Raw genomic sequence first — 45,576 nt, forward strand, 5'->3', positions numbered from 1 at the left:
CGGCCACAAGAAGGTCAGCTATCGCGGGCTGGCCAAGAACGGGGCGCGCATGTACAGCCTGTTCGCGCTGGCCAACCTCATGATCGCCAAGAGGCCGCTGCTCAGGCCTGCAGGGGTCAGTGCGCCCTGAAGGTTAAGACGAGCTCGCCAATCATTCGAAATCCACGCAAACGTGCGCTCGCCGCGGTGCAATGCATTCGCAGAGAAGCTGTCGGCTCCAGACATTGAATTGATCAGCTCATCCCTAGAGCGATGCGCGGCATCTCTTGGAGGATTGACATCGGGCTGGACAATCTTCGCACAATGGCGGCACTGACAATCCATCTGAAGAGAGCCGTCACATGCATACAGATGAGAGTCGCGCCGAAGCGCTACGCCAACGTCTTGAGCAGGCTCAACGCGAACGCGACCGTGATCCGGTCGGGTACGAACGGCGCGAAAGGGCCCGCGCTCGTCAGACGAATGTCGCGCTAACCATCTGCACCGCCGTTGGCGTGCTCGTTGTATTTTTCGTCGTGTTCCCGCACGCTAAGGATTTCGCCGGCTACGTCAGCGAGCCCGGCAAGTCTTGGCGCCTGCCCGTGTATTTCTTCTTCGGTGGGGTGGCCGCGTATTTTGTGAAGAGCTACAGCTTGGTTGTCTTCGGCACAACCGAGATCGTCTGTGGCTGCGCATCGGCATACCTCTCCGTGCAGAAGATCGCGACGGGTGCGGAGAGCGGGTGGGCGGCGTGGGCACTGCTGCTAGGCCTGCTCTACCTCGTTGCCAAAGGGATCGAGAACCTTGACAAAGGATTCAAAGAGCCGTTCAAGCACGTCGTCGAAGAACTGCGAGAGTTGTTGCGAGGCAAGGCAGCTGAGAAAGCTGAGGACGTATGACGCGGTTGCTCTCGCTACCCACGAATTACCACCTCCGCAAACAGGAGAGGCATCTGCCTTCAACCCCGCGTCGGTCTAAGGTTAGGTGATAGTCCCGCGGCGCATAGCCGACGACAACGTGAATGAACGCGCGTCCGGTGCCATTAGTCGATGGAGAAGCTTCAGTCGCATTAATTGCGTTGTGGTCGCATCTATTCTTGAATCCGACAAGTTTCTTCGAACGACACCATCGGCAATCGCCTCACTTCTGATGCATCCAAGGATGGGCACCGGCGAGGGGGTCCTTGGAGGCCCAGCGATCGGTCGAGTCACCAGCACATCCAGCTTCGGCGATTAACACTCCGGGGTCTTACGTGAGTCAGTTTTGGATGAGCATCCCCGAGCGGTTCACAGCAGAGCCAAACATCCAGAGGGCCGCTTTGCAGCGGTTGCGGCCGGTCGACAGTGAAGCGCTAACTTCCGCTTACGGCGGTGTTGCAGCCGTTGCGAGGCGGCGCTGGCGCCCCGCCATTGTTGATCTTGAAAACTGTTCTCATGGGGGGTTGATTTGCTTCAAGTGTTGATGCGGTAGACCTCGCCTTGGGTCGAGGCCACCCACAGCGCCCCGTCAGCCGCGAAAGACAGGCCCGATATTTCGTTCTGGTTGAGGTTTTGCGTGCTCGCGTCAAGGCGCCGTAGCTCAGTGAGCTGGCCGGTGCCGTCGATGCGCAACTCCACCAGCAGCGCGCCGCTGCTGACCGAGCCAAACCACAGGTGGCCGGTGGCAGGCGCGATGGCCAGGCCGGCGCCCGTCTGCACGCCAAACGGCGCGGTCACTGCGGCAAGCTGCGCGCCGCTGGCCGCGCTCAGCTCGATGATGCGGTTGGCCGGGCCATTGCTTTCGGTCAGGTAGATATGGCCATTGGCCGGGTTGAAGGCGGCGCCGGTGAGCCGGTAGGTCGCATCGAGATTCAGGGTTGCAATCACCGCGCCGCTGCCGGTATCGACGGCAAGCACGCGGTCGTTGCCGCTCACGCTGCCGTTGAACACCAGCAAACTGCCCGCGGGCACGGTGCTGCTGCCCAGGGTCATGGCGGCCGTCAGCACGTGCAGGCCGATGTTGTTGAAGACGATGATCGAGCCGAAGGCGGCACTCAAGGTCAGGGTTTGCACGGTCTGGCCGGTGGCCGGGTCGATGCGCAGCAAATGAGCCGGGCTGGCCTGGTCGCTAACCCACAAATGGCCGCTCACTGGGTCGACTGCCACATCCCCCAAGCTGCTGTTGCCGATCGGCACGTTCACGCGCACCGTGTTCAGGGCCAGCGTCGCGCTGCGGCCGCCGGCCGTGCTCACGCTCACCGGGCCCAGGCCGTGTGACGGCAGCGCGACGCGGTCGATGCTGGCGCTGGTGTTGTTCGTCACCTCGATATGGACGCTCGGGTCGAACGGTGTGTCGTTGGCACTGGCGCCTGCAAACTGGTAGCTGGCGTTGCCCTCAACAAAACCAGTCCCCGTCACGATGATGCGGCTTTGAATGTCCACGCTGGTGAGCGTGGGCACGATTTGCAGCAAGGGCTGGCTGGCCGAGCCGAACACCTGCACGCCGAAGGCGCCGTTCAATTGCGCGGGCAGCGTCAGGTTGGCGCTGCTGCCGTTTGCGACGGCGGACGATGGGCTGAGCTTCACCATGCCCAGGCTGCCATTGCCGTCGATGAAGCGCAGCAGCACGTCGGTGGCGGTGCTCAAGCCCTGGCCGCTCAGGCTGACGGCTTGCCCGGCATGGGCCGATGCCTGCACCGGGTCGGCCGGTGTGCCGGTCGGGGCGGCCGCGTTCACGCTGGCCACGTTGACACTGAAGGGCGTGCTCGTGCCGCCGATGGTCTTGACGCTGATCGGGCCAAAGGCGGCGTCGCTCAGCGGCAGCACCACGCGCGTGAAGCGGCCCAGGTTCTCGGGGCCGGCAGTGCGGGTGCGGTCCAGCAGCTTGAGCGTACCGAAGCGGTACTCGGTGTCAGCCGCTTCCAGTATGCCGGTACCTTCCAGCAGCACCGATGCCGACTTGCCGTCTGTCGACACCGATTCGACCTGCAGGTCGATCACCGTTGGCACGATTTGCAGCAGCAGGCCGCTGGTGTCGCGCTCCAGCCGCACATTGCCGGTGTGGGCGCTGGTGGGCACGATGGCGGTGAGCGTCTGGTCGGTAAGGCTCACCGTGGTGGTGACGGTCAGTTCGGACAGGTTGCCGAAACTGCTCAAGGTCGTGAACACCAGCCGGTCATTGGCCACCAGCCCGCTGCCCGCTACCGTGATGCTCTGCCCGGTGTTGGCCGAAGACAGTGCCGCCAGCGCCGCGCTGCCGCTGGCGGCTGTGGCATTGATGGCCGTCACGTGGCGCGAGGCGGCGCTCAAGCTGCTGCTGCCCCCGCTGCTGGACACGACGACCACGCCCGCACCGACGCCGGCCGGCACGGTCAAGCTCAAGAGCTGCTGCACTTGCTTGCTGGCGGACGAGTCGAAGATGCCGTCAACGATGGTGCGCACGGTGAAGCCTGTCACCGCGCGCCCGTCTATCGTGACGCTCAGGTCCGGCGCGTTGAAGCCCGAGCCTTCGAGCACGATCGCCTGGCCAGACGCCACCTGGCCGCCGATGCCGCGCAGCACCGGCACGATTTGCAGCGGCAGGCTCACGCCGCTGCCCAGGATTGTTACCAGGCCGCTGCGCACCAGCGACGGCACGCCCACAGTCAAGGTCTTGCCATCGGCGCTGGCAATGCCGCTCAAGGTCACGGTGCCCAGCGTGCCGCTGTCGTCCCGCGCCTGGAACTGCACCAAGGTGTTGATGGTGGCCAAGCCCTGGCCGTGCAGCGCAATCGCCTGGCCATTCACGGCCGAGGGCGCATTGGCGTTGGCGGGGGTGCCGGCGCTGGCTGTGGCGGTCATGGCGGTGAAGCCGACGATCGGCTGGGGCGCGATCGGGGCGCCGGCGATTTCGGCCGAGCCGCCTTCGGTCGTGATGCGGATCGGGCCGTCCAAGGTGCGCGGTGCCACCACGTCGAGGGTGTCATTGCGCGGGCCAGTCACGTCCAGCGGCGACAGCACGCTGTCGGCATCGACCAAGTCAATGCCGCCGATGCGCACCGTCAAAGCACCTTCCATGAAGCCCGAGCCGCGCAGCCTGAACAAATCATCGGCGCCGGGGCGGCCAATCTCGACGCCGCTCAGGGTCGGCACGATTTGCAGGCGGATGCCGCCGGCTTGGCCGTCGAGTTTGACGTCGCCGCTCGCGGCCGTGTCGGGCACCAGCACTTGCAGCCGCGTGCCGCTGGCGTTGACGATCAGCGGCGTCTGCACCGCCACGTCGGTGCTGCCGTCGTTGCCGCGGGTGTTGAACAGCACGCGCGTGGCGGCCGTGAAGTGGGCGCCGATCAGCTCGATCACCTGGCCCACGTTGGCCGAGGCCTGGGTGCCGTTGGCCGGCACGCCGTCGCGCGCGCCGGCAACGATCTGGCTCAAGCTCGCCGGGGGCGCTGCCGCTGCGTGGATGTCGATGCGGTACAGCTCGGCTTGAGTGGACGCGACCCACAGCGCGCCGTCGGGCGCGAAGGACAGGCCCGAAACTTCGTTCTGGTTGAGGTTTTGTGCGCTCGCGTCCAGGCGCCGCAGTTCGCTGAGCTGGCCGGTGCCGTCGATGCGGTATTCGACCAGCAGCGACCCGCCGTTGGCCGTGCCCAGCCACAGGTGGCCGCTGCTCGGGTCAATGGCCAGGCCGGCAGCGTTGAGCACGCTGAAGGGCGCGGTGATGGCGGCCAGCTGCGCGCCGCTGGCCGCACTCAGCTCGATGATGCGGTTGCCCGGGCCACCGGTCTCGGTCAGGTAGATGTGCCCATTGGCCGGGTTGAAGACAGCGCCATTGAGCCCATAGCGAGCGTCCAAGGCGAGGCTCGTGATGACCGCACCGCTGGCCGGATCGACCGCCACAACGCGATCCGGCCCGCCGATGTTGCCGTTGAATACCAGCAAGCTGCCCGCAGGCACGTTGCCGCTGCCCAGCAGCATCGGCGCGGCCAATTGCTGCAGGCCGATGTTGTTGAACGGGTTGATCGAGCCGAAGGCCGGCGTCAGCGTGATGGTTTGCAATACCTGGCCGGTGGCTGGGTCCAGGCGCAGCAAATGCGCCGGGCTGGCTTGGTCGCTGACCCACAGCTGGGCGCTGGCAGGGTCCACCGCCACGTCGCCGATGCCGGCACCCGGCGGCAGGTTCACGCGCAGCGTGTTCAGCGCAAACGCGGCGCTGCTGCCGGCCGCGGTGGTCACGCTCACATTGCCCAGGCCGTGCGCAGGCAAGGCAGTGCGGTCGATATTGACCAGGCGGTTTTGATCCACGCCGTCATTGAACACGTCGATGTGGTTGCCGGCATCAAGCGAGCTGTCGCTGACGGTGGCGCCGGCAAAGCTGTAGCTGGCATTGCCTTCAACAAAACCCGAGCCCAGCAGCACTGTGCGGCTTTGAATGTCCGCGCCGCTGAGTGTGGGCACGATTTGCAGCAGCGGCTGGTTCGCAGATCCAAAGATCTGCAGCGCCACCACGCCGTTGGCAAACGCGGGCACGACGAGGCTCGCGCGGCTGCCGTCCAGGCTGGCCGCCACCGGGCTGAGCCGCACGGTGCTGGGCGCGCCGTTGATGTCGGTAAAGCGCAGCAGCACATCGGTGTTGGTGTTCAAGCCCTGGCCGACCAAGGTGATGGCCTGGCCCGCGTTGGCCGAAGCCAGCGCCGGGCCGGCCGGCGTGCCCGACAACGCGCTGGCCTCCAGACCTGTCAGGTTGACGCTGAAGGGCGCGCTGCTTCCCCCGGCCGTCGTGACGTTGACCGGGCCGAACGCAGCGGCGCTCAGCGGCACAGTCAGGCGCGCCGTGCCGTCGCTTTGCACGTCAGGCCCGGCGCTGGTGCTCGTGTCCACCACGCTGGTGGCGCCAAAGCGGTACTCGGTGTTGGCGCCTTCAACGAAGCCGCTGCCGCTGACCAGCACTTGGGCGCTCGTGCCGTCGGCCGCCACCGACACCACTTGCACGTCGCGCACCGTGGGCACGATTTGCAGCGGGAAAGTGCCGTCGTCGAAATGGGTGATGACGCTGCCGACTTGTTTGAACACCTCCGCGTCGCCGGTGAGCGCGTTCAGCGGCACATTGAAGAAGGCGATGCGGGCCGCAGCGTCGTTGCGAAACACATTCACAACCAGGTTGCTGACTGTGCCGGCGGCATCGACGGTCTTGAAGGACATGCGCGCCGTGTCCGGATCAAAAGGCACGACCACGCCGATCTGCTGGCCCGGGTTGGCCGACGGGGCGTTTGCAATTGCGGCGCTGCCGCTGAGCGCCCGCACCGTGTTGGCCGGCAGCACGGTGAAGTGGCGCACGATGGGCGCGGCCAGCACATTCCCTGCCAGGTCGGCGATTTGCGCCGCGTCCACGCGCAGCTCGTAGCTGCCGGGCGCCAGCAAGCCGGAGAGCAGCAGCGAAATGAGCTGGCCGTGCTTGCGCGTGTCCTGGCCCAACGGCACGGGTTCATCGTCGGGCGTGCCGAAGCTGCCGTCCGCGCCCGCGCGCACCAGGGTGGCCGCGCTGGGCGTGAGGCGCTGCAGGTCCAGCGGTTCATCGAACAGCAAGTCGATAGAGCGCACGAAGAAGCGCCGCGCGCCTTCATCGACGCTGGCCGAGAGCAGTTGCGGCGCCAAGGTGTCGGGCACCACGTCCAGGGCGAGCTGTTCGGACAAGCTCACGTTGCCGCCGGTGTCGGCGGCGCGCACTTGCAGCGTCAGGTGCTTGCCGGCCAGCGCAATGGCCGGCGCCTGGGCCGTGAACTCGAACGGGAAGGCCACGGCCACCGAAGCGACCTGGCCATTCACCAGCAGCTCGACGCTGCGCACCTGCACATCGTCGCTGATGTTGCCCAGGACGCGCACGACGCGGCCCTCCTGCACCTGCACACCGGGCTGGTTGGCATCAACATCGACCGCTTCGAGCGTGATGGCTGCCTGCGGCGCCACGCCCTGCACATCGGCGCCCAGGTAGTTGACGACTTGCAGCCCGCCGCTGCCATCGGCCACAAACGCCAGGCCGCCGGCCAGGGCCAGGTCTTTGGGCATTTGCGGCAGGTTGATGCGCGTCACCAGGTTGCCGGTGTTGGCCGGATCGGCGGTGCTGAATACATCGAGCGAGCGAAACGCCGCCACGATCGAATCATTGCCGCCCACCGCCAGCGCGAGGCCCGAGCCATTGAGCGCGATCGCGCTGCCCGCCACGACGGTGTTGTCGGGGCCCGAGAGCAGCACCGGCAGGCTGGGGTTGGAGACATCGACGGTGGAAAAGCCCCCGCCGACCACGCCATTGCCCGCGCCGACATAGGCGACGCTGTTGCCGACAAAGAGCTGGCCGCCTGCGGCCGGCAGTGTCAACGCGCCCAGCGCCGCCAAGCTCGCGTTGGCGATATTGAGGGTGCGCAGCACGCCGGCCGCATCGACCGTGCAGGCGGTGCTGCCGAACACGGCGATGTCCAGCAAGGTGCTGCCGGCCAAGTCCAAGCTGCTGACCCGCTCGCCGGTGTTGATGTCCACACTGTGTACGCTGGCGCCGGCCGTGACATAGGCGATGCCGTCGCTGAGCTTGACGCGGTTGACGCTGCTGCCAAAGGGCACCGTCTGCACGCGCAGCGGCGCAGCGGGAATGGCAATGTCAACAATGTGCAGTCCGGCCTCATTGCCGGCCACGGCGGCCAGGCCGCGCGCTGCATCGACCGCGACATCGGTGTTGTTGCCGGGCAGCTTCAGTTGCGACAGTATTTTCAACGTRCTGAACTGCGAGGCATCGACCACGGCCAGGCCGTAGGTGCCGGTGGCCAGCAGCGCCGTCAGCGCCGCCTTGCCGTCAATCGAGCCGAACACCGCCACGGCCTCGGCCGTGCCCAGCAGCGCGGTGCTACTCGCCACGCCGGTGGGGATACGCAGGGCGCCCAGCGGGTCGCCGCCTTGCTTGACTTCGGTGAAGTCATCCACGCCGTCGCCGTCGCTGTCGCGCCGGATTGCACTGGAGCCGATGGCGAATTCCACATCGTCGGGCAGGCCGTCGTAGTCGCTGTCTTTTTCGGTGCTGGCCAGGAACACCATTGACGAGGTCAAGTCGGTGCCCTTGCCGCCAATCGCGGTGCGGCCGTAGCCGTGCGCCACCAGCCCGGTGGCCGGGTCGAAGCCGACCACGTGGTAGGGCGTGCTCGCGGCCAGGAAGAAGTTGAAGTAACCGTTGTCGTCGCTGATCGCGCGCAGCGGCGGCACCTCGGGCTGCTCGGGGTTTTGCAGCGCGAAATAGTTCTTGCCCCACTGAACCGTGGGCAGCGCGGCCAGGCCGGTGCCGACCACGCCCAGGCGCAGTTTGGTTTGCAGCGGGTCGTTGGCGCTCAGCTCGATCAACCCGCGTTGCAGGCCCAGATGGTCGGGCGCGAAGCGCGCGCCAAAGCTCAGGTGCTCACCGGTTGCCAAGCTGATCGGATGGATCGCCAAGTCGGCCGGCAGGCCCAGCAGCGAAAAACTCTCGGCGCCTTCGGTCAGCACCGCACCCGAGATCACGAGCGGCTGCAAGCCGGTGTTGGTGAGCGTGAAGATCTCGTCGCGCTGCACCGCGGGAGCACCCGGCCGCAAGCCGCCCAGGTTGTTGTTGCCCAAGGCGACGCTGGCGGTGGGCGCCACGCGCAAGCCCGTGCCTTGCAGCTTCAACACGAAGTGCGGCACGGTGCCGGCGTTGGAGTCAATCGTCAGACTGTCTTGCGCGTCGCCTTCTTTCGTCGGGTCGAAACGCAAGTTCACACTGATCCGGTCTTTGGGCGCTATCGACGTGCCGGCCGGCGGCGGATTGATGAGCGCAAAGCCCTTGCCACCGCCGAGCTGCAGCGCATTGATCAGCAGCGGCGCCACGCCGCCGTTGACGATCTGAATCGCCACCTCGCTGTGCGTGTCGGCGCTGCTGTCGGCCGCCACGGAGTCGAATGGCAGGGTATCCAAGCTCAGACCGAAATAATCGATGGCACCGGTGCTGAGCGTGATCTCGGGCGTCGTCAGCGGCACCGCTTCAACATCGCGATAGCCATTTTTGTCGCCGAGATGACCGGGGTGGCGGTCGTTCTGAAGATTGAAGTGATCGCGCCAGAACTTCAAGGTGTCCAGCATGGCCGCACCGCCATCGGGGGCGATGCCCACGGCCGATTTGAGCAAATTTGTGATCGGGTATTTGAAGCATTGATTGCCGTCAGCATCGCCGCCAGCATTCATGATGTCGCCATAGGGCGTGGCGTCGGCGTTGGCGCGAATTCCGGCTGTGCCGCCGATATCGCGTGCATCCCGAAAACCCGACAGATAGCCTTCGTTCAGGCCCAGGTGGTGGCCGAATTCATGGCTGAGCGAGTCGGCAACCAGTTGCGTTAGTTTGACATTGGGATTGGTGTGCCGGGTCGACAGACCCACCGCCATCTTGGTGGTGCCCGACAGCGAGATGTTCAGGAACTCCGACAAGGCCCAGATCTGCGCAGAATCGGAAATCGGTTTGGTGAAGCGGTTGCCGGTGGCCGGATCGACACGCCCTTGGGTGCCGATGTCATTGCGCATGTCGGCAATCGAATAGTCGGCCTTGTTCGACAGCCCGAACACCTGGCTGCCGTCGGCCGGGTCGATCTGGTCGCCCCACGAGGTGCTCACGTCGGCCCCGGTATTGGAGGCCTGGAAGGTGATCGCATCGCCCACGGCGGGCGTGAAGTTGGCTCGGACCTCGGTCAGCAGCAAGCTGGACTCATTGCTCAGCCGCGTATCCAGCGCAGCGAGCTGCGCGGCGTCGAAGTCGTCGTCCGTCGAGCCGGCAATGCCGTCGGGGCCAGGCTTACGGTCGGCCGGCATGAAGCCCGCATACTCGGCCTTGAATTGCGCCGACACGGGGATGTAGTCAATATTCAACCTAGCACCCGCGGCGAGGACAAAGATCGACCCACCGCCGTTGGTCGGCGCGGGCGTGATCACACCCTCATGGCCTTTGAACGCATAGACGACCTGCGGATTCACCGCCGTGCCGTCGGCGCTGATTTGGAACGCCGTTTTCAATGACAGCAGCAAGCGTTTGAGTTCGGCCCGGTAGCCTGCCTGGTCGACGCTGAAAAGCGGCCTGGAGCGGCTGGCACCGGTCGCGTCCAGCAAGCCCACTTGGCCAGCCAGCGGCAGTTTTGGGTCGTTGACCTTGATCACCAGTTCGCGCAAAAACAGGTTGGCGACCTCGGGGTCGAACTTCCAAGTCACCGTGGACTCGTCCGAGGTGGCGCCGTCAACAAAAAACGGTTTCACGGTGCTGAAATCGGTGCTCACGGTCGCCGGCAAATGCACCTGGACTTCCTTGGTGCGCACGAAGTTGCCGGCACCATCGTTCAAGGTCTTGATGAAGGCCGCCGTCTTGCCGGTTTTGTTCTGCGATTTGTCGGCATCGATCACATCGACCCAGCGGTACTGGTAGTAGGTGAAAACGTCGCGCGTGCGCAGCAGCTCGCCGGCTTTTTGCTGGATCACGGTGATGGTGATCTTGGCGCCGAACAATTGGTCGGCCGTGAGCTGCTGGAACTTCGGCGAGCGGAACATTTCGTCATAGCTCTTGGCCTGGAAGCCGAACAGCTTGCTTTCGCCGCTGCCCGGCGCCAAGGTGAACGTGCTGCTGATCGGCTGCAGCGCAATCGGGTTGGTGAGCGCCTTGGCGAAGCGGTCCAGCGGCCCGTCGATGTCGATGCTCACGTTGACGAAGGGCTGCAACAGGCCGCCGGGCGCGCTGGGGTGCTGGGGCACGTCGCAGCCGGGGGGCGGGGGCGGGCTCGGTGGTGCGTTGGGGTCGGCCGGCGGCGCGGTCCAGAACCATTCCGGGCGCGTCACGCCGCCCATGCCGCCGTCGCCGGTGGCAAAGGTCAGCGCGATAGGGTCGTGGATGGTCACGGTTTCAATCACATCCAGCGCCTGCGCCGCGTGTTGCAGGCCGGCGGCCCCGGCAGGCGGGACCGGGCCGGGCGGCTGGCCGCCCGAGCCGCCGCAGCCGCCGGGTGGGGTCAGCCCATGCCAGCCCGGCGCGCGCACGCCCGCACCGGGCTCGGAAACCACGCTCAAGCCATCGGCGGACACAGTGGCCGTGCCGTTGATCACCAGCATGCCGGTGGTGTGGTCAAAGCTCAGCACCGCCAGTTGAGCGCCGGGCGACGCGCTGAACACGTTCGGGAAGCTGATCTCCACCGGCTCGGTGAAGGTGGCCACGCCGGGCGCCTGGATGGTGATGTCGAAGGTGTGCTGCAACACGCCTTCGGGCAACATGTCTTTGACGAGCTCCGGCGGCACGGTGGACACGCCGAGCTTCGTATTGCTGACCGGCTTGCCATCGAAGCCAATGCCGCGCCCCGGATTGATCTTGAGCGTGAGCGCCTGGCGCTGCTGGTCGGTGAGCTGCGGCGCGGCGCGCGGGTCATCAACCCGTATCACGGTCGGCTCGGTGTCGCTGACTTCTTGCAGCACGCTCAGTGGCACGCGCGGCAGATAGATCTCGCGCCGGGTGGTGTTGGCAAGGCGTTCCTCGACTGCGCCCATGCTGCCCATCATGGTGTTGGTGACACCGGCCTGGATCGCGGCATCCATCACCATTTCGGGGAAGAACACGCCGGCCGGTGCATTCGTCGCGGTGCGCCCATCGACCACCAGCTTCAGGTCGCCGGCCGGTACCTCGTTGAACTCGAACTCGCCGTTGGCGTCGGTGAAGATCACGCGATCTTCCTGGCCGAGGATGAACACCATCGCATGGGCGATCGGCAGCAAGAACACGTCGTCGGCGGTGTGGATCACGCCGTCGGGCCCGCGGCGAATGTCGTCAAAGCTCATCGGCTTCAAGTCGGGGCCCGGGTCCAGCACCTTGCCGATGATGCGCGTGCCGGCCACGGCGCTGCGGCTCACGGTAGTGAAGCTGACGCGTTGCACGCCGGCGGCCTCACCATTGTTGTCGGCGTCCAGCAAGGCGCCATCGGCGGCGGCGCGTATCAGCCCACCGTCCAGGTGCACGGTGATGCGCGAGCCACCGGGCAGCGGGCTTGCAAAGAACATCCAGACAAAGGTGCCATCAACGGCGGGCACGAGCGTGCTGGCCAGCTTGCTGCCATCCGGCGCGGTGGCAAACAGGCTGTCGGCCGTCAAGGTGGCGGGGTTGACGGCGCGCGAGAACTGGATGAAGGGCCGCTGCGTCACGCCCACATTGATGCTGCCATCGGTGGGCGAAAAGCCGCTGAGCATGAAGAGCGGCAGCGCAGCCACATTGACATGCAGCGTGGTCGAGCCCGCGTTGCCGGCGCTGTCGCGCGCGGTGACGCTGAGCGTGTGGCTGCCGATTGTCAATGTGCTGAAGTCCAGCGCGCTGTCAAAGCTGCCGCTTTCGTCAAAAGGCAGCTGGCGGATGATGTCGCCATCGAACTGGTAAGAAAGCTGCGCGAGCACGCCGCCGTGCACGCTGGCGTTGCCGGCCAAGCGGCTGCTGGCTTGCAAGCTGTCGCCTTCGGCCAGGCTGGTGAGGCTGACCTGGGGAGCCAGGGTCACGAGCGTGAAGGCGCGCGTCAGCGCTGCAGACTGGTTGCCGGCGGCGTCGCTTGCGCTGAGGGCCACGCTGTGCGAGCCATCGGCCGAGCCGTCGGTGGCAAACGTGGTGGTGAAGCGGAACTTGCCTTGCGCATCAACGGCCAGGTCTTGCGCTGTGCCGCCGTCAACGCGGATTTGCACGCCGGCCACACCGGACAGATTGTCCAGCACTTGGCCGGTGATGACGAGGTTGGTGTTGGTGGAGTCCGGTGTCGCGTCGAGCACGATTTGCGGTGGCTGCGTGTCGCGTGTCAAGGCAAATCTCGCCAGCACCGCCTGGGCCACTTGCGTTCCGATCAGCTTGCCGGCGTCGTTGTCAAGAATCGTGTGGATGCCGCCATAGATGCGGCTCAAGCCCGCCTCGTCGGCGGCCTCGCTGAAGCTCGTGAAGCTGCGCGTCACGCCCGGCAAGGTCGAGGCGGTGGTGGCAAACGCGGTGTTGTCGCCAAAGCTGGCGGCCAGCACGCCGGCCGCCGCGGCGCTGAAGGTCGAGTGGCCCGACACATAGCTCGGGTGCGCGGGCGTGATCAAGAGCGGCGTCCAGTTGGCATCTTGCACGGTCGCCGGGTTGCCGTCTTGGTCGGCGTTCTGGATGGCCGTGATGGGTCGCCAGAAGTTGTAGTGGTACTTGGTGTCCCAGGCGGCGATAGCGGCATCGGCCAGGGCCACGTTGAGCTGCGCCATCAAGCGCGCGTTGGCGCTCAGCGACTGGCCTTTGGCGGCTGCCACTTGCACAGCAATCTGGTCCCAGTGACCGGGCGGTGTGAAGCTGCCGCCGCCATCGGCCCAGAACTGGGCTTGCTGGGTTTGGTCCGCGCTGCGGGTGATGCTGTTGTCACGGCCCAGGCTTTGCACTTGATTGATGGCCTCGGCATAGGCAGCCGAGTCGAGCGCGGGCGGTGGCGCGGCGCGAAACTGCGCCGCGCTTTCCAGCGCGAACGGCGTCACGCGCGGCCATTGCGGCTCTTCGGCCACCAGAAAAAACGGGCCGGTGGCGCGCCACTGGCCCGGCGCCGTTCCATCGTCTTCAGCGGCAAATTCAAGATTGCCATCATCAGCGCGCAGCGCCAATATCGCTTGTGCGATGCTCTCGCCCAGCGCCACACCGGCACTCTTGGCAGCGCCGTCGGGCCGTGCGGCCAGGCTCGCGGCAAGCGCCGCATCGAACTTGGTGCGCTGGCCCGGGTACTGGCTGAACAGCACGCGGTAGGCGGCCTGTGCGGCCGCGGCTTGAGCGTCGGTTGGGTCGCTGGCGCTGCGCTGCACCAGATAGGCCGGCGTGCCCTGGATGGCGGCCAGGCTGTCATGCACGGCAATGCTGAGCATGGCGAGCGTGCGCGTGGCGACTTGCGGGTGCGTCACGTCGAGCTGCACGGCCTTGAGCGCGGTCGTGATCCAGTCCAGCACCGCGTCGCCTTGCGTGGGTTGCACGCGCGTCAGGGTACGCGTGACGCTTTGGCTGTTGCCGGCGGCGTCGCTCACATCCAAGGTAATGAAATTGTCGCCCAGCGCCAACGCCACGCCGGGCAGCATGAAGTTGCCGTTGGCACTGGCGCTGCTGATGAGGCCTTGCGCTGCCAGGCGGATGGTCGCACCCGTTTCGGCCGTGCCTTGCAAGACGACGATGGCCGAGGCGGTCTGCGCGGTGTTGCCGTTGAACGCATCGACCGTCGAGACGGCGAAGCTGGCGCCGCCGGGCGCTTGGCGGTCCAGGGTGAAGACAATGTTCAGCGGCGCGCTGGCATTGCCCGCCGCGTCTTTGGCGATCAGGCGCACGGTGTGGGCACCATCGGCCAAGCTGCCGCCGGCCAGCGTGTCCAGCACGGCGCGCGACAAGGTGAAGCGGCCATCAGGCTCAAGCAGGGCGGCGAGGTCGGTGAAGCTTGGAATCGGCCCGGGGTCCAGGGACACGAGCAACTGCGTCACACGAACATCGTCGGTGGCGCGGCCGGCAATGCTCGCGTCGCGCGTCACGCCGTCATCGGCCAAGAGCCCGGTGTCGGTTTGCAGTGCGGCTTCCAAAGTGGGCGCGGTGGTGTCGCCGTCGCCAGCAGGCTCCAGCAGCAGATGCAGGCTGGCCACGGTGAGGTTGCCGGCGGCGTCGGCCAGGGTCAGATCGAAGGTGTTGTCGCCCAGGGCCAGCGTGATGCCTGCGAGGCTGAAGCTGCCGTCGGCCGCGGCCGTGGCGGTGGACAACACAGTCGGGTCGCCGCTGTGGCGAAGCTTCAGTGTGGTGCCGGCCTGCGTGGCGCCCGCCAGGGTCACGGGGTTGGCGCTGGTTTTGTTGTCGCCGGGCGTGCCGGTGTCGCTGGCAGCATCCAGCCCAAAGCTCCGCAGCACCGGCGGCAGCCGGTCGGGCGGCACATGGCTGAACTGCGGCAAGGTGGCGGGGTCGAGATCGCGCCCGCCCACGCGCACGCTGGCCGGAAAGGCCGGTGCGACGATGCTCGTGCTGCCCAAGAGCTGCCCGCCGGCAATGAACTCCAGCATGGCTTGCGCGGCCGTGCCGATCTGGATGTCGTTGCCGTCGTTCAGCACGCCGTCGACCGGATCGACGCTTGCGATCAGGCTCGTGTCCACCACATCGCCGCCGATGCGCACGCGCGCCAAGCTGCCGGCATGGAAGTGGTCGGCATTCGCGCCGCTGCCGCCCAAGGCCGCGTCGTCGCCCAGATCGGCGCCGACGAGCACGCGCAGGCTGCGCGCCGCGCCATCAATCTTGAGCATTTGCAAGGCCGCAACGGCCAGGCTGCCGGCGGCCTCGCCTTGCGTTGTGAACATCACCACCGGGCCGCTGATGTTGGCGCGCCAGGCCGGCGCGCTGCTACCAGCGCTGATGCTGTTGGCGCGCCCGTGCACGCTCCACAAGCCGCCGCTGAGGGCGCCGCCGATTTGCACGCTGTTCAAGGTGAACAGACTAGGCAAGCCGGGCATGCCGGTGAGCAACAGATCCGCGCCCATGTCGCCCTTGGTGACGAGGCTGGCGAGGCTCGCCGCTTTGAGCACACTCACGCCGGCCGCGCTGCCTGACCATTGCTTGACGTCCACATTCACATTGGCGGTCGGTGCGAGCAACTGCACGTCGGCCAGTTCCGCGGCCTTGAAGCTGAAAGTGCTGCCCGCGGCGACCGAGACCAGCGCCTGGCTGAGTTGGCCCAAGGTCAGGCTGACGACACTGGACGCGAAGACTGCCGTGCCGCTCAAGTCGGCATTGGCCAAGCTCAGCGCGCCCACCGCGCTGTTGGCGCTGATGCCCACCAGCGCGAGCTGGGTGCCCCCGGTGTTGACGAGCGACACATTGCTGGCCGCACTGGTGTTGACGAGTTCCAGCACGAAGCCGCTGCCCTGAGGCAAGAGCTGACCCTTGCCCGGGCCGCTGATCACCACGCTGGGCGCGGCCGGCGGAGCCGGGTCTTGCGCCATGTGCGGCGCCGGGTTGGCGCCGGCCGGCTTGGGCTTGGAGTTCGCAGCGCTTGCGGCGCGGGATGAGTTGGCAAGGCGGGAGCGGGTGGGGGCGGTCATGGGGTCTCTCCGGTCGTCGGTTGGGGCAAGCAAGCCCTTGAGCGAGTCATCGCTGTGTCATTAGCTAGAACGCAATCCGCCCCGCTTTCCCGACACCGGAAATAAATAAAACGAAGCCGGGAGCAGCGCTCCTGGCATCGAACCGCCATTCGGCGACCAATGAAGAACCGAATTTGTAAGCGGTTCTAGAAAGCTGCTTGTCGGCCCCGGAGCGAGACCAGCAGTGCGCTCGCTTCGCGCGTGCTGGGCGCTTCTTCGCCGCCGGCTTCTTGCAGTTGCGCGAGCGCGCTCTGCAGGGTCTGGGCGGCTGCAACGCCATCGCCTTGGGCACGCTGCACCTACGCTTGCGCCAGCAGCGCTTCACCGAGCCAGGCGCTGGCGGGCAGGTCTTTGGCGACACAGCGCGCCGAACTGACGGCCTGGCCCGCATGCTCGCTGGCCGCCGCGATGTCGCCGAGCTGCAGATCGACGCGCTCCAGGGCGATGCCGCCTTCGAGGCTCCGCCCGTCCGCCCGCAGATGACTCGATCACCGGCGCAAGACCCGCAGTTGCCTGAGCAATCCTCCTCAACAATGGGGATGGCCACTCGCTCGGGCAACGCCAGACTCACTACACGCGTTGCCATGGCGTGGTGATATTCGAGGACGGTGAGCGGATGTCCCGGCCTGCCGTCGAGCCAGCCAGTCGATGGGTGTCGAGTCAGGCTCTCCGCATCGCGGACGTCGAGTCTCAAAGCGTCCGCCTTCCGGAGGGCGTGGTCCTGACGGTTATCTCGGTGAGGATCTCCGCCGCTGCGAAGCGTCAATCCACCCCTCGACGGTGATCGCTACACAAGCGTCTGTATTCAGTCTCAGGCAGTCGGAGACTCCCAAATGACGACTATGCAGGGCGGATTCAACCGGTCGACGCAACACACTATGGGCCGCTCAGGCCGAAGGAGTGTTGGACATGAGACAGCGACCGCGGATCTACTACTCGGATAGCCAGAAGGCGCTGATGTGGGAGCGTTGGAGAGCAGGTTGGACCTTGCACGAGATCGGGAAGCTCTTCGACCGAGGCCACTCCTCGATTCACCGGATCATTGCTGAGACTGGCGGTATTCGCCCACCGGATCGCAGCCGCTCACGGCGTGCACTGACTTTGGCGGAGCGGGAAGAGATCTCGCTGGGACTGACCGTCGGTCAATCCATGCGTTCAATCGCTGAGCGTCTCGGAAGAGCGCCGTCGACCATCAGCCGGGAGATCGGTCGCAACGGCGGCCAGGACGGTTATCGGGCGACCCTGGCGGACCAAGCGGCACGGGAACGCGCTCTTCGGCCGAAGCTCTGCAAACTGGCCAAGAATCGGGCGCTGGCTGGCATCGAGGCGGACATGCTCCGGATGCTGTGGTCGCCAGAGCAAATCGCAGGCTGGCTCCAGCATACTTATCCGAACGACCAGAGCCTCCACGTGTCACACGAGACGATCTACCGCAGCCTGTTCATTCAAGCTCGCGGCGCCTTGAAGAAGGAGTTGCTGGAGCATCTGCGGCGCACGCGCGGGATGCGTCGCTCGCGCTCCTACACGCAGAAGACCGCGATCCATGGCCAGATTGTCGACGCGGTGTCGATCAGCGAGCGGCCCGCGTCAGTCGAAGATCGGGCAGTGCCTGGCCATTGGGAAGGAGACCTGGTCTTCGGCGGCGGCAACAGCAAGATCGCGACGCTGGTCGAGCGCCAGACGCGATACGTGATGCTGGTGAAGCTGGACGGCAAGGACTCGCAGACGGTGGTCAATGCACTCATCAAGCATGCCCGCAAGCTGCCGCAGGAACTCTACAAATCGCTCACTTGGGACCGAGGCACGGAGATGCATGGGCACAAGCGATTCACCATGGCCACCGACATCAAGGTCTACTTCTGTGCCCCGCAAAGCCCTTGGCAACGGGGCAGCAACGAGAACACCAATGGGCTTCTCAGACAGTACCTGCCAAAGGGCATCGACATCTCGGCCTACTCACAGCTGCAGCTCAACTCGATCGCCAGACAATTGAACGAGAGGCCGCGCAAGACGCTCGGCTTCCAAACGCCCGCTGAGCGATTCAGCGAATGTGTTGCGATGACCAGTTGAATCCGCCAGCGGTTGCGGTCGGTCGCTTCAAGCTATCGACCGGCCGCTTGCTGCCTCAATGCGGACGGTGCAGCGCTCTGGAGGTAGCCGAACGATGGGCCAAAGGACGCGGCACCCACGGAGGCTCGTCAACGCGCCGTGCCGCCAGCGGATCGGGTGGGTTGAACGTCCGCTGTGCGCCTGCGCGAACTGGAGCTATCGACCCAAAGCGGAAGTTGGCTCAGGCTGAGCAAGGTTCCGGAAAGCGGGCGTTCAACGTTTGACATGAGAGGCCGCCGACGGACGCAGCCCGTTGGAAGTCCTCTCGATGGAATGGCTAGGCCGCACTTGCCCAATACTCATGAGTTCTGAGGACTTCTTCCATGGAGCCCCATTCTTCAATCGCCGCGGCGTGGAGCAGTACTCGATCAGGGAACTATTCGGTCCATCACCTTCTAGGTGAATTTGCAGATGCTGCCAGTACGGCATTCCGCTCCCCTCCACAGCATTCAGTGCAAATCTGACCAGGGACGGCAGGTAGTACGCCTTTCCATGCGGTGAGCAGAAGGATATGGGATCCCAGCCTGGATTCGTCACGGCGTCTACTTGGAGCGAGTCGCGATCTGATTGAAGGAGGGTCTGGTCATGCTCGGCGCATTCTTCGCAATGAAGATGATTTGTGAAGTGCTCAGGCCTCTCGAGGTCTGAGAATGCGAGCTCAACGGCTTCAATGACTTCGGCGTCAGTGCTCAAAGTGGGGCCTAAGATTTGACATGAGAGACGCTAAGCGGCTTGTCATGCAGCGTCCTCTCGCGAAGCACAACTTGTTCCTGGTTGCCTACCAGACCGAAGAGCTTCCTCGGTAACCGGCGCGATTCAATCTGATAGCGAGCGTGTCATACGCGGTCCGCCAGAGGCGGAGGCTCATGCAAGGCGACCTCCCAGTCTTCGTACGGCGGCTCGACTTTGAAGCTCGGGTCGCAATATGCACGAAGGTAGTCGGTAGCTCTCCTTTGCGCGTAGTGGGCATTCGTCACGCACCCCGTCTCGTCAAGCTGCAAGACGTTCGCGAAGATGGCGTAGACCTGCTCGATCGCGCTCGGGTCATTTCCGTACAGGTCGAGATAGTCGATGCCTTCGAGCGTGTACTGAGTGCCGCTGGCCATGAAGTAGGCGAATGTTCGCAGCGCTCCGCTGAATGAGTGACTCAGGTGTTGCATAGAGGTTCGGAATTGCCGTGCGCAGCCTACCCCAAACCGGTCGTTGGCGATCGTCTGCTGGTGGCCGATCACGGGCTTCCGACGATCGGCACTAACCACCGTTCAACAGAAGACGCTCTACGTGGAGAAACTGGATGGACTCCCGCATCGCGCGCTCAACTGCGCGACCTGGCGGAATCGTCTTTCGCCTCCATGTCATGAAGCCACCAACCCTGCTGGGCGAGCAGCCCACTAGCGTGATGGTTCCCGAGTAGCTCACACCTGTGAGTCCAGTGCGGTACTCGGCGACGAATTGCGCTTCTCTACCAGATGCGCGGTGAACGTCGGAGCCTTTAAGGTTGGCGGTCTCAAGTCTGAAGTGCAACACCTTGCCAACAGGTAAGGTCAGCGAATGCACAAGACGAGATACCAGCAATTGCAGCCAGAAGATCGCGTGAGCATTGCGAGCCTGCGGCAGCAAGGCTTTGGAGTGCGGGCGATAGCCCGTGCAATCGACCGCTCGGCGAGCACGGTCAGCCGCGAACTGCAGCGCAACACCGAGCAGAGGAAGGCGTACGCATCGACCCGAGCGCAATGCATGGCGCAGACCCGCCGCAAGGCCGGGCGGCCGTGGCCGAAGCTGTACCGCGAAGGGCGGCTGTGGCTGGTGGTGAAGACGTGCCTGTCGTGGCGTTGGTCGCCCTGGCAGATCGCATGCACACTGGCGCGCATGTGGCCCGACGCACCCGACATGCAGGTCTCGCACGAGACGATCTACACCGCGATCTACGCGCACGCCAGCGGCGAGTTGCGCCGCCAGCTCATCAGTTGCCTGCGCCAGGGCAAGAGCACGCGCAGGCCGCGCGCTGGTGGGCAGGATCGACGCGGGCAGATCCCCGAGATGGTCAGCATCCACGTGCGTCCGCCCGAGGTGGCCGATCGCGTGATGCCTGGTCACTGGGAAGGCGACCTGATCCGCGGGGCCGAGAACAAGTCGGCGGTGGGCGTGCTGGTGGAGCGCAGCACGCGGTTGGTGCTGCTGGCGAAGATGGCAGATGCGACGGCCGAATCGGCGCTGCGGGCGTTCAGCGCCAAGCTCAACTCGATCGCCGAGCCGATGCGCCAGACGCTGACCTACGACCAGGGGCGCGAGATGGCCAGGCACCAGGAGCTCACCCGGCGTACTGGCGTGAAGGTCTACTTCTGCGACCCACACAGCCCGTGGCAGCGAGGCACCTGCGAGAACACCAATGGGCTGTTGCGCCAGTACCTGCCCAAGGGCACCGACCTGTCGGTGTTCAGCCAGGACGAGCTCGATGCCATTGCCGACGAGATGAACAACCGGCCTCGCGCAACGCACGACTGGGATTCGCCCATCCGGGTATTTGCCGCCATACTCAACGCCGACTCTCAACGTCAACTCTCAACCACGCATTGATGCGGGCGGGTGTTGCACTTCAGACTTGAGACCGCCGTTCTTCATGTGGCTGGATCGATGAACGCAGCGTCGTTCGATGCACGAGGTGTGGTGTTGCGATGCCTAGCCTATCCGAAAGCTGTCGTCCGCGAACTTCCGGTCGTGGCCGATTGTTGCCGGTCAGCTGCCGCGCCTGCTCGCCTGTAGGCGATCAAAAGCCAACGGCCGCCAGATTATTTGGTGCACCGAAAAGTCGTCGCTCAAGAGGAAAAGTTGTGCGCGCCCTAGCGCGCCCTCAGGCAACCGGTGAGCCTACTTGATGCGGACAAAATACTCACGAATGTTCAGTTGCGGAAATGAAGCACCGCCAACATAGACCCACATGGTGTCTGGGCCTTCAAAGTTGTAAACGGTGATAGTTTGCCGACGGGTCACCGGTTCCGGACTCTCGACGGCGACCTGATCTGCGGTAGAGCCGAGAACTTTGTATCGATGTGACTCGCGAAAGCCGACAAGCTGCGACCTTACGCCTCCAACGGTTTCGCTCTGCCAATCCGGCATCTCAGCGAGCAGATGTGTCGGCGTGAAGACGAGCGTCAATCTACCCATCATTTGATCGAGGAACAAGATCGTCTTGTCTTCCATCTTCGCCCGGTCTCGGGCGAAGCGCATTGTCAACTGGTGGTCCGATTTCCATTTGCCAATGAGAGCCGGCGCCGCGTCAACCGACGTGCATGGAAGCACGAACAGCAGAACGGCGGCGACACATTGGACTGCCTGTCTTCCTAGGATGTACTGAATCGTGGTCGGCATAAGCGAGTCTTCGAACCTGAAGCCGATAGCCTAGCCGATAGCGGTCGCTGGTGACCGGCTGGAAGTGGCCGACTGTGCCCCTTCGTCCGTCGCCCTGCAAGCGGGCGCTCAGCGGCGAGGGCACGCCCTGCGACTGACTGCTCGCGAGCGACGCAGCGAACATACACTGTCGGCCAGATGCGGTCCTTCACGAGAGTCTGCTGTGGGGAAGATAGACTGTCCCACCACTGATACGTCCTGTCGCCTATGCGTGCGTTGGTACATGTTCGTCGAGTCGGCTACTTTGCCGTTGCCCACTTCATACTGTGGTTCTCAGCAGCTGTCACCGCATTTGGCTTTGACTTGGATCAGGTACCCAGTCGCTCTGCACTTGCAGGTCGCGCTGCGTCCGTGGCTGCCGTACTTCAGTACCCCCACGATGTCATCCTCCATGCGCTTCCCAGCACTTGGTTGCAGCATCTGCCACAAGGTGCTCTTGCGTTAGTGCTATTGAACTGCCTTCTGTGGGGTTGCGCGCTGGCCCTCGTCTTTCACGTGGCCGCACGTCGGGCGCGGCCGAACGGTGGGACGGACATCGATGGGCGGCAAGGATTGCGCAGGCGTCCCGGTGGATCATCCCCGTGAAGTTATGACTCAGTGCGGCCATTTGCTGCCATTCGCGAGCGACCGGTATCGGGCCCGCGGGGCCGTGCGATCGCGTTCCCGGGGGGTGCCCGTTGCGAATCGAGAGGGAGCGAAACGATCCGGCCTCCCCAGTGCGAAGCCGCAGACGGCGACGAACAGGCAGGCTGGTGATCGAGCGGCCACCCGAGCAACAATGACTCATGCCTGACAAGAGAACTTCAGACGTCACCGGCGTCGTCCGGAAAGCCACCGAGTTGGACGCATCGGGTATCGCACGGCTCTACGCGATGCTGGTCTCAAATCCGGCGGTGCGCGTGTTGCCGGACCGGCTGTCGGAGGTAGCGAGCGATCCGAACACTGCACTGTTCGTTTTCGAGGCGGGTGAGGCCGTACTCGGCACGGTTATGGTCTCGCTCTGTGCTGACGTGATGTTTGGTCGACGACCGTTCGCGGTGGTCGAGAACATCATCGTCGACGAAGCGGCGCGCGGCTTGCGCATCGGCGAGCGCCTTTTGCAAGCCGTCGAGGCCTTCTGCACTGCAGAAGATTGCTCCAAGATCATGTTGCTGAGCGCCGCGGGCCGGGAGCGCGCTCATGAATTCTTCGAGCGATGTGGGTATTCAGGTTCGACCAAACGTGGCTTCGTCAAGTACCGAACGGCATTCGCTGCGAGGGACTAGTCGGTGAGGATTCGGTGTCGCCGTCCGGCCGCTCGCGAAGGGCTGCTTTCGGAATGTAGACTGGAGTCACGCATGCAGACTGTGACAACGGCCTGTCAGTCCAAGCCACGCGCGTGCTCCCACTTTCTAGAGCGCCGAATCTCATCGTTCGGTTCGACGCCGATTTCGCCGGACTTGGATTCGCACCCTTACGACGTATACCGTTTGGACATCACGAGACCATGTCACTTCGAATCGAGCCGCTTGCGGAAATGCACTTCGAGAGCCTGCATGAGCTCTTCGACGCAATCTGCAAGGAACGTCGCTTCTTGGCCTTCACAGAGGCCGGCCCGAAGGAGCAGACCTTCGCGTACTACCGCAATATCGTTGCTGGAGGCCATAGCCACTTCGTCGCCGTGCATGACCAGAGAGTGCTCGGCTGGTGCGATGTCCTTCCTCTCTTCGGTCAGATGCGCACACATGCTGGTGTTCTGGGCATGGCAGTCGCGGCTGGTGAGAGAGGCAAAGGGCTGGGCAGAGCGCTCATGCGAGTCGCCATCGACAAGGCGAACGCCCGCGGTCTCTCACGAATTGAACTCACGGTGCGCAGCGACAACGAAGTTGCGCAGGCGCTGTATCGGAGTTTCGGCTTCGTGCAGGAAGGAACGCACCGTCGCGGCTGGTGCCTCGATGGCCGCTACTTCGACGTGCATTTCATGGCGCGAGTACAGGGGTAGTTGCTCGGGGTGGCAGCGGGCCGGCAACAATCGGCCAGGAGCTGCCGATCGCGACTGACGGCTTTCGGGTGCGAAGCCCGGCACAGGAGAGAATGAGCGCGGACATCTTCAACACAGGACGGCCTATGCCGCACATCGCGCTCCTCGGCGACTCGGTCTTTGACAACATCTCGTACACGCAAGGTGCGCCCGACGTCGTGGCACGGCTACGTTCGGCGCTGCCCGCGGACTGGCAGGCTACGTTGTGCGCAGTGGATGGTTCGACAGCGAATGACGTCGAACCGCAGCTCCAATCCTTGGCACCCGACACTACGCATCTCGTACTCAGCGTTGGCGGCAACAATGCGCTTCTGGCTGTCGAGATTGTCGACACGCCAGTGGCCTCGACAGCGGAAGCGTTGCGGCTTTTGGCCAGTGTTCGCGAAGAGTTCGAAGCGCAGTACGTTGCCGCAGTGGACGCATGCCTCGCGTGCGGGATCCCATTGACCGTTTGCACCATCTACAACGGAAATTTCCCCGACGTCGATTTCAACCGCCGAGCAAGCATCGCGTTAGCCGTTTTCAACGATGTGATCGTGCGGACGGCTCTTGTGCGCAGTCTTGACGTGATTGACCTTCGCGCAGTCTGTGCAACGCCCGCAGACTTTGCGAATCCACTTGAACCGTCCAGCTCGGGCGGAGACAAGATCGCTCGCTCGATTGCTCGTGTGCTCGCTGGAAATGTTGCCTGGAAAGGTGCCCGTATCACGGGACTATGAAGCCGCTAGAGTTCGGCGATGAGGCAGGAGTCGGCCAATCTCGGTCTTTCGCGGACGACTGCTTCATGGTTGTCGGGATGTTGAGTCGAGGAGAGGCTACTTGAAGGTGCTAGTCGAAATGCAAGGCTTGGAGTTCGACTGGTTCGCAAAGGACGCGGCTGGCAACTATGCGATGTTCGCTACAGCGGGAAGCGGTCCAGTCCCCGAGGCGGTTGCAGGTGTATGCATGCAGCATCGGGCCATCGCCGAGCGGATTCCCGTCACGGGCTGGGGCACGAGCGCCGTCTGGACGAGCTTCTCGAAAGTCGGCTTGTTCGCGTACGACTGGGACGACCGACGCCGCTGCTACGCGCGCATGGCTGTTCCAGATCGGCCCATTGATGCTGCCTTGTCGGCGCGGCTTACAGAGATGGCGCTGCCGGATCTGCCGCTGTCGTTTGGCGAAAGCCCGATCATCACAGCAACCACTGCGCCATAAGTCATGGCTCCTTGATGATCGGCAGTGATCGGCCATTTGCGGGCGCTCACCACCGACCGGTGTGGGGAAGACCTGCGGTGCAGATTCGTCCCAGTCCTCGGAGTCTTCCCTGCCTGCTGACCGAATCACTAAAGCCGCCCGGATCGTTGCACGTTATGTCCAGCTGCGAACTGCCTCGTCTGTTGCTGCCGATGTCGAACTGACCGTCTATGGCACCAGTGCCAAGATTCGAGTGAGCCCCGGGCGTCTTGTTCAGGCGGCGGTATCACCCGATCGGCGATCCGGTTCGCGGGTCACTTGAGTCTTGGCGCCTGGGGTATTTGTGGCGGCGCCAACAAGTCAATTGCCTCCAAGACACTGTCCCTGAATCTGGAACCTTCGCGGCCTTTGTTCACGAGCGGCACACGCGGCGTGAAGCTGTCGGGCTTGGCGTTGCGATGCCGCGCCTGCCCGCCCCCCGGCCCGCGCGCGCGCCGAGGGAGACAGTCACGTCGTCGATGACGGCTCTCCCGCCGCGGACGTCTCGACATGGGCGAGCGTCGCGACATGGCGCTCACGGACCAAGCCGGCCAGCAACACGTCCACGAGCGTGCCTCCTTCACCCTTCGCGCCGCCGTTTACGAGCACATCGGGCACCAGCCGCACGCCGCCTGCGGCCAGCGCCTGCGCGACCTGAACAATCGCGTAGTTGCCCGACTCCATCGAGGCGATCTTCTGCTGGATCACCGCCGCCTCGGCCTCGCCGACGGCCAGCGTCTTGCCGGCCTCGGCCACGCCGGTGACGCGGATCACCTCGGCATCGGCGTTGGCGTTGATCTTCTTAGCCTGCGCGGCACCGTCCGCGGTCTTGACAGCAGCCTGCGCCGAGAACTCAGCGATCGACACCTTGCGCTCCGCATCAACCACCTGCGCCTGCGTGCGCGCTAGTGCGGTGGCCTGCTCAAGTTGCTGCTTGACGCCCTGCGCTTCCATCTGCGTGTTGAAGGTGACCTTCTCCTGCTCGGCCAGCTTGCGGTCGGTCAGCGTTTTCATCAGGTCCGCTGGCGGGTTGATGTCGCCGATCAGCGTCTCGACCGCGCCGACGTCGTATTCCTTCAGCGCCCGGGCAATCGCCCCCTTGGCTTCAGCCTGGCGCTCGGTGCGCTTCTTCAGGAAGTCAATCACGTCGGAGTTCTGCGCCGCGTTGCGGAAGTAGTTGCCAATGGTGGGCTCGAGCACCTGCGTAACGAGAGCCTCCATGCTGCCGAACCGCGCGATCACCTTGGGTGCATCGTTGCGCGGGATGTGGATGATCTGGCTCACGTCCAGGTTGAAGGTGAAGCCGTCGGCCGAGCGCACGGTGATGGTCGACAGGTTCACGTCGAGCTTGTGCGCCTCCGACTTACCGGTGGCCCAGTTGAGCACCACGTTCGCGGTGGGCACCACGCGCACCTTGTGGGTGTAGGTGTTGATCGCGTACTTGCCCGGGTCGAGCACATCGACCCAGACGCCCTTCTCGCCACGGCGCACCATGTTGGCGTGCTTGAAGTCCGCGCCGGTGACGTCGTCGCCCGCCTTGCCGACGAAGGCCACGACCACCCCGACCGAGGCGATCGGCACCTCGGTCATGTCGATGATCTCGATGGTCGCGAACATCGGGTTGATGAAGTAGCGCCCGGCCAGCAGCACCTGCTCCTGCAGGCCCTTGGTGCCACCTCGCTCAACGAATGCCTGCGGATCCTGGAACTGGTTGTGCCCCGGCACCTCGGCACCGGCTATCTCGCCGGTAGCCAGCGGCGCGCCTTCGCGTGTGGTGACGATGCCCAGCTTGTTGTCGGGCACGTCCAGCACGTTGACCTGCGTGACCTTGAACAGCCGCGGGTTGATGCGGTACTTGCCCTGCGGCACGATGCCCATCTGAGGGCCGCGCTGGCCGCCGCGCGCCATGAAGGCCTGGGCGTCCTGGAACGAGTTGCAGGCCACCTGCTGGCCGATGATGCGGCCGCCCGACAGCGCCGCGCCGTCGCGCGCCTCGACCACCCCGACCTTGCCCGGCTCGATCACCGTCATCGGCTCGATGTGCACCGTGAACAGCAGCGTGTTGATGCGCCAGGCGCCTGGCGGCACGATCGACATCTGCACGCCGCGCTCGCCGCTGCGGCCGAGGAAGGCACGTGCGTCCTGGAAGTTGTCGCAATCGACATGACGGGCAACGACGCGGCCATCGGGCAGCGGCGCACCGTCGCAGGCTTCTATGACGCCGATGTGGCCGTCGGGCACGACGGTGAACTTGGCCAGCAACACGGTGTACTGCCAGGGCCAGAGGAAGAAGTGCAACCCGGGCGCGAGCGTATTGGCCTGCAGCCCGGCCTCGCCGAGCACGGCAACAATTCGGCCGGGCGGTAGTTCCCGGTGGGCACCGAAGAGCACGAACGATTTGGTGACAGTGCCGATCGAGTCGTCTGGGACGATGACGATGCCGAACAGACGGAAGACCCACTTGTACAAGGCCAGCAGCACCAGCAGTGCGGCTGACACCCAGAGTGCCGCCCGATGGTCGAAGAGGAAGTCGAAGGAGGTCATGTGGCTCTTTGTTGGTTGCGGTGCGAGCAATCTGCAGCAGCGGGCGTAAGCGCCGCATATGGAACGTGTCCACGCCCCGGATGCGTCGCTTATGCTTTCCTGACGGTGGCCCTCCTAAGCTTTGCGCGCATGAACCTCCTCGTCGCTCCACCCGGCTGGCTGTTACTCGGTCTGCTGATGCTCAACGGCGTCGTCGGCGTCTTGCTCGTGCGGGCGCGGCGCGCCACGCGGACGGCACAAGGCCAAGCGCGTCGCGAGGAGCGTCTGCGCAACTGGAGCGACCGGCTGCGCGACGCGAGCGACCCGGCGACACATGCCAACGCGCTGCTCGATGCACTGGTCGCCGCCGGCGGCGTGCCGGTGGCCGTGCTCGTGTCGATCAAGCTCGGCGTGCACGAACAGGATGCAGCGGCGCTGCAGGTGGGCGAGGCGAGTGCCGAGCAGGAGGCCGGTCTGAAGCTGTGCATATGGCTAGGAGAAGCGCTCGGCCCGGGCAGCCGGCGCGATACGGAACAGCCCGACGTCTACCTGCCCTTGCGCGGACGCGGCGTGACGCTCGGTGCGGCGGTGCTGCGCGGCCTGGGCACCATGGTCGACCTGAGCCTGTGCGCCCACGCGCAAGCGCTGTGCGACCAGATGGGCCTGGCATTGCAACGCTCACTCTCCGCCCGCGACGAGCAGCAGGCACGCGAACTGGCGCGCGAGCAGGCCGTGCGCACGGCGCTGCTGGCCGCCGTCTCGCACGACTACCGCACCCCGCTGGCGAGCATCATGAGTGCGGCATCGTCGCTGGATCAGCAGGCCGAGCGGCTCGACCTGGCGCAGCAGCGCAAGCTCGCCGCCGGCATCGTCGAAGAGGTGCAGCGCCTGAGCCGGCTGACCGACAACACACTGCAGCTGGTGCGACTCCACGCACCGGGTGTGGAACCGCAGTGCGACTGGGAATCGGCCGAGGAGATCGTCGGCACGGCACTGCGGCGGGCGCGGCGGCGGGATGGAGGCCGGCAGGTGCGCGCTCGCGTCGAGCCCGGGCTGCCGCTGCTGTGGTGTGACGCGATGCTGGTCTCGCAGCTGCTCGACAACCTGGTCGACAACGCGCTGAAGTACGGCCCGCCCGGCGCGCCGGTGGAGATACTGATGCGCCAAATCGCTGACCGGATGCTGCTGGCGGTGCGCGATCGCGGCCCGGGCATTGCATTGGCCTGGCGCGAGCGTGTCTTTGATGTCTTTCAGCGCGGTGAGAGCGACGCGTCGCAGCGTCCGGGTGCCGGTGTGGGGCTGGCGGTGTGCCGGGCGATCGCCCGAGTGCACGGCGGCGAGCTGACCCTGCGCCCGCGCAGCCACGGCGGCTGCAGCTTCGAGTGTCTGTTGCCACTGCGGGAGCCGCCTTCGGGTCCGCCGGAAAGCGAGAATCCATGAGCCTTCGCATCCTGCTAGTCGAGGATGATCGCGACCTGCGAGCCGCGCTGCGTGAGGCGCTGGTCGTCGAAGGGTATGACGTGCTCCCGGCTGCCAGCTTGGCCGACGCCCACGCACTGGCACAGCATGCCGAGTCCGGAGGGGGCGTCGATCTGGTGCTGCTCGACCTGGGCCTGCCCGACGGCGACGGTCAGATCTTCCTGCAAGCGCTGCGGCGATCGCGCGCGACGCCGCTGATCGTGATCTCCGCGCGCCAGGCCGAGGTGCAGAAGATCGAGTTGCTCGACGCCGGCGCCGACGACTACCTCGTCAAGCCCTTCAGTCTGCCCGAGCTGCTGGCGCGCATGCGCGTGGCCCTGCGCCACCGCGGCACCGTGGCGCAGCCGGCCATCACGCACTATCGTCACGAGGAACTGGATGTCGACCTCGCGGCGCACCGCGTCACAGTGGAGGGCGCCGAGGTGCACTTGACACCCACCGAGTTCAAGCTGCTGGCGCGCCTGGTGCGCCAGGCCGGGCAGGTGGTCACGCATCGGCGCCTGCTCGCCGACGTGTGGGGTGCGGAGCACACGGAGCAGACGCACTACCTGCGTCTTTACATGGCGCAGTTGCGCGCGAAGCTGGAGCGCGACCCGGCCGAGCCACGCCGGCTGCTCAACGAGCCCGGCGTCGGCTATCGAATCGTAGAGGGTGCGGACTGAGCCGGCCGCGGCCTCACTCGATGTGATCCAGTTCAATGCGGCGTTCGCGAATCTGCGTCACCACGAGCGGTCGTTCAAGGCGGACTTGATCCTGCATGGCCTTGTGCCCTGCGCGTCCGTCTCGGCCATCGCGCTGACGGCTGGCATCAACGCCAACCTGCTGTTCAAGTGGCGGCGAGACCATCTCCGCGCGATGCGTGCACCGACGGGCGTGGCCGTGACGCTGGTGCCGGTGCAGCTGGCGCCGGCAGTTGAGACAGCGCCGCTGGCGACAACAACGAGCTCGGACGGCATGGATATCGGCAAGTCCCCGCCCTCGGACGAGCACGACGGCATGATCGAAGTCGACTTCGCCGGCGCACGACTGCGAGTTCACAGTTTGGGTCGACGAGAAGGCGCTGATGCTCGTGCTGGCGCCCTGCGCCGCTGCGCATGATCGGCTTGCGTGCCGGGACACGCGTCTGGGCATCGACTGGCAGCCGCCGCACAAGCAATTCAGAATCCCGCGCCAAGCGTCCGGGTGAGTGACGCAGTTGGAAAGCGGTGATCGCAGTGTCGCTGCATCGCCGCAGGTCGCATCAGTGTTTCCGGAAGTTCCGGTTTCGGGCAGGCGATTCGGCGCCTCCACTGGCTTCTTTGGGTCGATAGCTCTGATTCGCAGCTCGCAGTAGCAGCCGTTCGACCTGGTCAGCGCCGGCATGCAGGCCCGTCCATTCGGGCGTGACCGAGCAAACCCAACGCGTTGCGCGACGAAGGACTCCTCTCCGTCAGAGCGGTCGCTCGAGCGACGGGCTCTGACCGACCGCAACCAGTCTTAAACCGCCGTTCGTCAAGTGAACGGACAGGAATTCCACTTATGACGAACAGAGCGGAGCCTGCATGACCAGAAGGCGCTCGCGACGGCGGCCACCAAGGACGATCGATGGCCGGCGTGAGGTGAGGCCGCTTGCCTGCGTTGTTCCGCCTTCATTGGGCATTGTTGAGGTTCGGGTCAAACAATGATTCCACACAACCGTTTGCGGAGTCAGAGGGCCGAAAAACGTGAGAGCCCCATCGCTAAGCTATTGATTCTTGGTGCACCTGTGTGCGGAGTTCATTGTTGAACACACGCGCGCCTCTTTCACCTCGGTGTCGGCCAGCCCGACCAGCGTGAAGTTCGGCAGGCCGTTGGCCAGGTGCACCTCGACGGTGACTTCGGGTGCCGCCAGGCCATCGAGGGCCCGGCTGTGGACGACGGCCAATGTCATGCGCATTCCCCGCTTCGCAGATGAGAGGGGCGCGATTCTGCCCAGGGAGGGGATCCTCCGACACGGGGCATCTGTCCCCTGTTCAATCGAGCCGGTTTGCACCAGGAGCGGGCACTCGGGTGCATGCTGTGTCAATTGGCACCTATGCGGTGCGTTTTGCGCAAGACAGCCCACTGAAAGCCGCCGAATGAGCCCCGATGGGGCGCGCATGCCCCAAAAAGTCCATGGCACAAAAGCTGCACAGAGGCCCCGGCCCCTCTGTTTCAAAAACGCCTGGAGATATCTGCATGAAGAAGATCGTGATCCTTTCGGCCCTGGCATCGCTGTTCGCCGTGTCGGTCCATGCCGAAGACGCCGCGCCGGCCGTGGCCACCAACTTCAGCCTGACCACGAACTACAAGTACCGCGGCCAGGACCAGGGCAACAACAAGCCGGCCGTGCAGGGTGGCTTCGACTACGCGAACAGCGGCTTCTATGTCGGCAACTGGAACTCGAGCATCGGGTTCACCAATTCCGGCATCGAGATGGACTTCTATGGCGGCTACAAGGGCGAGATCACGAAGGACGTCGGCTTCGATGTCGGCGTGCTGCAGTACTACTACTCGCAGAAGGACAAGGTCGTCGACTTCAACACCACCGAGCTCTATGGCGCGCTGAGCTACGGCCCGGTGTCGCTGAAGTACTCGACCACCGTTTCGAAGGACTACTTCGGCCTCGGCGAATCGGCCGGCCTGCTGCTGGGCCAGCCGGCGCCCAAGGGCCGCAATACCGGCTACCTGGACCTGTCGGGCAATTTCGAGGTCGCCAAGGGCATCACGCTGAACGCCCACATGGGCTTCACGCGCCTGTCGGGCGAACTGAAGGACGTCGGCTACGAGAACTACGCCGACTACAAGTTCGGCGCGACGATGGACCTCGGATCGGGCTTCTCGGGCGGCGCTGCGATCGTCGGCGCGACCAAGAAGGATTTCTACGGCGACATCAACAAGGCGCGCGCCATCCTGACGATCACCAAGTCGATGTGAGCCCGCGCCTGCGCGTGCCCCACCCATTCATTGCCAACAGGAGCATTCCATGAAGATGGTGACTGCCATCGTCAAGCCCTTCAAGCTCGACGAAGTGCGTGAAGCCTTGAGCGCCATCGGCGTCCAGGGCATCACGGTGACCGAGGTCAAGGGTTTCGGCCGCCAGAAGGGCCACACCGAGCTGTACCGCGGTGCGGAGTACGTCGTCGACTTCCTGCCGAAGGTCAAGATCGAGGCCGCCGTCGACGACGGCCTGATCGACCGCGTGATCGAAGCCATCGAAGGTGCGGCCCGCACCGGCAAGATCGGCGACGGCAAGATTTTCGTGTCGCCCCTCGAGCAGGTGGTGCGCATCCGCACCGGCGAGACCGGCAAGGACGCCCTCTGAGCCCGCCAACAACAAGAGACAACCATGAAGAAACTCATTGCCACACTCGCCCTGGGCTTCGCCGCCTGGGGCTTCGCCGGCGTCTCGCTGGCGCAGGACGCGGCCTCCGCGCCCGCCGCCACGGCTTCGGCCGCGGCGCCTGCAGCCGCGGTTGACGCGGCGTCCGCACCGGTTGCCGCAGCGTCCGCTGCGGCGGCCGCGTCGGCGCCTGCCGTGCCGGTCGCCAACAAGGGCGACGTCGCCTGGATGATCGTCGCGACGCTGCTCGTGATCATGATGACGGTGCCGGGCCTGGCGCTGTTCTACGGCGGCCTGGTCCGCAGCAAGAACATGCTGTCGGTGCTGATGCAGGTGATGGTCACCTTCTCGCTGATCGTCGTGCTGTGGACCATCTATGGCTACAGCCTGGCGTTCACCGAGGGCAACAGGTTCGTCGGCGGCCTCGACCGGCTGTTCATGAAGGGCATCTTCGACCCGGCGACCGGCGTGTTCGCGATGGGCGCGACCTTCAGCAAGGGCGTCTACATCCCCGAGCTGCTGTTCGCCGCGTTCCAGGCGACCTTCGCCGGCATCACCTGCTGCCTGATCGTCGGCGCGTTCGCCGAGCGCATCAAGTTCTCGGCCGTGCTGCTGTTCATGACGCTGTGGTTCACCTTCAGCTACGCGCCGATCGCGCACATGGTCTGGTTCTGGATGGGCCCGGATGCATACAGCGCCGCAGGTGTCGTCGACGAGATGAACGCGAAGGCCGGCTGGATCTGGCAATGGGGCGCGCTCGACTTCGCGGGCGGCACGGTGGTGCACATCAACGCCGCCGTGGCGGGCCTGGTGGGTGCGTACATGGTCGGCAAGCGCGTCGGCTACGGCAAGGAAGCGTTCACGCCGCACTCGCTGACGCTGACGATGGTCGGTGCCTCGCTGCTGTGGGTGGGCTGGTTCGGCTTCAACGCCGGTTCGGCGCTCGAAGCCGGCAACAGCGCCGTGCTCGCCTTCATGAACACCTTCACGGCCACCTCGGCCGCGGTGCTCGCGTGGTCGATCGGTGAAGCGCTGATGCGGGGCAAGGCCTCGATGCTGGGTGCGGCTTCCGGTGCGGTGGCGGGCCTGGTGGCGATCACGCCGGCGGCCGGCAATGTCGGCCTGATGGGCGCGATCGTGATCGGCTTCGTCGCCGGTTTCGCCTGCCTGTGGGGCGTCAACGCGCTGAAGAAGCTGCTCGGCGCCGACGACTCGCTGGACGTGTTCGGCGTGCACGGCGTCGGCGGCATCGTCGGCGCGCTGCTGACGGGCGTGTTCAACACGCAGTCGCTCGGCGGCCCCGGCCTGGTGGGCGACTGGGTCACGGCCACGGTCACCTCCAACGGCATCGGCGCCCAGGTGTGGATCCAGCTGAAGGCCGTGGTCCTGACCATCGTCTGGTCGGGCGTGGTCTCGGTGGTGGCGTTCAAGATCGTCGACCTGGTGGTCGGCCTGCGCGTGACGGAAGAAGAGGAACGCGAAGGCCTGGACATCTCGGCGCACGGCGAGACGGCCTATCACCAATAAATTGGGAAGAGGGACGCGGGCTTCGGCCCGCGGGACACTGGGAAGGCCGCCTCCGGGCGGCCTTTTCTTTTGCCGTGCCGGGGGCCCGCCGGTCGTGACGCATGGCGCACACCGGCCGGGGCCTCCCCGCTTGCCATCGACGCGGGCGACCCCAGATGCCTAGAATCCGCGATCCCCAGGCGTTCAACGGGCTCTTATGGTTCCCCATCTCATCACTGCACTCACCGGCCCGATCAACGAACTGGAGCAGCGCATCCTCGAATCGCTGCCGGCCATCGAGCGCTGGTTCCGCCTCGAATGGATGGAGCACACGCCGCCGTTCTACACCTCGGTCGACGTGCGCAATGCCGGCTTCAAGCTGGCGCCGGTCGACACCAACCTGTTTCCCGGCGGCTTCAACAACCTGACGCCCGAGATGCTGCCGCTGGCGGTGCAGGCGGCGATGGCGGCGATCGAGAAGATCTGCCCCGAGGCCAAGAACCTGCTGCTGATCCCCGAGAAGCACACCCGCAACACGTTCTACCTGACGAACGTGGCGCGCCTGATGCAGATCTTCCACCAGGCCGGGCTGAACGTGCGCCTGGGCACGCTGGACGACACCATCAAGGCGCCGACGCAGATCGACCTGCCCGACGGCAGTGCGCTGACCGTCGAGCCGCTGCTGCGCACGCGCGGCCGCCTCGGGCTGAAGGATTTCGACCCCTGCACGATCCTGCTGAACAACGACCTGTCGGCCGGCATCCCGAAGGTGCTGGAGAACCTGCACGAGCAGTACCTGCTGCCGCCGCTGCACGCCGGCTGGGCGGTGCGCCGCAAGACCAACCACTTCCAGGCCTACGAAGAGGTCGCGAAGAAGTTCGCCAAGCTGCTGGGCATGGACCCGTGGCTGATCAACCCGATGTTCGCCCGCTGCGGCGAGGTCAATTTCAGCGACGGCACCGGCGCCGAATGCCTGGCGAGCAACGCCGAGGCGCTGCTCGGCAAGATCCGCCGCAAGTACAAGGAATACGGCATCCAGGAGAAGCCTTTCATCATCGTGAAGGCCGATGCCGGCACCTACGGCATGGGCATCATGACGGTGCGTGACCCGAAGGACCTGGTCGACCTGAACCGCAAGGCACGCAACAAGATGAGCGTGATCAAGGACGGCCAGGAGGTCAGCGAGGTCATCCTGCAGGAAGGCGTGCCGACCTACGAGCGCGTCAACGACGCCGTCGCCGAGCCGGTCGTCTACATGATCGACCGCTACGTGGTCGGCGGCTTCTACCGCGTCAACGCCGAGCGCGGCATCGACGAGAACCTGAATTCCCCCGGGGCGAGCTTCGTGCCGCTGGCCTTCGCCGAGTCGAACCAGCTGCCCAAGCCGGGCGTCAAGCCGGGTGCGAGTGCGCCGAATCGCTTCTATATGTACGGAGTGATCGCTCGCTTGGCGATGCTGGCTGCGAGTTACGAAATGGAAGCCACCGACCCCGACGCCGAGGTCTACGAGTAAATGGAGCCCCTCGGTCGACGGGTACGTCGACCGATCCCCCGTGGGGATGCGGGCCGGCTTGGGGCGGCCCGGCGCTCGGCCCTACACCACTCGTTGCTGCAGTGCAACATCAACCCCCGACAGCTTGGGGGTGGGGGTGGGCGACCTGTTTCCGGGCGTATCCGCGGGCGCACAATGGCCCTCCTTTGGATTGAGCCGTGCCCCTTCGGCGGGCGCGGTGGATCGTGAATCAGCATCGTCCCAGCTCCAGCCTGGCCGCCCTGACGCTGGGCGCCCTTGGCGTCGTCTACGGCGACATCGGCACCAGCCCCCTCTACGCACTCAAGGAAGTCTTCGCCCACGGCCACGTGCCGTTGACGCCGCAGAACATCTACGGCGTGCTGTCGCTGGTGTTCTGGACGCTGACGGTGGTGGTCTCGGTGAAGTACGTGGTGCTGATCCTGCGGGCCGACAACAACGGTGAAGGCGGGTTGATCGCGATGCTCGCACTGGCGTCGCAGGCGGTGAAGGACCGGCCGGTGCTGCGCAAGCGGCTGTTGATGGTCGGCATCTTCGGCACGGCGATCTTCTTCGGCGATGGCGTGATCACGCCGGCCATCACGGTGCTGGGGGCGATCGAGGGCCTGGAGGTCGCGGCGCCCGGGCTGCACCACTACATCGTGCCCTTGTCGCTGGTCGTGCTGACGCTGCTGTTCCTGGTGCAGCGCCATGGCACCGCGACGGTGGGCAAGCTGTTCGGCCCGGTGATGGTGCTGTGGTTCGCGGTGCTGGCGGTGCTGGGGCTGTCGCAGATCGTGACGAACCCGGCCGTGCTGGCGGCGCTGAGCCCGCACTACGCGCTGGACTTCCTGCTGGGTCACCCGGCGATCGCGTTCATCGCGCTCGGCTCGATCGTGCTGTGCGTGACCGGTGCCGAGGCGCTGTATGCCGACATGGGCCACTTCGGCAAGCGCCCGATCCGTCTTGCGTGGTTCAGCCTTGCGATGCCGGCGCTGGTTCTGAACTATTTCGGGCAGGGCGCGATGTTGCTGGCGCACCCGGAGAACGTGAAGAACCCGTTCTACGAGATGGCGCCGCAGTGGGCGGTGTACCCGCTGATCGGCCTGGCGACGCTGGCGGCGGTGATCGCGTCGCAGGCGCTGATCACGGCGGCGTTCTCGGTGACGAAGCAGGCGATGCAGCTCGGCTACCTGCCGCGGCTGCGCATCCTGCACACCTCGGTGCGCGAGACGGGGCAGGTCTATGTGCCGTTCGTCAACTGGGGGCTGTATGCCTGCATCGTGCTGGCGGTCGTGACCTTCGGCTCGAGCAGCAAGCTGGCGGCGGCGTATGGCATTGCGGTGACGATCGACATGCTGATCACGACCACGATGACCTTCTTCGTGATCCGTTACGGCTGGCGGTATCCGTGGTCGCTGAGCATGGCGGCGACGGGTTTCTTCTTCCTGGTCGACTTCACCTATTTCAGCGCGAACGTCATCAAGGTGTTCGACGGCGGCTGGTTCCCGGTGGTGATCGGTGGCGTGATGTTCATGATCATGATGACCTGGAAGCAGGGCCGGCGGCTGATGGCCGAGCGCCTGCGCGAGGACGCGATCGATCTGAAGAGTTTTCTCGATGCGGTGTTCGTGAGTCCGCCGACGCGGGTGGCCGGCACGGCGGTGTTCCTGGTCAGCGAACAGGGGCTGACGCCGAATGCGTTGTTGCACAACCTGAAGCACAACAAGGTGCTGCACGAGACCAACCTGTTCGTGACGGTGAAGCTGCACGAGGTGCCGTGGATCGGCTTCGAGAAGCGTTGCGAGATGGAGCCGTTGGGGCGCGATTGCTGGCAGGTGACGGTGCACTTCGGCTTCAAGAACGAGCCGGACGTGCCGGAGGCGTTGAACTTCCTGCGCACGAGAGGCTGCCAGATGGACGACATGGAGACTTCGTATTTCCTGTCGCGCGACATCGTGATCCCGACCTTCGGCAGCGGCATGGCGAGCTGGCGCGAGAAGCTGTTCGCGGGGATGCATCGGAATGCGGCGGCGGCGGCGGATTTTCTGTCGCTTCCCACCAATCGAGTGGTCGAACTCGGGTCGAAGGTCGAGATCTGAGCACTGCGTGGCGTTGCCGGGTTTCGCCCCGGCGGGCGAGTCACTTTCATTTGAGCCCAAATGAAAGTAACCAAAGCAAAGGGCTTTGAAAACCATACGGTTCGTTCAGTCTGGCTGCGGACAACACGGCCACTTCGGCTGCACATCACCGTTCATTGGGATTGTTGTTCTCCCGCTTCCCTCGACTCGCTCGCTTCGCGTCGCATCGTCTTGCACCGGCGGTCGCCGCCGCCACTGCGTCCTCCCGGCGATGCGCAGCGAGCTGGGTGGAGAAGAACGGGCAACAATCCCAATGAACGGTGATGTGCAGCCGAAGTGGCCGTGCTGTCCGCAGCGGGGCAGAACGAACCGTATGGTGTTGTATTGAGGCCCTTTGCTTTGGTTACTTTCATTTGGGCTTCAAATGAAAGTGACTCGCCCGCCGGGGCGAGACCCGGCAGCAGCCTCACGCAGTGAACAAGACCTAAATCCTCGGCGGAGCCGTATCAATGAAACTCTGCCGAAGCGCCAGCTTCTCGTAGAGCTTCGACAAGTTCGGGTGCGACCCCCGCCAGTCGATATGGGCGAACCGGAAATCCAGGTACCCGAGGGCACAGCCCGTCGCGATGTCCGCCAGCGTGAAGTGGTTGCCCGAGCACCAGGCCTTGTCACCCAGACCCTGGCTCATCGCCGCCAGGCAGGCGTGCACCTTGTCCATCTGCCTGCTCACCCAGGCCGCACTGCGCTGGCCCTCGCTGCGGCCGGCCCAGGTCTGCTCCAGCCTTGCCAGGATCGCCGCATCCTGCAGGCCATCCCCCAACGCCTCCCAGGTGCGCACCTCGGTGCGCTCGCGGCCGGTCTCGGGAATCAGCTTGCCCACCGGCGACCGCGTGTCGATGTACTCCACGATCACCCGCGAGTCGAACACCGCCTCGCCACCCTCCATCACCAGCACCGGCACCTTGCCCAGCGGGTTGGACTTCATGATCGCGTCACTCGTCCACACGTCTTCCAGTTCGAACTGGTAGTCGAGCTTCTTTTCCGCCATCACGATGCGCACCTTGCGCACGTACGGGCTTGCGAGCGAGCCGATGAGTTTCATGTGGGTGTCCCTGGAGTGAAAACGATTCTAGCGAAGGGTGGCTGTCTGAAACGCAGTGTTAAAGTTTTCGGCGAGGGAGAACGCCGGCCATCCACCCCCGCACGGCGCAACACGACATGACAACACCCCACGGCCCCCAGGGCGGATTCATCACGCCCGACGGTGACCAGCCCGCCCAGAGCGCCAGCATCGACAGCGCCGGCCTGAACGGCGTGGTCTCGACGCTCGGCACCACCGCGCCGCCCACGGTCACCCCGTCCAGCTTCGACAGCACGCTCAACGAACGCCTGCCGATCCGCTTCACCGGCTCCGGCAGCGAATACTTCCGGATCTGGATCGTCAACCTGCTGCTCACGCTGGTCACCGCCGGGCTCTACTTCCCGTGGGCCAAGGTGCGCCGCCTGCGCTACTTCTACGGCAACACGCTGGTGGCCGGCCATCCGCTCGGCTTCCACGGCGACCCGAAGAAGATGCTGCGCGGCTACCTGCTGGTGGTGCTGCTCGGCGCGCTGTACTCGGTGGCCGGCCAGTTCTCGCCGATGGCCGGGCTCGTGGCCTTCGTGATCGTCGCGGCGCTGTGGCCCGCGCTGTTCAAGTCGTCGCTGCAGTTCCGCCTCGCCAACACCAGCTGGCGCGGGCTGCGCTTTCGCTTCAAGGGCGACGTCGCCGGCGCCTACCGCGCGCTGCTGCCGGTGTTCGCCCCCAGCGCCGTGCTGCTGGTGGTCCTGCTCGCGGTGCCCGACCAGGTCCACCCGCCCGGCTGGTTCGGCCCGATCTTCTCCGCGGTGATGGGCGTGACGCTGCTCGTGCTTCCGCTGATGATGTGGAACCTGAAGAAGTACCAGCACGACCACTATGCGTTCGCGCAGCTGCAGACCGAGCTGCGCGCCGGCCCCGGGGCCTTCTATGGGCTGTGCCTGAAGAGCCTGGGCGTGTGGCTGGTGGCCGGCGTCGTGGCCGGCCTCGTCGTGTTCGGCATGGCCACGCTGCTCGGCTCCAGCGTGGCCGACTTCATTCGCAACCGCGGCGAGACCGGCCGCGTCGCGGCGGTGGTGCTCGGCTTCGTCGTGATCCTGGCCTCGTGGCTGCTGATGCAGGTCTTCGCCCGCCCGTACTTCACCTCCCGCTTCCAGAACCTGCTGTGGTCGCGCACCGGCAACCAGCACCTGCGCTTCAAGAGCGAGCTGCGCTTCTGGCCGCTGCTGCGCGTGACGCTGCTGAACTGGGTGCTGATGATCGTCACGCTCGGCCTGTACTGGCCGTTCGCGCGCGTCGCGCTGACCCGGCTGCGGCTCGAATCGGTCGGCATCGTCAGCCGCACCCACCTCGACGCGCTGGTCGCGCAGGCCGGCCACGAAGGCGATGCCGCCGGCGACGCGGCCGGTGATTTCTTCGGCATCGACGTCGGGCTGTGAACGCGCCCGCTGCTCCGGCCCTCGAGGTCGACTTCTTCGACGGCCGCAGCGCCCGCAGCCACCACGTGCGCATCCAGGTGAACGGCGAGCGGCTGCTGGTCGCCGGCGACGGCGTCGCGCGCAGCGTGCCGCTGGCCGAGGTGCAATGGCCGGAGCGCACCCGCCACGGCGCACGCGTCGCGCATCTGAAGGACGGCGGTGCGCTGCACTGCACCGACTCGGCGGCGTGGGACGCCTGGGCGCGCGCCAGCGGCCGCGGCGAGACGCTGGTGGTCAAGGCGCAGCAGAGCTGGCGCTGGGTCGGCGGCATCGTCGTCGCGCTGGCGCTGCTGCTGGGCGCCGGCTACCTGTGGGGGCTGCCATGGGCCTCGCGCGCCGTGGTCGCGATGCTGCCGCCTTCGGTCGACCGCGAGATCGGCGAGGCGGCGATGAAGTCGGTCGACGGCCAGCTGGTGCAGCCGAGCGAACTGCCGGCGGCGCAGCAGGCGAAGCTGCGCGCGGCGTTCGAGCGCGCGGTGGCACAGGCCTGGCCGCAGGGCGCGCCGCCGCACCAGCTGCTGTTCCGCCGCGGCAAGGACAAGTCGCTGGGCCCGAACGCGTTCGCGCTGCCTGGCGGCACGATGGTGCTGACCGACGAGCTGGTGGCGCTGGTCGATGGCGACGAATCGGTGATCGTCGGCGTGCTCGGCCACGAGCTCGGCCATGTGCGCCACCGCCACGGGCTGCGCATGCTGGTGCAGGCGACTGCGCTGGGCGTCGTGACGAGCGTGGTGTTCGGCGATTTCAGCAGCCTGCTGGCCGGCGTGCCGCTGGTGCTGGGGCAGGCGGGCTATGCGCGCGATGCCGAGCGCGAGGCCGATGTCGACAGCGTGCACCTGATGAAGGCCGCCGGCATCTCGCCCGACGCGATGGTGCGCTTCTTCGAGAAGATCGCCGAGGAGCGCCGCAAGCGTGCCGACGGCGCCGAGCCCGGTTGGTTGGGCATTGCGATCGCATCGCACCCGGCCGACGACGACCGCATCCGCTACTTCCGCGAGGCCGCAGGCCGCTAGCGCTGCAGCGTCCAGTCGACGCTGCCCGGCCGCCCCGGCAGCGACAGCGTCGCGGTGGCGGCCGGCGTCTGCGCGACGACCTGCCCGCCGCGCACCACCGCGAGCCGCGTCGCGCGCAGCCGGATCGCTTCCACCGGATCGCGCGCCTGCAGCAGCACGAAGTCGGCGCGTGCCCCGGCCTGCAGCCCGTAGCCCTCGAGCCCGAGGATCTTCGCGCTGTTGACGGTGACGGCGTCGAAGCAGGCCCGCATCTGCGCCTGCGAGGTCATCTGCGCCACATGCAGGCCCATCTGCGCGACCTCCAGCATGTCGGCGCTGCCCGATGAGTACCACGGGTCCATCACGCAATCGTGGCCGAAGCCGACGTTGACGCCGGCGGCCATCAGCTCGGGCACGCGCGTCATGCCGCGGCGCTTCGGGTAGCTGTCGTGGCGGCCCTGCAGCGTGATGTTGATCAGCGGGTTGGCCACCGCATGCACCTGCGCCTCGGCGATCAGCGGCAGCAGCTTGCTGACGTAGTAGTTGTCCATCGAGTGCATCGAGGTCAGGTGCGAGCCGGTGACGCGGCCCTGCAGCCCGAGCCGTTGCGTGTGGAACGCGAGCGTCTCGATGTGGCGCGACAGCGGGTCGTCGCTCTCGTCGCAGTGCATGTCGACGCGCAGCCCGCGCTCGGCCGCCAGCTCGCACAGCAGCCGCACGCTCTCGGCGCCGTCGGCCATCGTGCGCTCGAAGTGCGGGATGCCGCCGACCACGTCGACGCCCCGGTCGAGTGCGCGCTTCAGGTTGGCGAGCGCGCTGGGCGAGCGCAGCACGCCGTCCTGCGGGAACGCGACCAGCTGCAGGTCGAGCCAGGGCTTCACCACCTGCTTCACATGCAGCAGCGCGTCGACCGCGAGCAGCCGGTCGTCGCAGATGTCGACGTGCGAACGCACCGCGAGCAGGCCCTTGGCCACCGCCCAGTCGCAGTACTGCAGCGCGCGCTCCACCAGCGCCTGCTGCGTCAGCAGCGGCTTCAGCTCGCCCCACAGCGCGATGCCCTCGAGCAGCGTGCCGCTCTGGTTGACGCGCGGCAGGCCGTGGCTGAGCGTCGCGTCCATGTGGAAATGCGCGTCGACGAAGGGCGGCGACAGCAGCCAGCCGTGGCCGTCGAGCAGCGTTGCGCCCTCGGGCTGCGGCAGCTGGGGGCCGATCGCCTCGATGCGGCCGTCGCGCGCGAGCACATCGTGGCCGTGGCGGCCGTCGGGCAGGGTGACGTTGCGAACGAACAGCATCGGGTTCTCCTTTGACTGGCGTGGCGACTTGACCTGGGAGGTCATCGACTGCAGGTGGCCAGGCCGCGAGGATGCAGCCATGTCCTCTCACTCACTCAACCCCGAAGGAGCATTCATGAATGATGCCAGCACACTCGTTGCCCGCTATCTGGAGGCCTGGAACGAAAGCGATGCGGCACGTCGGGCGCGGCTGATCGCGGAGCTGTGGAGTGCCGACGCGCGCTACACCGACCCGCTGGCCGACGTTCGTGGCCATGAGGCGATCAGCGGCTTGATCGGCGCCGTGCAGCAGCACTATCCGGGTCACCGCTTCGAGCCGCATGGCGCCGTGGATGCGCATGGCCGCTACCTGCGCTTCTCGTGGCAGCTGTGCGATGCCGGCGGACAGGGCGTGGCACGCGGGACCGACTTCGCCGAGCTGCTCGACGATCGGCGCCTGCGCAGCGTCACCGGCTTCCTCGACCAGACCTCACAGTGAACGAAAGGCTCGCCATGAACGGTATCGACCTCGTCCCGCTGGCCGTCGGCCACATGATCGGCCTCGGCGCCATCGGCTCCTGCCTGGGCGTCGGCGTATTGGCCAGCAAGTACCTCGAAGCCTCGGCGCGCCAGCCCGAGCTGATGGAGCCGCTGCAGCAGAAGGTGTTCCTGCTGGTCGGCGTGCTCGACGGCGCGTTCATCATCGCGACCGGCATCGGGCTGTGGTTCGCGACCGCCAACCCCTTCAAGGGCTGAGCGTTCAGGCGGCGGGCGGCTCGTAGCGCGCCGGCAGCGCGAGCCCCGGCCGCTCGTCGTCCCAGGCCATCGCGCTGATGCGCCAGCCGGCGGGCGTCGAGACGAACTGCGTCGAGATCACGCCGCGTGCCGCGAAGGCCTGGCCGTTCAGCGTGCCGGTCTTCGCGTAGGTGCTGGTCCGGTGGGCCACCTGGCCGAACACCTCGGTGATCTCGGCCAGCTCGGTCTCGCGGAACGCCGTCAGCTCGCCGGCCTCGACCGAGCGCTGGCGCGGCGCGATGAACTGCGCGACGCCCGTCACCTCGGGTGCCGGCCCGATGTTGCGGATCAGCAGGCCGCCGTCGATGAACAGCCCGTGCAGCCGCTCGTAGGGCGGGCGTCCGCCGGGCTCGAAGGAGACGGCGTCGAAGAAGGCCTGCATCAGCGCGGCCAGGGCGGTGGTGGGTGTCGGCATCATGGCCGCGGATTGTCCGCGCGCTGTCCGTTGTCCGTCCGGCGGCTGTCCGCGGACACATCGGCACCAGGGGCAATCCACGCCAAGCCCTTGATTCGACGGGACTTTCATCGCCGGCGGGCGCGGGCACGGGCGTTGCAATGAAGCAGGCATGAACGCTGCGAACGACGCCCCGCTGATCCGCGACACCTCGGCCCAGGACCAGCCGTTGCCGAAGCGCCGGATGCGGCCCGGGCCATGGCTCGCGGTCGGCGCGGCGCTGGCGGCCCTGGTCGCGGTGGCGTTCTCGACGCCGGCGCTGCGGTACGGCTTCTCGAGCGGCCCGTCGGTGTCGGCCTCGCGGCTGGTGGTCGCGACCGTGCAGCGTGGCCCGTTCGTGCGCGACATCGCCGCCGAGGGCAAGGTCGTCGCCGCGGTGAGCCCGACGCTGTACGCCGCCGGCGGCGGTGCCGCGACGCTGAAGGTGCATGCCGGCGACCGCGTCGCGCGCGGCCAGGTGCTCGCGGTGATCGACAGCCCCGAGCTGGCCGCGAAGCTCGCGCAGGAGCTGTCGAATGCCGATGCGATGAAGGCCGACGTGCTGCGTGCCGACGTGGATGCGCGGCAGCAGCGCGGTGCCTTGCAGGGCGCATTCGATGCGGCGCGCATTGACCACAGCAGTGCGCAGAACGATCTGGCGCGCCAGCAGAAGGCGTTCGACGCCGGCGCGGTGTCGGGCATGCAGGTCGAGCATGCGCGCGACACGCTGCAGAAGGCGCGCATCGCGCTCGACCATGCCGAGGCCGGCCTGCGGCTGAAGGACGACAGCCTGAAGTTCGACGTGCAGGCCAGGCAGCTCGCGCATGCGCGGCAGCTGCTGCTGGTGAAGGACCTGCAGCGCCAGGTCGAGAGCCTGACGGTGCGTTCGCCGGTCGAGGGCCAGGTGGGGCAGTTGTTCATTGCCGAGCATGCGAATGTCGCGAAGGATGCGCAGCTGCTGTCGGTGATCGACCTGTCGGCGCTGGAGGTGCAGATGCAGGTGGCCGAGAGCTTCGCGCGCGATCTCGGCGTCGGCATGCCGGGCGAGATCAGCGGCAACGGCCACACCTGGCGCGCGGCGGTCAGCACGGTGTCGCCGGAGGTCGTCAACAACGAGGTGGCGGCGCGGCTGCGCTTCAGCGGCGGCGCGGCCGAGCAGCCGAGCCAGCTGAGGCAGAACCAGCGCCTGTCGGTGCGCGTGCTGCTCGACAAGCGCGATGACGTGCTGGCCGTGCAGCGCGGCAGCTTCGTCGACGAATCGGGCGGCGCCCATGCGTACGTGCTGCGCGATGGCGTGGCGGTGAAGACGCCGATCCGTGTCGGTGCGCGCAGTCTCGACAAGGTCGAGATCCTCGGCGGCCTGGCCGTCGGCGACCGGGTCGTGGTGTCCGGTGCCGAGCTGTTCCAGGGCGCCGAACAGGTCGCCGTCAGCCAGTGATTCAACCCATCCAGGAACGAACCGAAGGACTCCCATGCTCAAGATGACCGGCCTGTCCAAGGTCTACCGCACCGAGGTGATCGAGACCCATGCGCTGCGCGCGTTCAACCTGGAGGTGAAGGAGGGCGAGTTCGTCGCGGTGACGGGCCCGTCGGGCTCGGGCAAGACGACCTTCCTGACGATCGCCGGGCTGCTGGAAGCGTCGACCGGTGGCAGCTACCTGCTCGATGGCGTCGAGGTGGGGCAGCTGGACGACAACGCCCGCTCGCGCATCCGCAACGAGAAGATCGGCTTCATCTTCCAGGCCTTCAACCTGATCCCGGACCTGAACATCGCCGACAACGTGGAGGTGCCGTTGCGGTACCGCGGCATGAAGGCCGACGAGCGGCGCCGGCGTGTGCGCGATGCATTGGAGCGGGTGGGGCTGGCCGCGCGCGAGCGCCACTACCCGGCCGAGCTGTCGGGCGGGCAGCAGCAGCGGGTCGCGATCGCACGGGCGCTGGCCGGCAGCCCGCGGCTGCTGCTGGCCGACGAGCCGACCGGCAACCTCGACAGCCAGATGGCACGCAGCGTGATGGCATTGCTGGAGGAGCTGCACCGCTCCGGAGCGACGATCGTGATGGTGACGCACGACCCGCAACTGGCGGCGCGGGCGCAGCGGAACGTGCATGTGGTCGATGGACAGGTCGTCGATGTCTCGGACGAACTTCGTCTGACTGCATCGAGCGAAGTGGTGGCTTGAGATGTCGAACGGCGCGAGCAAAGGCGCGGGTGGGGAGGCTGTGGCTCGCCGGCCGGTGCGGTCT

The 45,576-nt window shown here is 65.9% G+C and carries 29 protein-coding genes and 2 pseudogenes; 23 read left to right on the top strand and 8 right to left on the bottom strand.

The annotated features are described in order from the left end of the window. Nucleotides 1-130: pseudogene (locus AC1DXV_RS04485) on the top strand (IS5/IS1182 family transposase); the annotation flags it as partial. Between the two features lie 211 nt (nt 131-341). Continuing rightward, nucleotides 342-878, top strand: coding sequence for a hypothetical protein (locus AC1DXV_RS04490; RefSeq protein ID WP_477864867.1), 537 nt, complete (start codon nt 342-344; stop codon nt 876-878). Nucleotides 879-1,430: 552 nt separating this feature from the next. Here AC1DXV_RS04490 and AC1DXV_RS04495 read toward each other — a convergent pair. Beyond that, nucleotides 1,431-16,055, bottom strand: a complete 14,625-nt coding sequence (locus tag AC1DXV_RS04495) for an Ig-like domain-containing protein (RefSeq protein ID WP_477932644.1) — start codon at nt 16,053-16,055, stop codon at nt 1,431-1,433. A gap of 197 nt (nt 16,056-16,252) precedes the next feature. Here AC1DXV_RS04495 and AC1DXV_RS04500 point away from each other — a divergent pair, with 197 nt between their 5' ends. Next, complete coding sequence (locus tag AC1DXV_RS04500) at nt 16,253-16,690, top strand: hypothetical protein (RefSeq protein WP_477867382.1); 438 nt, start codon at nt 16,253-16,255, stop codon at nt 16,688-16,690. 313 nt (nt 16,691-17,003) lie between these two features. Further along, nucleotides 17,004-18,164, top strand: coding sequence for an IS30 family transposase (locus tag AC1DXV_RS04505; protein ID WP_477932646.1), 1,161 nt, complete (start codon nt 17,004-17,006; stop codon nt 18,162-18,164). 875 nt (nt 18,165-19,039) lie between these two features. Here the strand turns inward: AC1DXV_RS04505 and AC1DXV_RS04510 are convergent. Then, complete coding sequence (locus AC1DXV_RS04510) at nt 19,040-19,435, bottom strand: DUF7677 family protein (protein ID WP_477865191.1); 396 nt, start codon at nt 19,433-19,435, stop codon at nt 19,040-19,042. A gap of 319 nt (nt 19,436-19,754) precedes the next feature. Here AC1DXV_RS04510 and AC1DXV_RS04515 point away from each other — a divergent pair, with 319 nt between their 5' ends. After that, nucleotides 19,755-20,780: an IS30 family transposase gene (locus AC1DXV_RS04515; protein WP_477865190.1), complete on the top strand. Its 1,026-nt coding sequence runs from the start codon at nt 19,755-19,757 to the stop codon at nt 20,778-20,780. Nucleotides 20,781-21,071: 291 nt separating this feature from the next. Here the strand turns inward: AC1DXV_RS04515 and AC1DXV_RS04520 are convergent, their stop codons facing one another. Beyond that, nucleotides 21,072-21,572, bottom strand: coding sequence for a hypothetical protein (locus AC1DXV_RS04520; RefSeq protein WP_477865189.1), 501 nt, complete (start codon nt 21,570-21,572; stop codon nt 21,072-21,074). Between the two features lie 824 nt (nt 21,573-22,396). On the opposite strand from AC1DXV_RS04520, the gene AC1DXV_RS04525 reads away from it, so the two are divergent. From AC1DXV_RS04525 to AC1DXV_RS04540, 4 genes are all read left to right on the top strand, one after another. Then, nucleotides 22,397-22,876, top strand: coding sequence for a GNAT family N-acetyltransferase (locus tag AC1DXV_RS04525; RefSeq protein ID WP_477865188.1), 480 nt, complete (start codon nt 22,397-22,399; stop codon nt 22,874-22,876). A gap of 221 nt (nt 22,877-23,097) precedes the next feature. After that, on the top strand, nt 23,098-23,592 hold the full coding sequence (locus tag AC1DXV_RS04530; RefSeq protein WP_477865187.1) for a GNAT family N-acetyltransferase: 495 nt from the start codon (nt 23,098-23,100) through the stop codon (nt 23,590-23,592). A 92-nt stretch (nt 23,593-23,684) separates the two neighbouring features. Beyond that, nucleotides 23,685-24,350, top strand: a complete 666-nt coding sequence (locus tag AC1DXV_RS04535) for an SGNH/GDSL hydrolase family protein (protein WP_477865186.1) — start codon at nt 23,685-23,687, stop codon at nt 24,348-24,350. 100 nt (nt 24,351-24,450) lie between these two features. Beyond that, on the top strand, nt 24,451-24,828 hold the full coding sequence (locus AC1DXV_RS04540; RefSeq protein ID WP_477865185.1) for a hypothetical protein: 378 nt from the start codon (nt 24,451-24,453) through the stop codon (nt 24,826-24,828). Nucleotides 24,829-25,314: 486 nt separating this feature from the next. On the opposite strand, the gene AC1DXV_RS04545 is transcribed toward AC1DXV_RS04540, so the two are convergent. Continuing rightward, nucleotides 25,315-27,390, bottom strand: coding sequence for an SPFH domain-containing protein (locus AC1DXV_RS04545; protein ID WP_477865184.1), 2,076 nt, complete (start codon nt 27,388-27,390; stop codon nt 25,315-25,317). Between the two features lie 129 nt (nt 27,391-27,519). On the opposite strand from AC1DXV_RS04545, the gene AC1DXV_RS04550 reads away from it, so the two are divergent. Genes AC1DXV_RS04550 through AC1DXV_RS04560 form a run of 3 tightly spaced genes read left to right on the top strand, consistent with a single transcriptional unit; the run spans nt 27,520 to nt 29,946 of the window. Further along, nucleotides 27,520-28,809, top strand: a complete 1,290-nt coding sequence (locus AC1DXV_RS04550) for a sensor histidine kinase (RefSeq protein ID WP_477865183.1) — start codon at nt 27,520-27,522, stop codon at nt 28,807-28,809. Next, nucleotides 28,806-29,510 (top strand): response regulator, encoded by a 705-nt coding sequence (locus tag AC1DXV_RS04555; RefSeq protein WP_477865182.1) that lies wholly within the window; start codon nt 28,806-28,808, stop codon nt 29,508-29,510. The genes AC1DXV_RS04550 and AC1DXV_RS04555 overlap by 4 nt, the downstream gene beginning before the upstream one ends. After that, nucleotides 29,500-29,946 carry a hypothetical protein gene (locus tag AC1DXV_RS04560; protein ID WP_477865192.1) on the top strand — a complete coding sequence of 149 codons (447 nt, stop codon included), beginning with the start codon at nt 29,500-29,502 and terminating at the stop codon, nt 29,944-29,946. The genes AC1DXV_RS04555 and AC1DXV_RS04560 overlap by 11 nt, the downstream gene beginning before the upstream one ends. Before the next feature lie 673 nt (nt 29,947-30,619). On the opposite strand, the pseudogene AC1DXV_RS04565 reads toward AC1DXV_RS04560, so the two are convergent. Then, nucleotides 30,620-30,757 (bottom strand): annotated as a pseudogene (locus tag AC1DXV_RS04565) (ATP-binding protein); the annotation flags it as partial. Nucleotides 30,758-31,044: 287 nt separating this feature from the next. Between AC1DXV_RS04565 and AC1DXV_RS04570 the strand changes: the two are divergent. The 5 genes from AC1DXV_RS04570 to AC1DXV_RS04590 all read left to right on the top strand — a co-directional run bounded on the left by AC1DXV_RS04570 (nt 31,045) and on the right by AC1DXV_RS04590 (nt 37,306). Beyond that, nucleotides 31,045-31,782 (top strand): TorF family putative porin, encoded by a 738-nt coding sequence (locus tag AC1DXV_RS04570; protein WP_477865181.1) that lies wholly within the window; start codon nt 31,045-31,047, stop codon nt 31,780-31,782. A 49-nt stretch (nt 31,783-31,831) separates the two neighbouring features. Further along, nucleotides 31,832-32,170: a P-II family nitrogen regulator gene (locus AC1DXV_RS04575; protein ID WP_047509787.1), complete on the top strand. Its 339-nt coding sequence runs from the start codon at nt 31,832-31,834 to the stop codon at nt 32,168-32,170. Nucleotides 32,171-32,194: 24 nt separating this feature from the next. Then, nucleotides 32,195-33,715 carry an ammonium transporter gene (locus AC1DXV_RS04580; protein WP_477932648.1) on the top strand — a complete coding sequence of 507 codons (1,521 nt, stop codon included), beginning with the start codon at nt 32,195-32,197 and terminating at the stop codon, nt 33,713-33,715. Between the two features lie 196 nt (nt 33,716-33,911). Then, the gene (gshA, locus tag AC1DXV_RS04585) at nt 33,912-35,207 is read left to right on the top strand and encodes a glutamate--cysteine ligase (protein ID WP_477932650.1); all 1,296 of its coding nucleotides are present in this window, start codon (nt 33,912-33,914) and stop codon (nt 35,205-35,207) included. A gap of 224 nt (nt 35,208-35,431) precedes the next feature. Beyond that, a complete protein-coding gene (locus AC1DXV_RS04590; RefSeq protein ID WP_477932652.1) occupies nt 35,432-37,306 on the top strand; it encodes a potassium transporter Kup in 1,875 nt (624 codons plus the stop codon). Nucleotides 37,307-37,769: 463 nt separating this feature from the next. Here the strand turns inward: AC1DXV_RS04590 and AC1DXV_RS04595 are convergent, their stop codons facing one another. Further along, on the bottom strand, nt 37,770-38,387 hold the full coding sequence (locus tag AC1DXV_RS04595) for a glutathione S-transferase N-terminal domain-containing protein (protein WP_477866605.1): 618 nt from the start codon (nt 38,385-38,387) through the stop codon (nt 37,770-37,772). A gap of 116 nt (nt 38,388-38,503) precedes the next feature. Between AC1DXV_RS04595 and AC1DXV_RS04600 the strand changes: the two genes are divergently transcribed. Together AC1DXV_RS04600 and AC1DXV_RS04605 are read left to right on the top strand one after the other, a co-directional pair. Continuing rightward, nucleotides 38,504-39,802 (top strand): YjgN family protein, encoded by a 1,299-nt coding sequence (locus tag AC1DXV_RS04600; RefSeq protein ID WP_477866607.1) that lies wholly within the window; start codon nt 38,504-38,506, stop codon nt 39,800-39,802. Continuing rightward, on the top strand, nt 39,799-40,854 hold the full coding sequence (locus AC1DXV_RS04605; protein ID WP_477866609.1) for a M48 family metallopeptidase: 1,056 nt from the start codon (nt 39,799-39,801) through the stop codon (nt 40,852-40,854). The genes AC1DXV_RS04600 and AC1DXV_RS04605 overlap by 4 nt, the downstream gene beginning before the upstream one ends. Here the strand turns inward: AC1DXV_RS04605 and AC1DXV_RS04610 are convergent. Continuing rightward, entirely contained in the window at nt 40,851-42,125 is a 1,275-nt protein-coding gene (locus AC1DXV_RS04610; RefSeq protein WP_477866611.1) for an amidohydrolase family protein, read from the bottom strand. The genes AC1DXV_RS04605 and AC1DXV_RS04610 overlap by 4 nt on opposite strands. A 115-nt stretch (nt 42,126-42,240) precedes the next feature. Between AC1DXV_RS04610 and AC1DXV_RS04615 the strand changes: the two genes are divergently transcribed. Beyond that, nucleotides 42,241-42,603: a nuclear transport factor 2 family protein gene (locus AC1DXV_RS04615; RefSeq protein ID WP_477866613.1), complete on the top strand. Its 363-nt coding sequence runs from the start codon at nt 42,241-42,243 to the stop codon at nt 42,601-42,603. Nucleotides 42,604-42,617: 14 nt separating this feature from the next. Continuing rightward, nucleotides 42,618-42,860, top strand: a complete 243-nt coding sequence (gene atpE, locus AC1DXV_RS04620; RefSeq protein WP_047511051.1) for a F0F1 ATP synthase subunit C — start codon at nt 42,618-42,620, stop codon at nt 42,858-42,860. 4 nt (nt 42,861-42,864) lie between these two features. Here atpE and AC1DXV_RS04625 read toward each other — a convergent pair whose 3' ends face one another. Next, a complete protein-coding gene (locus tag AC1DXV_RS04625; protein WP_477866615.1) occupies nt 42,865-43,317 on the bottom strand; it encodes a hypothetical protein in 453 nt (150 codons plus the stop codon). Between the two features lie 148 nt (nt 43,318-43,465). On the opposite strand from AC1DXV_RS04625, the gene AC1DXV_RS04630 reads away from it, so the two are divergent. Next, complete coding sequence (locus AC1DXV_RS04630) at nt 43,466-44,770, top strand: efflux RND transporter periplasmic adaptor subunit (protein ID WP_477866617.1); 1,305 nt, start codon at nt 43,466-43,468, stop codon at nt 44,768-44,770. Between the two features lie 34 nt (nt 44,771-44,804). Further along, the gene (locus AC1DXV_RS04635; protein WP_477866619.1) at nt 44,805-45,512 is read left to right on the top strand and encodes an ABC transporter ATP-binding protein; all 708 of its coding nucleotides are present in this window, start codon (nt 44,805-44,807) and stop codon (nt 45,510-45,512) included. Nucleotides 45,513-45,576 lie beyond the last annotated feature (64 nt).

The sequence above is a fragment of the Rhizobacter sp. P3_C12 genome, assembly GCF_056402735.1.

Excerpts from the sequence above, each read along its gene's own strand:
- AC1DXV_RS04490 (WP_477864867.1), top strand. The coding sequence starts at position 342 with ATGCATACAGATGAGAGTCGCGCCGAAGCGCTACGCCAACGTCTTGAG.
- AC1DXV_RS04505 (WP_477932646.1), top strand. The coding sequence starts at position 17,004 with ATGAGACAGCGACCGCGGATCTACTACTCGGATAGCCAGAAGGCGCTG.
- AC1DXV_RS04515 (WP_477865190.1), top strand. The coding sequence starts at position 19,755 with ATGCACAAGACGAGATACCAGCAATTGCAGCCAGAAGATCGCGTGAGC.
- AC1DXV_RS04520 (WP_477865189.1), bottom strand. The coding sequence starts at position 21,572 with ATGCCGACCACGATTCAGTACATCCTAGGAAGACAGGCAGTCCAATGT.
- AC1DXV_RS04525 (WP_477865188.1), top strand. The coding sequence starts at position 22,397 with ATGCCTGACAAGAGAACTTCAGACGTCACCGGCGTCGTCCGGAAAGCC.
- AC1DXV_RS04530 (WP_477865187.1), top strand. The coding sequence starts at position 23,098 with ATGTCACTTCGAATCGAGCCGCTTGCGGAAATGCACTTCGAGAGCCTG.
- AC1DXV_RS04535 (WP_477865186.1), top strand. The coding sequence starts at position 23,685 with ATGAGCGCGGACATCTTCAACACAGGACGGCCTATGCCGCACATCGCG.
- AC1DXV_RS04545 (WP_477865184.1), bottom strand. The coding sequence starts at position 27,390 with ATGACCTCCTTCGACTTCCTCTTCGACCATCGGGCGGCACTCTGGGTG.
- AC1DXV_RS04550 (WP_477865183.1), top strand. The coding sequence starts at position 27,520 with ATGAACCTCCTCGTCGCTCCACCCGGCTGGCTGTTACTCGGTCTGCTG.
- AC1DXV_RS04555 (WP_477865182.1), top strand. The coding sequence starts at position 28,806 with ATGAGCCTTCGCATCCTGCTAGTCGAGGATGATCGCGACCTGCGAGCC.
- AC1DXV_RS04570 (WP_477865181.1), top strand. The coding sequence starts at position 31,045 with ATGAAGAAGATCGTGATCCTTTCGGCCCTGGCATCGCTGTTCGCCGTG.
- AC1DXV_RS04575 (WP_047509787.1), top strand. The coding sequence starts at position 31,832 with ATGAAGATGGTGACTGCCATCGTCAAGCCCTTCAAGCTCGACGAAGTG.
- AC1DXV_RS04580 (WP_477932648.1), top strand. The coding sequence starts at position 32,195 with ATGAAGAAACTCATTGCCACACTCGCCCTGGGCTTCGCCGCCTGGGGC.
- gshA (WP_477932650.1), top strand. The coding sequence starts at position 33,912 with ATGGTTCCCCATCTCATCACTGCACTCACCGGCCCGATCAACGAACTG.
- AC1DXV_RS04595 (WP_477866605.1), bottom strand. The coding sequence starts at position 38,387 with ATGAAACTCATCGGCTCGCTCGCAAGCCCGTACGTGCGCAAGGTGCGC.
- AC1DXV_RS04600 (WP_477866607.1), top strand. The coding sequence starts at position 38,504 with ATGACAACACCCCACGGCCCCCAGGGCGGATTCATCACGCCCGACGGT.
- AC1DXV_RS04610 (WP_477866611.1), bottom strand. The coding sequence starts at position 42,125 with ATGCTGTTCGTTCGCAACGTCACCCTGCCCGACGGCCGCCACGGCCAC.
- AC1DXV_RS04615 (WP_477866613.1), top strand. The coding sequence starts at position 42,241 with ATGAATGATGCCAGCACACTCGTTGCCCGCTATCTGGAGGCCTGGAAC.
- atpE (WP_047511051.1), top strand. The coding sequence starts at position 42,618 with ATGAACGGTATCGACCTCGTCCCGCTGGCCGTCGGCCACATGATCGGC.
- AC1DXV_RS04625 (WP_477866615.1), bottom strand. The coding sequence starts at position 43,317 with ATGATGCCGACACCCACCACCGCCCTGGCCGCGCTGATGCAGGCCTTC.
- AC1DXV_RS04630 (WP_477866617.1), top strand. The coding sequence starts at position 43,466 with ATGAACGCTGCGAACGACGCCCCGCTGATCCGCGACACCTCGGCCCAG.
- AC1DXV_RS04635 (WP_477866619.1), top strand. The coding sequence starts at position 44,805 with ATGCTCAAGATGACCGGCCTGTCCAAGGTCTACCGCACCGAGGTGATC.